The sequence below is a fragment of the Pseudomonas sp. GW821-FHT01E10 genome, from assembly GCF_059422365.1.
This window is the reverse complement of the sequence record NZ_JBWKWT010000006.1, coordinates 115,344-173,014: the sequence shown is the minus strand read 5'-3', so window position 1 is coordinate 173,014 and position 57,671 is coordinate 115,344. Positions and strand designations below refer to the sequence as shown.

Sequence of the window (57,671 nt, the reverse complement as noted above, 5' to 3'; positions counted from 1 at the left end):
TATGCGGACGACTGGCCTGCAAGTCTTTGGGCTCGATGATGAACATGTTGGCGGCCACATCACAGTCGGCGCCGTCCTTGCGTTGGAACGCCAGGGGCCGGATGACCACGGCCTGTTCGTTGACGACCCGTTCGGCGGCGGTGCGATTCATCAACGCATCGACATAGCGATACCCCAGATGGGTGAACCCGTGCTCACCCTTGATCGAATGTTCGAGGGCCAGCAGGGGGAGATGAACCGACAGTTCCAGCGCGAACAATCGTTCCCGCTCCCGTGCGTCGTCGGTCTCGCCGAGCAGCAAGGTTTCGATCAGTTCGGGATAGTGCTGGCCGACATTGACCCGGCTCACCAGGTCCAGCAGATAGGCGTCGGTAGTCCACTGCTGAATCAGTTGATCTCCGGTGTGACGGACAGTCATGCGGCCCTTGGGTTTTGCGGCGAGATTGTTGATCGCCAGCTCGGTCAGGGTCATTTTGACGGTTTCGATGTAGCCGCTGCCGAGGTCACCGACGGGTACATGAAAAGTCAGTTCCAGCTCGTCGGAGTTATAACCGGGCGCCAGCGGATAATCTTCCTGCATCTGCTTGTGCAAGGCTTTTCGGGCAAACGTACGAAGGTCGTCGATGCCATCGTTGAAGGTGCGCCCCTGGGTCTGTTGCTTGACGCTGGCCATGGCCAGGACGTGCTTGCGATAGGCCATGCGGTCAGTGGGTGTCGCCGCTTGCAACCACCTGGGAATCGACGCCTGTATCGGTTGAAAAGCGGCCTCGTCCGGTTGGCTGTCGATGAACAGCGTGGCGACTTCGGTGATCGCGTCAACGTGTTTCACCAACTCGCCCAGGCCCAGGTTGGCAGGCAGTTTGAGCTCAGCCAGATCTTCCAGCTGCCGGTTCAGGAGCAGGGCAGCCTGAATGTCAAAGATGTTGCCGTCCGGCTCAAACCGCTTCCAGGTGATGACATCGGCTTTGTATGCCCGCTGAAACCGTGCGCCCCAAGCCAGGCCGAAAGCTTCCAGGGAAGCGAAGGGCTCGATTTTGCCGGTCACGCTGCACAACAAATGGGTTTCACCACAAGTCACCAGGAGCTCGGAGGCCTGCAGCGTAATGGAGACGTCACCGTTGGTCAGGGTGGTTTGTAGGGTGCAGGCTTGTATGGGGCCTTTTGACCAGGATTGCTGGAGACGCTGCAGGTTGTCCGGGTGGCTGGCCAGCTCCGCGAGAATCCCGGCCTGCACCGGGTTGCTTTTCGACAGGCGGGTCGCGGATGTCTGCAGGACGCCGGCCAGCAAGTTTCCCAGCCATTGCCAGCGGCTGACGCCGGCCTCGTCCTTCTGGTTCCAGTAAAGGGTCAGCGATTCCTGGAGCCCGATGTGCAGCAAGTCGGGCAGCTCAAGGATGACCCCCGCAATCACCTGGAGATCAGGCAGGCGTGATGTGGTTTTGCCGACAGTCAGTTGCGCGGGCGCACGGTTGGTCAGAAAGCAGGCACGACCGAACCGCTCGCTGAAATCGACAGGTGTGCCGCTGGCCAGATAATCCAGTACCAGGTCCAGCAGCAACGTGAGGCGCCAAGCCCCGTTGGGAATCGGCTGCGCGATTTTGGTTCGCTCAGGGTCGAAGTCCAGTTGCGGGTACTTTTCCAGTACACCGTCCTTGAGCAGGCGAGCGGTTTCCGAGCGCAGGGTGGGGCGGGAGCTGAAGCGGGCGCTGACGGCGTGCGCGATGATATCGGTCATGTCCGCCGTGGCAGGGGGGGATGCAGGTATCGGCATGATGCAATCCTTTGCATGGGTTGAGTCACGCAAAGTAAGGCGAGGCCGGAATGGATGTGCGGTAACGGGATACCGCAGATCCGACAATTCGATGATCTAAGTGATGACTACGTGGTGGCAATGAGCCCAGGGGAATTGTGGTGGTTATGCGGGATCGGTGCCGAGCACCACATTCAGCGCGTTACGCGCATCGTCCAGTTGCACCAACGTCGCATGCCGCGCACCCAGCGCATCGCGATTCTCGATAGCCGTGAGAATCGCCTTATGCCGAGGCAACGCCAGTTCATGCAGGTTCGGCCGTTGGTTGGAGTGTTTCAAGGCTTCTGCAATCGCCACCGACAACATGTTGCACAGGTTCGCCAGCAGGTCGTTGTGGGTCGCGTCGGCGATGCGGCTGTGGAAATCCAGGTCCGGCTGCAACAAGGCTTCAGGCGTCGGTGCTGACTCCATGCGTTGGTAGGCTTCACCGATGGAGGCGATGTCTGCGTCGGTGGCGAACTGCGCGGCCAGGGCTGCAGCGGCCGGTTCAATGATGCTGCGCACGCTGGTCAGCAGGCTGAAGAACTCATTCTGCGGGCTGCTTTGCATCAGCCAGTGCAGCACGTCCGGGTCGAGCATGTGCCACTCCCGGCGCGGCTTGACCACGGTGCCGACCCGCGGACGGGAATACACGAGGCCCTTGGCAACCAGCACTCGGGTCGCTTCGCGCAGGACTGGCCGGCTGACCGCGTATTCCTCACACAACAGGGCTTCGGCGGGCAGTTTGTCGTCCGGTTTGAAGCGTCCCGAGACAATCTGCATGCCCAATTCCTGGACGATGCGCGAGTGCATGCTTTTGCGGTCGGAGGGTTTGCGGTAATCCATGGGGAACGGCGCGGTCCTGTGCGATGGGGTGCTGCGCATGATAGCAGGCGTGGCGGGCACAATCATTGTGGCGAGGGAGCTTGTCGGATCGCCGCACCGTCCCGCTCGGCTGCGAAGCAGTCGCAAATCGGCCGGCACGGTCTGCCTGACAAATCGCGACTGCCTGTATTGGGGCCGCTTCGCAGCCCAACGGGACGGTGCGGCGATCCGACAAGCTCCCTCGCCACAGGTTCTGCTGTGGTTACAGAATCCAGAGGGTCAGTGAGAGTGACGCGGCACCTCGGCTCCACGACAACCGACGAGGAAGTCGAAGTCGCAGCCCTGATCCGCCTGCAGCACATGGTCGATGTACAGCTGGCGATAGCCGCCCACCAGCAACTGTTGTGGCGGTTGCAGGTCGGCCATGCGCGCGGCCAGTTCGGCATCCGGAATGTCCAGATGCAAACGTCCACTGGCGCAATCGAGCTCGATCCAGTCGCCTTCCTTCACTGCCGCCAAAGGCCCGCCGGCGGCGGCTTCCGGTGCCACATGCAAGACCACGGTTCCGTACGCCGTGCCGCTCATGCGTGCGTCGGAAATCCGTACCATATCCGTCACACCCTGGGCCAGCAGCTTGGCCGGCAAGCCCATGTTGCCGACTTCGGCCATGCCCGGATAACCCTTCGGCCCGCAGTTTTTCATCACCAGAATCGAGTTGGCGTCCACGTCCAGTTCCGGATCGTTGATCCGCGCCTTGTACATGTCGAAATTCTCGAACACCACCGCGCGCCCGCGATGTTGCATCAGCTCGGCACTCGCCGCAGAGGGCTTGAGCACCGCACCCAGTGGCGCCAGGTTGCCGCGCAACACGCAGATGCCGCCGTCGGCGCGGATCGGGTTGTCGAGGGTGCGGATCACTTCGTCCTGGCCGTAGATCGGCGCGTCCTTGGTGTTTTCACCGAGGGTTTTGCCGTTGACGGTGAGGGCGTTCGGGTTCGGAATCAGGTTGGCTTCGCCCAGGCGACGCAGCACTGCAGGCAAGCCACCGGCGTAGTAGAACTCTTCCATCAGGAAGCGCCCGGACGGTTGCAGGTCGACAATGGTCGGCATGCCGCGACCGATGCGGGTCCAGTCATCCAGGTCCAGTTCGACACCGATGCGTCCGGCGATGGCTTTCAGGTGGATCACCGCGTTGGTCGAACCGCCGATGGCAGCGTTCACCCGGATGGCGTTTTCGAAGGCTTCCTTGGTGAGGATTTTCGACAGCTTCAAATCCTCGCGAACCATCTCCACCGCACGCATACCCGACATGTGCGCCAACACATAACGGCGCGCATCGACTGCCGGAATCGCCGCGTTGTGGGGCAGGGACGTGCCCAGCGCTTCGGCCATGCAAGCCATGGTCGAGGCGGTGCCCATGGTGTTGCAGGTCCCGGCGGAACGGGACATGCCACCCTCGGCCGCGAGGAAATCATCAAGGGTGATCGTGCCAGCCTTGACCTGTTCGCTGAGCTGCCACACCACCGTGCCCGAACCGATGTCCTGGCCCTTGTGCTTGCCGTTGAGCATCGGCCCACCGGTGACGACGATCGCCGGCACGTCGCAACTGGCCGCGCCCATCAGCAGCGCCGGAGTGGTTTTGTCGCAACCGGTGAGCAGTACCACGCCATCGATCGGGTTGCCACGAATGGCTTCCTCGACGTCCATGCTCGCCAGGTTACGGGTGAGCATGGCGGTGGGGCGCAGGTTCGATTCGCCGTTGGAGAACACCGGGAATTCCACAGGAAAGCCACCGGCTTCGATCACCCCGCGTTTGACGTGCTCCGCGATCTGGCGGAAATGCGCGTTGCACGGGGTCAGTTCCGACCAGGTGTTGCAAATGCCGATGATCGGCTTGCCGTGGAACTGATGGTCGGCGATGCCCTGATTCTTCATCCAGCTGCGGTACATGAAGCCGTTCTTGTCGGCAGTGCCAAACCATTGGGCGGAGCGCAGGGTGGGTTTCTTATCAGTCATGATCGGTTCTCTTATTGTATGACTATATTGTTCGAGCTGTGGCGTAACATAAGCGCAATTTCGGCTGTTTGGAAGTGTTGTTGGTTAAATAGTAATACTATATAGTCGTTTTCAACGGAGGGATGGCCCTGATGGTTTTCCGCGAGAGGCGTCCCCCGAGGTTCTATAACAACAACAATCGGAGACCGAACTCATGAGCCAGGAATTGCGGCTTATCCGTCGCATCACGTTGAAACTGATTCCCTTCCTGATCCTGCTGTACCTGATCGCCTATGTGGATCGCTCCGCCGTGGGGTTCGCCAAGCTGCACATGGGCGCTGACGTCGGCATCGGTGATGCGGCTTACGGATTTGGTGCCGGGCTTTTCTTCATTGGCTACTTTCTGCTGGAGATCCCCAGCAACCTGATGCTCGACCGCTTCGGCGCCCGACGCTGGTTTGCGCGGATCATGGTCACCTGGGGCGCTATCACCATCGGCATGGCGTTCGTCCAGGGCCCGAACAGCTTCTATGTGATGCGTTTTCTGCTCGGCGCGGCCGAAGCCGGGTTCTTTCCAGGCGTGCTGTACTACATCACCCAATGGTTCCCGATTCGCCATCGCGGCAAGATCCTCGGGCTGTTCATCCTTTCCCAACCCATCGCCATGATGATCACCGGCCCGGTGTCCGGCGGTTTGCTCGGTATGGACGGCACGCTTGGCCTGCACGGCTGGCAGTGGCTGTTCATCGTTATCGGTACGCCAGCGATCCTGCTGACCTGGCCGGTGCTGCGCTACTTGCCGGACGGCCCGGACCAAGTGAAATGGCTGGATCAATCCGAGAAAGACTGGCTGACCGGGGAACTGAAAAAAGACCTCGCCGAGTATGGCCAGACCTGCCACGGCAATCCGTTGCATGCACTGAAGGACAAACGGGTGTTGCTGCTGGCGCTGTTCTATCTGCCGGTGACCTTGAGCATCTATGGCCTCGGTTTGTGGCTGCCGACGCTGATCAAGCAGTTCGGTGGCACAGACCTGGTGACCGGGTTCGTGTCATCGGTGCCGTACATCTTCGGAATCATCGGTTTGCTGATCATTCCGCGCAGTTCCGACCGCCTGAATGATCGCTACGGTCATCTGGCGGTGCTGTATGTGTTGGGTGCCATCGGCCTGTTCCTTAGCGCCTGGCTGTCGGTACCGGTGCTGCAACTGGCGGCGCTGTGCCTGGTGGCGTTCGCGCTGTTTTCCTGCACGGCGGTGTTCTGGACCTTGCCGGGGCGCTTCTTCGCCGGTGCCAGTGCGGCGGCAGGAATCGCGTTGATCAATTCGGTGGGCAACCTCGGCGGCTACATCGGCCCGTTCGTGATCGGTGCGCTGAAGGAGTACACCGGCAACCTGGCGTCGGGGCTGTATTTCCTGTCCTGCGTGATGGTGTTCGGCCTGGTCCTGACCGGCGTGGTGTATCGCCTGCTGGAACGCAAGCACGTGCTGCCGGCCGACCAGTTCGCTGCAAGTGCCCGCGGTGCTACCCGTACCTGACGCGAGATTGGCCAACAAGTTTTGCATTAACAGGAGAAGGTTCATGCGTTTAGTTCAGTTCGAATTGAGTAATGGCGAACGCCGCGTCGGCGTGGTCGAAGACGGTCTGGTGCGTGAAGTGCAGGATGCGCACACGGTGCGGGATCTGGCGCTGGCGGCGATCGAGGCGGGCACCACTCTTGAGCGACAGGTTCAAACCCTGGGGCTGGGCATCAGCCACAACTATGCCGAGTTGCTGGCCAAGCTGCGCATCCTGCCGCCGCTGGATCACCCGGACCCGGCGCATATGCTGGTCAGTGGCACCGGCCTGACCCATTTGGGCAGCGCCTCGGCTCGGGACAAAATGCATCAGCAGGCCGGCGATGAAGCGGCGATGACCGACACCATGCGCATCTTCAAGTGGGGTGTGGAGGGCGGTAAACCTGCAGCCGGCCAGGCCGGCGTGCAACCGGAATGGTTCTACAAGGGCGATGGCAGCATCGTCGTGCGACCGGGCAAGCCTTTCCCGCTACCACCCTTTGCTGAAGATGCCGGGGAAGAGCCCGAACTCAGCGGCCTCTATGTCATCGGCCACGACGGCAAACCGTATCGCCTCGGTTTTGCGGTGGGTAACGAGTTCTCCGATCACGTGATGGAACGCAAGAATTACCTTTACCTGGCCCATTCGAAACTGCGCAGTTGCAGCTATGGCCCGGAGCTTCGGGTCGGCGAATTGCCGCAACACCTGGCGGGCACCAGTCGCATCCTGCGCGACGGCGAAGTGCTCTGGCAGAACGAGTTCCTCAGTGGCGAAGCCAACATGTGCCACAGCCTGGAAAACCTCGAGTATCACCATTTCAAGTACAGCCAGTTCCTGCGCCCCGGCGACGTGCACATCCACTTCTTTGGCACCGCGACCCTGTCCTTCGCCGATGGCATCCGTACCCGGCCGGGTGATGTGTTCGAGATCAGCCAGGCCGAGTTCGGCGCACCCTTGATCAACGGTATCGCTCCGGTTGAAGCAGCGTTCGAACCCGGCACCGTCGGCACACTTTAAGGAGACACCCATGACCCGGATTCTTGGTCACAACTACATTGGCGGCGAGCGCAGCGCTGCCGGCACCGTCAAACTGCAGAGCGCCGATGCCAGCACCGGCGAGGCCTTGCCCCACGATTTCTACCAAGCCACCGCTGCAGAAGTCGACGCCGCCGCGAAGGCTGCCGCCGCCGCTTACCCGGCCTATCGCAGCCTGAGCGCCGAGCGCCGTGCGCAATTTCTGGACACGATTGCCGATGAACTGGACGCCCTTGGCGATGAGTTCGTGGCCGTGGTCTGCCGCGAAACCGCGTTGCCGGCGGCGCGGATTCAAGGTGAGCGTGGGCGCACCAGCGGCCAGATGCGTCTGTTCGCCAAGGTGCTGCGGCGTGGTGATTTCTATGGCGCGCGGATCGATCTGGCGCTGCCGGAACGCCAGCCACTGCCGCGTCCGGACCTGCGTCAGTACCGCATTGGCCTGGGGCCGGTGGCGGTGTTTGGCGCGAGTAACTTTCCGTTGGCGTTCTCCACGGCTGGCGGCGACACCGCTTCGGCCTTGGCCGCCGGCTGCCCGGTGGTGTTCAAGGCTCACAGCGGCCACATGGCAACCGCTGAATGGGTGGCCGACGCGGTGATTCGCGCCGCTGAAAAAACCGCCATGCCCGCCGGTGTGTTCAACATGATCTACGGCGGTGGAGTAGGGGAAGCGCTGGTCAAGCACCCGGCGATTCAGGCGGTCGGTTTTACCGGTTCACTGAAAGGCGGTCGGGCGCTGTGCGACATGGCCGCGGCACGGCCGCAGCCGATTCCGGTGTTCGCCGAGATGTCGAGCATCAACCCGGTGATCGTGTTACCGCAGGCGCTGGATACTCGTGCTGAAAGCATCGCCCGTGACCTCACGGCTTCAGTGGTGCAGGGCTGCGGGCAGTTCTGTACCAATCCGGGGCTGGTGATCGGCATTCGTTCGCCGCAGTTCAGTGCGTTCGTACAGCAGGTGGCCGGGCTGATCGGCGATCAGCCGGCGCAAACCATGCTCAACGCCGGCACCTTGAGCAGCTATGGTAAAGGCCTGCACAAGCTTCTTTCGCATCCGAAAATCGAGCACTTGGCCGGTAATCCGCAACAAGGCAATCAGGCGCAGCCGCAATTGTTCAAGGCGGATGTGAGTCTGTTGCTCGATGGCGATGAAGTGCTGCAAGAGGAAGTGTTCGGCCCGACCACGGTGTTTGTTGAAGTGGCGGATCAGGCGCAACTCAGTGCTGCGCTGAACGGCCTGCACGGGCAACTGACGGCAACGATTATCGGTGAGCCGGCGGACTTCGAACGCTTCGGCGAGCTGACGCCCTTGTTGGAGCAGAAGGTCGGGCGGATCTTGCTCAACGGTTATCCGACGGGTGTGGAAGTCTGCGATTCGATGGTCCATGGCGGGCCGTATCCGGCGACTTCCGATGCGCGCGGCACCTCGGTGGGCACCCTGGCCATCGACCGTTTCCTGCGCCCGGTGTGCTTCCAGAACTACCCCGACAGCCTGCTGCCGGACGCGTTGAAGAATGGCAATCCGTTGCGCATCCAACGTTTGGTCGATGGCAAACCATCACGAGAAGCGCTCTAACGGCTGTGGCGAGGGGGCTTGTCGGAACGCCCCACCGCCCCGTTGGGCTGCAAAGCAGCCCCAAAATCGCTGATGTACCAAAGATTTTGTGAGTGCTACGCACTCAAACGGGGGCAAGCCCCCTCGCCACAGTCCGTTCCCGCATTGAGCTATCATTGCGTCTTTCCCATTCAAAGATTGACTGCCATGACTGCCGTAAACGACACCTTGCTCAACGCCCTCGAACATTGCGACATGCTGGAGATCGACGGGCTGCACGCTTTCGACTTCTCTCTCGATGAAGACGATAACTTGCACATCGAATGCATGGACGGTCGGGCGCTCAAGCGCTGGGAGTTCAGCATGGCGCAGATCAAGGCAGCGACTTTCGATCCCGATTTGAAGAGCTGGATCATCACCGGTGATTCCGGTGAACACCGGCTGGTGCCTATGGAAGCGTTTGGTGGTCAGGATGACGAGGACGAAACGAATGAGGATGCGTAACTTCTGGCCACTGTTGATCGCCGGCAGCGTCGGCGCGATGGGCGTGCAGGCGGCGCCGGTCGACAACTACGAATTACTGGTGGGGTCGTACACTGCCGGCCAGAGCCAGGGGATTTATCGCCTGAACTTCGACAGCCGCACCGGGCAGATCGATGCCAAGCCGCTGCAAGTGGTGAAGAGCGCCAACCCGTCCTGGCTGACCGTGTCCAAGGATCAACGTCGCTTGTTCGCGGTCAACGAAAACGGCCCGGGGCAGGCCGATCCGGTAGGGCGCGTCAGCAGTTACGCAATCGATCCGAAAACCCATGAGCTGAGCCTGATCAACCAGGTGCAAACCCTGGGCAACGAGCCGACCCATTCGAGCATCAGCGGTGATGCCAGCCATCTGTTTGTCAGCAACTACTCGGTGGCTGAAGACCCGGGCGGCACCCTGGCGGTGTTACCGGTGAGCTCCGATGGCAAGCTGAAACCCGTCGTGCAGATGAGCGGTCATCCGTCCAGCCGGATCGACCCCGTGCGGCAGATGTCGGCGCACGTGCATTCGGCGATCTCTTCGCCGGATGGTCAATACGTGTTTTCCAATGACCTGGGCGCGGACAAGATCTTTATCTATCGCTTCGACCCCAAGGCCAATCCGGAACTGCCGTTGACTGCCGCCAAACCCGCGTCCGTCCCGTTGCCCCCCGGCAGCGGGCCGCGACATTTACTGTTCAGCGCCGATGGCAAGCACGCCTGGCTGACCATGGAAATGAGCGCGCAGGTGGCGGTGTTCGATTACAAGGACGGCCAACTCGAACAAACGCAGTTGGTCGATCTGGCGGCGGGGCTGCCCACATCGGGCAAGGCCGCGGCTGCGCTTCACGCCTCGGCCGATGGCAAGTTCCTTTACGTCAGCAACCGTGGCACCGCCAATCAGTTGCTGGTGTTCGCCATCGACCCGGCAACCGGCCACCTCAAGGAGCTTCAGCGCCGCTCGGTGGACGGCGATCACCCGCGCGAGTTCAGTCTCGACCCGAGCGGCAAATTCGTGCTGATTGCCAACCAGAAGAGCAACCAGATTGTCGTCATCGAGCGTGACGCCAAGACCGGTCTGTTGGGCAAAACCGTGCAAAAACTGCCGATGGATGCCCCGAGCGATCTCAAGTTCCTGCTGCGTCAATAGGCCGCAGGCCCCGGTTGATGGGGCCTGCAACCTTCTATTAATGAGACTGATATCGGCTAATGCTACAAAGCATTTCAAGGCGCCGACCCTCGGGAGTTAAGTTTGCTTCACGGCCCAACCGGGCAAGCAAGCCAACTGAATCGAGGAATACCGCCATGAACTTCAATCTCTTCTCTGTTATCGCCGCTTCCGCTATTTCCGCCACTGTTGCTCTGCCTGCCAGCGCCAACGTTGAAATCAGCGACAAAAAATCCCACACCCAAAGCTACACCCAGAAATACCTGCAACAGAGCGCCAACTTCTACGCCGCACTGGATCACAAAAACCAACACTGAAATGTCAGCCCTGCACCCTTTATGCAGGAGCGAAGTCACTTGCCGATCGGCCCAAACAGGCGTCGAAAAGCCTCGAAGTGATGTCGCTCCTGCATAACGCATTTACGACAGCATCATATTGCCATCAATGTATTGCTTGATATCACATAGCCATGCGTTTAAATTTGACGCTGATTTTTTGACTCCTTCTCTAATAAGGGTCGACAGCATGGCAATGCGTCTGGCAGTGGTTCTCCTGTTTCTCTATTCCACCCCGATTCTGTCGGCTGCCCAGCCCGTTCCCAACGAGCCGGACGCGGCCCGTGAGCGCTTGATGAGTTTTATCGAGGATTGAAACGCGCTGGGTTAAAGATCAATAAAACTGATAGCTACTATGCATAAAGGTCGCTAGTTATCTTCTGTTTTTTGATCGATTCTGTGGGCACTGAAACATGCCCACGGAGATCACCATGGCCAGCACCATCCTCACTTCTGCCAAACACGGCGCCTACCTGGCCATTGGTCTTTACGTGGCCATGGTGTTGGTCGTCAGCCTTTCGGCTCAATCGCAACACAGCCTTCAAGCACCGATTCAGGTCGCTTATCCCGGCATCCAGTTCGAACACCGCGCTCAACATGCGGTGGTTGATGACGTCGACTTGGCGGGGGTGGCAGGGGCATGAAAGGACGCAGACTCTGGGTCATCGCCTTTCTGGCGTTCATGACCAATGGCGCTTCGTTGTTGGGGATCGGGCAGGGCTCGGCGGGCTCGGTGGCACGGGCCATCGAATGCAACCACAACATCGCCCACAACATCCAGACCGCCAAGGCGCTGGAGTTGCTGGTGGGTAATCCGCCGAGCAAATCCAATGGCGAATTTTTCGGGCCATTCCAGGTGGATTGCTCGGCGTTGGGGATGTGCTCGGTGTTGGCCTGATTCCCCGAAACGCCATCTCCCTGTAGGAGCGAGGCTTGCCCGCGAAAGCGGTGTGTCAGTCGACATCAATGTTGAATGTTATGGCCCTTTCGCGGGCAAGCCTCGCTCCTACGAGGTCGCTATTTTTTCATTATTGATGTGAACAACTCTGATTCCAGAAAGCGCTGCAACCAGCCCTGCAATCGCACATAAGGTGTCTGCCCGAACCACTCGCGATCCACATGGGCGAATTGCCGCACGAACGGCATCAAGGCGACATCGGCCAGGCTCGGGTGCTCGCTCAGCAAGTAGGCGCGCCCCTCCAGCAACTGATCCAGCTTGCGCAAGAACACCTCGCCCTCGGCGCGATAAAACGTCATTGGTTGCTCGGGATAACGCTCGGCGTATTTGTAGCGATTGAGGTGCACCTTGAACACCTGATCGTTTTCTTCGATCAGCCCGGCGATGTATTGCTGCCCGACAGGGTCATCGTTGAGAAGCCAGTCCTGCGGATCGTTCTGCGCCAGCGCCCAGCGCATGATTTCCAGGCTTTCATCGATCACCCGGCCGTCCACGCTCAGCACCGGCACCGTGCCTTTACTTGACAGTGCGAGCATTTCGGCCGGTTTGGCCTTGAGGCTGACCTCGACGATATTCACCGCAACCCCCGAATAACGCAGGGCCATGCGAGCGCGCATGGCGTAGGGGCAGCGGCGGAACGAATACAGCGTGATCATTTCACCTCCAGGGTACTCAGGCCGTTGCCCTGACGGTGGACCTGGATCTGCACCGGAATCCGTTCATGCATTTCCTGTACGTGGGAAATCACCGCGACCTTGCGTCCCTGCGCTTGCAGGCCGTCGAGGGCGTCCATGGCCAGTTGCAGGGATTCGGGGTCGAGGCTGCCGAAGCCTTCGTCGATGAACAGCGATTCGATTTTCAGCGTGCTCGATGCCATCGATGCCAAACCGAGCGCCAGCGCCAGCGACACCAGGAACGTCTCGCCACCGGACAGCGAATGCACCGAGCGCAGTTCATCGCCCATCTCGGTGTCCATCACCAATAACCCGAGCATGCTGCCGCCCCGTTTCAGGCGATAGCGCCGCACGAGTTGCCGTAACTGGACGTTGGCGTGATGCACCAGCAGGTCGAGGTTGTAGGCCTGGGCGATTTTGCGGAAGGTGTCGCCGGTGGCCGAACCGATCAGCGCACTCAAGCGCGCCCAGCGCTGGTACTCGGCGTAGGCGTCGGCGATCTGCTGCGCCAGCGCCTGATTGGCGTTTTGTCGACGCTGATCTTCGGTTTGTTCGGCGCGCAATTCAGCGCAGCGATGCTCGCTAGCGGCGAACAGGTTTTGCAGCTCGGCCAGTGCCGTGGCCAGTTGTCCGGCGTCCAGGTTGCCGTTGTGCTGCGCCTGATGATCGCGCAAGCGCTGATCCCGCTCCAGCAACAGCACCTTGGCTTGCGCGATGTCTTGTTCGCTTTGCTGCAATCGTTGACGCAGCTCGCTGAGCTGTTGGTCGTTGACACCGAGCAGCGCTTCCAGCCCACCGTCGTCCAGCTCCGGATGCTGCGCGCGCCAGTCGGCGATCTTGCTGTTGAGCTCGCGGTCTTCGCTTTCCAGGGCTTGTGCACGTTCCTGTTGCGCCTTGAGTTCGGCGGCCAGTTGCACCAGGCCCGTGCGCACGCTTTGCAGTTCCTGATTGGCCGTCGCTTCGGCATTGCGCGCCTGTTCGACGGCCTGATCCAGTTGCTGCTGCCATTGTTCGGCGCTGGCGTGTTCGCCCAGCAGTTGCGTCAGTTTTACCTGGCAAGCCTGTTGTTGCCCGGCCAACGCGCTGAACTGCTGCTGCGCGGCGTCCAGTTGCTGGGTGCGGGTCTGCTGGCGGTCTTGTTCTTTGTCCAGCGTCTGCTGGCGTTGTTGCTGTTCAGCGAGTTCATCGCGCTGCTGTTCGAGTTGTTGCAGGCGCTGGGCGATCTGCTGGTCGAGCTGCATGAAAGTCGCGGCGGGTTCATTGCGCAGGGCTTCCAGCGTCTGGGCTGGCAGCAGGCTGCTGAACGCGCTCAGTTCTTCGTCCAGGCGTTGGCGATCGCTGCTCAACTCCCGTTGCTGGTTGAGCAGGTGTTGTGTCGCCTGTTGGTTCGCCGCTTCGGCGCTGCGCAGTTGTTGCGCCAGTCGCGCGGCATCTTGTTGCAGGGTGAGCAGGGCGGTTTGCCGCTGTTCGTCCTGGGTGATGCTCTGGTTCAACTGGCTGCTTTGTTGGGTCAGCCAGGCATCGCGTTTGTCTGCGTCCTGGGCCAACAGTTGGGCGGACAGAGGGTGCGCTTCCAGGCTCGGTGTCAGGCTCTGTTGTTGAGTGGCGAGTTGTTCTTGCTGCTGCAGCAATTCCTTTTGCTGAGCAATCAGGCCACCGACTTCGGCGCGCAGATCGGTGAGTTTTTCCTTGAGCAGGTCAACGGCTTTCTGGGCGTTGGCCTGTTCGTTTTCATCGTGCCGACCGAGGCTTTGCAGCAAGGCTTCGGGCTGATGATAAGGATGGTCCGGGCTGCCACAAACCGGGCACGGCTGATCGTCCAGCAGTTGTGCACGCAGCTCTTCGACGCTGGCACTGCGTGCCAGGCGCTGACGTTCCAGCAGTTCGCGGGTGACGGTCAGGGTCTGTTCGGCAACGGTCAATTCGGCTTTGGTTTTCACGCCGTCCTGAGTCAGACGATCACGCTCTTGCTGAGCGGCGAGTTGGCGCTGCTGCAACTCGGCGCCGCGTTTGTCCAGTTCCTGCTGGCTGGCCCACAGCCGCGTCAGCTCTTCAATGGCCCGCAGTTGCTTGCGGTTGTCCTGTAGCAGGCTGCCGAGGATCTGAATCTGCTCGGCCACCGCTTCAGGTTCGGCGCCGGCCTCTTTGTACAGCAGCTCAAGGCTCTGGCGCTGGGTGGCCAGATCCTCGGCGGCGCGGGTGGCGTTTTGCTCCAGGCCGGCCAGTTCGGACTGGCCCTTGTTCAGGCGATTGCCGATCAGCATCAGTTGTTGCAGACGATCGCGGTAGGCGTTCCAGGCGTCGCTCAGTGGCGCCAGATGAGTGCTCTGCTCAAGCTCACCGGCGATACGCTGCAACCGTTCTGCGACCTGTTTCTGCTGGTCAAGCAAGCCCTGAATCGTACTTTGGCCCTGAGTGCTGGCCAGTTCTGCCTGCTGCTTGAGGTCGGCACTGAGGCTGGCGTCCTTGACCAGGCGGGCGAGGGTGCTTTGCTCTTCGAAGGCCTGACGCAGCAGCGGCGCGCTGGTGCTGTGTTGGCTTTGTGCGGCGGCCAGTGCCGTTTGCGCCGCGCTCAGGCTGTGTTCGAGCTGAGCCTGACGCGCGTTCAGTTCGGTTTGCTGTTGGGTATGCTGCTGAATCTGTGCCGCCAGCGGTGTGAGCTGGGTGGTCAATTCGGTCTTTCGCGCGAATTGGTGCCGTTGCGGGGCCAGTTGCTCCAGACGGGTCAGCTTCAAGCGCTCGCTGGCCAGGCTGTCCCAGTGTTGTTGGGCGGATTGCAATTGCTCGGTGGCGCTCTGTTGCGCGTCCTGCAACTGGCGCAGGTCCTTGAGCCAGGTGTGTTGCAGCTCCAATTGCTTGAGCTGCGCTTGCTGGGTCTTGAGTTGCTGCTGCGCGTCATTGAAGCGCTCATCAAGCTCGGCCCGGGCTTCAGGCGACAGTGGCGTGACCCCGGTGGCCTGGTCCTGCAACAGCTTGTGGGCTTCGCGCGCTTCTTTGGTCTTGTCGAAGGCGCGGCGACCGAGGCGGGTGTAGAGCGCGGTATCGGTGAGTTTTTCCAGCAGTTCGCTGCGGTCGTTGTCGTCCGCCTTGAGGAACGCGCTGAACTCGCTTTGGGCCAACAACACGGCGCGGGTGAACTGTTCGAAGTTCAGGCCCAGCGCGGTTTCGAGCTGGGTCTTGTACTCGCCTTTCTGGCTGGCCAGCAGTTGATCCTGATCGATGTCGCGCAGGCTCTGGCGACTGGCTTGCAGCTTGCCGCCGGCCTTCTCCCGAGCGCGATTGGCCTCCCAGCGCGCGCGATAGCGACGACCGTCGATGCCGACGAAATCCACTTCGGCATAACCTTCTCCGGTGCCACGACGCAGCAGGGTCCGCGGGTCGCCGGTGCCGATTTCGCCATCGGCGTCCGGAACCTTGGCATCGCGGCCGGTATTGTTCAGCCGCGGCACGGCGCCAAACAGCGCCAGGCACAGCGCATCGAGCAGGGTGCTTTTGCCGGCGCCGGTCGGCCCGGTAATCGCAAACAGACCGGCACTGGCCAAGGGTTCGGCGGTGAAGTCGATTTCAAATGGCCCGGCCAGGGAGGCGAGGTTTTTCAAGCGGATCGCGAGGATTTTCATGGCTGTTCGCTCTCCATCTGCACGTCTTGCAGCAGCTCGGCGAAGTCCCTGAGCGTTTGCTCGTCGACCTCGCTGCCGTAGTTGTCCTGCCAGGCGCGGCTGAACAGTTCCTGCGGCGTCAGTTGGTCCAGTTCGATCAAGGTGGCGCCGTCCTCGACGCCGTCGCGGTTGCCGTTGCCGGCGTATTCGGCGGCAATCCGCACCAGCCGTACCGCTTTGCCTTGCAGGGCTGTTTCCACTTGATGGCGCAGGTCCGGTTGCGGTTCATCGAGGCGCACCCGCACTTCCAGCCACGGCTGGCGCTGGATGTCGGCGAGCAGGTCGATGTTGGGCAGGTCGGCCAGTTGCAGCAGGATCTCCGCCAGCGGCGCGGGGCCGAGGCGTTGCAGGTTCACTGGTCGGGGAATGAGCTTCGGTTCGACGCTGAGCAGGGTTTCGCCATCCAGTTTGATGTCGAGAATCTGATGCTGATAACCGATCTCGGAGAATGACAACGGAATCGGCGAGCCGCTGTAGCGGATGCGTTCTTCGCCGTTGACCTTCTGCGGCTTGTGCAAATGCCCGAGGGCGACATAGCTGATGCTCGGTCCGAACAGGCTGGCGGGCAGGGCTTCGGCGTTGCCGATGATCAGGCTGCGCTCGGAGTCCTCGGACACCGAACCGCCGGCCATGTGCGCATGGCTGATAGCGATCAGCGCCTGACCCGGCTTGCGCTTGGCGTTCGCCGCTTCAATCAGCCATTCGTGAACCTGGCCGATGCCGCGCAAATAGTTGTCACCCAGCTGCGCGCCGGTCACTTCGGCGGGGCGCAGGAACGGAAGCGCCAGGCACCAGGCAGCGATTGCGCCGCTGGCATCCGGCAACGGCAGCAACAGGCGTTCGGCATCCAGTTGGCCGTCATCCAGCCACAGCACGCGCCCCAGGGCGTGAGTGCGCAAGCGGCGCATCAACGGCGCGGGCAGTTCGATGCGCGAGCCGGAGTCGTGGTTGCCGGCGATCATCACGATGGTCAGCAAGGGCTGCTGCTCGTGGGCGCTGACGATGAAATCGTAGAGGCGTTCCTGGGCTTTGACCGGCGGGTTGACCGTGTCGAAGATATCGCCGGCAATCAGCAGCACATCAGGCTGGTCCAGCTTCAGCTGACGCAGCAGCCAGTCGAGAAAACAGGCGTGCTCGAAATCGCGTTCCTGGCCGTGCAGGTTCTGCCCAAGGTGCCAGTCGGAGGTGTGGAACAGACGCAAGGCGTACTCCGCAACAAAATAAGGTGATGGCCGCGGGGGAAATGATGGCGGCTAAAGAGGGGAGAGTTTACTGGCAAACACATGGGATGGCGCGATGGATCTGATCGAGCCGAAGGCCTGTGGCGAGGGAGCTTGCTCCCGCTGGGCTGCGAAGCAGCCCCAAAACCACACCCCTCATTTCTTCCGGTATGGCGCATCAGCCATTTGCGACTGCTGCGCAGCCGAACGGGACGGTGCGGCGATCCGACAAGCTCCCTCGCCACAAGGTCCAGTGATTATTTGGGATAAAGCGGCGGCAACCCACTGTCGCCGACCACGCCTTGAAACCCTTCGGCCGTCGGGATCGCCCGGATGGCGCGCCAGAGTTCTTCGCCTTGCCAGTACTGGCCGGTTTCGCTGTAGAGCGCGCCGTTCAGGCCGTCGAGGGCATCGGACAGCGGCACGAAGCGGGCGGCCATGTCGGCCAGGGTTTCCGGTTGTTGCCGGGCCCAGGCGTCGAGGGCCTGGCGGGTGGCGTGGGTGTCGTTGGCCTGGCAGGCGCGTTTGAGGTCGTCGAGCAGCGTGCGTGGGCTCGGGCCGGTCTGCGCTGCCCGCAGGACTGCCGGTTGCGAGCGGGCGCGCCACCAGAGGCCGAAGCCTAGCAGGGTGGTGCAGGCCAGAATTGCCGTACTGAGTTTCCACCACCAAAGGGCTTCGCTGCTGGCACCGGACATCACCAGCGGGCCGCTCGCCGGGGTGTCGACGATCAGGCTCGGATTGCTCGCCACTTGCAGCGTGCGGGCCGGCAGGCTGGTGTGTTCCAGATGATCCTCGAAGGTGTTCCACCAGATCACTTCAACGCTCGGCAAGTCGATGTCGCCGGTGCGGGTCGGCACCAGGGCTTCACGGTCCTCGCGACTGCCGACCAAGCCACGCTCTCCGCTCTGGTTGCTCAGCACCGGTTGATCCGGGTAGCGCCGCAGGCCGTTGATCTCGGTGGCGGGCAACGGTGGCAGTTGAGAGCTGGCGAGGCCTTCGGCGCTCAAGGTCAGGCTGCGGGTCAGCGAGTCGCCGACCTGCGCATGATCCGGTTCCGGGCTCCAGCTTTCACTCAGGCTCAGGCTGCGGGCCGGTAGCCAGGGAACATCGGCTGGATAACTGCCGGGCTTGGCCTTGACCGTCAGCGGAATCTCGGTGGAACTGACGCGCATCAATTTGCCCGGTTTTGGCCCCTGGGGCGATCCGTCCTGGGACGGTTGGGCATCGACCAGTGTGGCACTGAACACTTGCGCCGGAATGGTCAATACACCGCTGTGCTGTGGGTAGATCGCGTAGCGCATTTCGATCACGCCGTGGCGCAAACCGTTGATGGCTTTCTCGTAGGTGCGCGACTCGCCCAGTTGTTCGATGCGCGCATCGGGAATCTGCAACGGGGTCAGGCTGCTGTCGTCGTACAGCGACACCGAATGATAAATGCGCAAGGTCAGGATCGCCTGAGCCTGCACATAGACGCTGTTCTGGTCGAGGCTGGCTTCGATGAACACCGGCGCTAGCGTGTTGCTGCTGTCCTGGGTTTCGCTTTCGATCACCTGCACGGTAATCGGTTGGCTCTGCGCCTCGCCCAGTTGCAGTGACGGAATTACCACACTGCCGTTCTGCCGGGGCAGCAGGGTGATGATCCAGCGGGTGGTCGCTTGAGTGTTGCCGTTGAGGGTGTTCGGTTGGTTGACCTGACGGGTACCGCGCACCTCGAACTGCGGCTCCAGCGGAGTCAGGTCGGGTTTGCCGAACTGGGTCACGTCGCTGGATTCCAGAGTCAGTTCGACCGTCTCCCCGGAATTCAGGCGACTGCGATCGACACTGGCGACCAGCTCCGCGGCCTGGGCCTGAGCGGTCCAGAGAAGCAGTGCAAGCAAGAAGGCGGTGAAGCGGGTCATCGAGTTTTTCCCTGATCCTGATGTTGTTGCTGTTCGTACCAGAATTTGCGCCGGAGCAGTTCGCCGGGGTCATCCGGGATCTTGCGCAACCATTGCTCCAGCGCCTGTTGCTGTTCGCCTTCGAGCATGTCGCTGGCGGGGCGCCGTGGTGGCGTGGTGCTTTGTTCATCCCCCAATTCGCTGCCCGGAACTTCATTGGCGCCCGATTGCGGTGGTGCCGTGGGCGGCTGCTCGGCGTCCGGCGCGGCCTGTTGGGCATCGGTTTTCGGCTCGCCATCGCTCGGCTGGGTGGCGCTGCCCGGTGGCGGTTCCTGAGGCATGGTTTCGGTTTCGCCCTCGGCGGTTTTGTCCGGCTCGACGGGCGGTGTAGCGGTTTTCTGCTTGAGCAGCGTTTCCACCAGTGCCTTGTTGGTCAGCGCCGGGCGCAGGTCTGGCTGAAGTTCCAGCGCTTGCTCATAAGCATCCAGCGCCGCTTCCAGTTCGCCGCTTTTGGCCAGCGCATTACCCCGATTGTAGTGGGCGTGGGCGTCGTTGCCTTGGGCAAACCGCTGGGCGGCGCCACTGTAGTCGCCAGCTTCATAGAGCGCCACACCTTGCCATTGCGGGTCTTCGAAATGCTGCGCGGCTTCGGCAGGGCGCTTTTGTTTGAGCAAGTGCAAACCCTGCTGATCGGGCCGCAGCCACAAGTCTTCGAAATCGAAGGCATAACTCGGTTGCGGCAGCAGGAACAGCAGCGGCAAGCAGAACAGCCAGCCGCGACGCCCGGCACAGGCGGCCAGCAATAATAACGGCAGCAGCAGCCAGTAACCCTGATCGGCCCAGGTGTCGAGGCGTAACGTCTGGCCGTCGTTGCGCAGGTCCCGTGGGCCGTCGAGCAGGCCGAGGTCGCGCAGGTCGGCATCGTCCAGGCGTGCCTGGGCGTAACCTCCACCCAGGCCATTGGCAAAGGCTTTCAGGCTGGGGCCGTCCAGATGCGGCACCAGAATCGCGCCCTGATCGTCCTTGAGGAAACTGCCGTCGTCCTGCGCGACCGGCGCACCTTCGGCGGTACCGATGCCGAGCATCAGAAATTGTGTGGACTTGGCGTCCAGCGCCTGACGAATCCCTTGGCGTTCGTGTTCCGTCAGCGACGAACCGATCAGTAGGATCCGCCCCTGGCCAAGGGCTCCCTGATCCAGCAGCGTCAGGGCCTTGGCCACCGCCAGATCGGCGCGATGACCGGCCTGGGGCATCAGCGACGGCTTGAGCGCATCCAAAAGATTGCGGCTGGTCGACAGGTCATCCGACAGTGGCACCAGCGTATGGGCGCTGCCGGCGTAGACGACGATGGCGGTCTGCGCGTCGCTGCGGTTTTGCAGCAGATCCAGCAGTTTGCGCCGGGCCTGTTCCAGCCGGTTTGGCGCAACGTCTGCGGCGAGCATTTCCGGGGTCAACTCAAGCAACACCACCAGCGGGTCAGCGGGTTTCTGGCCGGTTTGCTCAACGCGTTGCCAGCTCGGCCCCAGCAGGGCCAGCACGGTCAGCACCCAGGCCAGGCCCAGAGCGACCCACGGCAGTTTGCTCTCGCGACCGCTGCCACCACTGAGCAACGCGGCATGGAAGGCCGGTGGCAGAATCATTTGCCAGCGACCCGCGCGCTTCTGCCGGTGCCAGAGTTGCCAGAGCAACCAGCCCAGCAACGGCAGCAATAGCAGCCACCAAGGGCGGAACCAGTACGGCCAGAGAGCGATCATCGGCGCCTCCGCAGACGCAGGCGTTTGAGGCGCTGACGCCAGTCGGGCAGTTGCGTATGCAGAAACCGCTCTTTGGTAAACAGCTTCTTGGTGAATAGACGTTGCAACGGGTTATCCGGCCAGCGCTCACGGATCACCAGCAGCATACTCAGCAGCAGCGCCATCGCCAGAGGCCAGTGATACAACGCCTGGGCCGGACGGGCCTGCGTAGGTTGCTGGGCTACCGGTTCCAGTTTGTCGAGGGTGGTCTTGATCGCCTGCAATTCCTGGCCGTCGCGGGCGCGGAAATACTGGCCTCCGGTGGCTTGGGCAATGGCTTTCAAGGCCGGCTCGTCGAGGTCCAGGCTCGGGTTGATGCCCAGGAAGCCCAGGGTGCCGCTTTGTTCCGGGTCGGCGCCAATGCCGATCGGGTAGATTTTTACGCCTTCATTCGCCGCCAGGCGTGCGGCGGTCAGCGGATCGATTTCGCCGCCATTGTTGGCACCGTCGGTGACCAGAATCAGCACGCGGCTTTGTGCCGGGCGTTGGCGCAGGCGTTTGAGGGCCAGGCCGATGGCGTCGCCGATGGCGGTGTTCTTGCCGGCAATACCGATTCGCGCTTCGTCGAGCCAGACACGCACGGTATGGCGGTCGAAGGTCAGCGGCGCTTGCAGATAGGCCTGGCTGCCGAACAGGATCAACCCGACCCGGTCGCCATCGCGACTTTCGAGAAAATCACCGAGCAAATGCTGCACCAGTGACAGTCGGCTGACGTCTTCGTCCTGCCACTGCATGTCGGGGAAGTCCATTGAGCCGGAGACGTCCACCGCCACCAGCAAATCGCGGCCACTGGCGGCAATCGGTAGCGGTTCGCCGAGCCATTGCGGGCGCGCTGCGGCGATCAGCAGCAATAGCCACATCAGAATGAACGGGGCTTGCTGGCGCCAGGTCGGCAGGTTGGCCCGGGCGCGGCGGCGAGCGAGGCCTTCGAGGTCGCTGAGGAAGCTGACCTTGAGCGCCGGTTCGCCACTGTCGGCCACCGGCAACAGCACCCGCATCAGCCACGGTAGCGGCAGCAGGGCGAAAATCCACGGCCAGGCGAACTCAAACATGTTTGCGAATCCAGGTGTCGACGGCTTGAGTCAGGCCGGCAATGGCTTTGTCATCGAGTTTGCATTCGGGCTTGTAGGCCCCTTCCACCAGCACCATCCAGCGCGTGAGGCCGGCAGCCGGGCAGCGGTTATCAAGGAACGCCAGCCATTGGCGGCCGTTGAGGGTGTGGCTCTGGCTGTAGGGGTAATGGTTGCGGCACAGGCGTTTGAGCAAACCGTTGAGTTGCTGCAGCCAGGCACCGGCCGGGGCGCCGTCGTAGGGTTTGGGCATCAGCGCGAGTTCGGCCAGGGCGGCGAGGCGCACCGGGTCCAGCGGTTGTTCGGCGCGCACGACAGGGCGCTTGTCCGGAATGAAGCGTCGCAACTGCCATACGCCGAAACCGATCAGCGGCAGCAACAACAGCAGCAGCCACCAGCCCGGTGCCGGCGGCCAGAAGCCGATCGGTGGCGGGGAAATCAGCGGTTGCAGTTGATCGAGGCTGCTCATCGACCTTTCCCCGGACGTTGTGGGTTCAGGTATTCACGCAATTGCTCGACCATTTCGCTTTGGGTGCTCAACGGCATCAGCAACACCCGCAGCTTCTGCGCCAGCAGCTCCCAGCGGGCGATGCGTGCTTCCGCTTGGGCGCGATAGGCCTGGCGCAGGTCGAAATTCAAGGTGTCGAGTTCCAGTTGCGCGCCGTGTTCGGCAAAACGAAGCAGGCCGGCGGCGGGCAGGGCGTGATCCAGCGGGTCGGACACCGGCAGCAGCAACAGGTCGCAATGGCGCGACAACAGGCTCAGTTGCTGCTCGGCACTGTCGGACAAGGCGCGTTCGTCGCAGATCACAATCACCAGGCTGCCAGGGCGCAGCACTTCCCGGGCGCGGCGCAGGGCAATGCCGAAGGCATCGCGGTCCGGTTCGCGCTCGGTGTGCAGCGATTGATTGACCCGCACCAGCCGGTTGAGCAGTTGCAGCAGGCTCTGCTTACTGCGTCGAGGCTTGATTTCGTAATGCTCGTTGTCGCCGAACACCAGCCCGCCGACCCGGTCGTTATGCCCCAGCGCGGCCCAGCCAATCAGGCTCGCGGCCTGGGCGGCCAGCACCGACTTGAACATCAACCCGGAGCCGAAAAACAGCCGGCGGCTCTGTTCGACCATGATGAAGATCGGCCGCTCACGTTCCTCATGGAACAGCTTGGTGTGCGGTTCCTGGGTCCGGGCGGTGACGCGCCAGTCGATGCTGCGCACATCATCGCCGGCCTGATAGACCCGCACCTGATCGAAGTCCACCCCGCGCCCGCGCAGTTTGGAGTGGTGCAGGCCGATCAGCGGGCTGCGCTGGCTCGGCGTGGAAAACAGCTGCACTTCGCGCACACGATGGCGCATCTCGATCAGCTCGGCGAGGCTGATGCGGATGCCCGGCTCGGGCGGCAGAAGGGTGTTCATCGGGGTCAAGCGACGGCTACGACGTCGAGAATCCGCTGGACCACCCGGTCCTGGTCGATGCCAGCGGCTTCGGCTTCAAAGGAAAGAATGATGCGGTGACGCAACACATCGAACAGCACCGCCTGAATGTCTTCGGGGCTGACGAAGTCGCGACCGGCCAGCCAGGCATGCGCCCGGGCGCAACGGTCGAGGGCGATGGAACCGCGTGGACTGGCGCCGTAGGCGATCCATTCGGCCATTTCCGGGTCGAACTTGGCCGGGATCCGGGTGGCCATGACCAGTTGCACCAGGTATTCCTCCACGGCGTCGGCCATGTACAAGCCGAGGATTTCCTTGCGCGCGGCGAAGATCGCCTGCTGGCTGACCCGGCGTTCAGGTTTGGTTTCGCCGTGCAGTGCTTCGCCACGGGCCTGTTGCAGAATCCGTCGTTCGACGGTGGCGTCGGGGAAGCCGATTTTCACGTGCATCAGGAACCGGTCGAGCTGGGCTTCGGGCAACGGGTAGGTGCCTTCCTGCTCGATGGGGTTTTGCGTGGCCATGACCAGAAACAGCGGCGACAGCTCGTAGGTGCTGCGCCCGACGCTGACCTGGCGTTCGCCCATGGCTTCGAGCAGGGCCGACTGGACCTTGGCCGGGGCACGGTTGATTTCGTCCGCCAGCACCAGGTTATGGAAGATCGGGCCTTGCTGGAACACGAAGCTGCCGGTTTCCGGGCGATAGATTTCCGTGCCGGTGATGTCGGCCGGCAGCAGGTCGGGGGTGAACTGGATGCGATGGAACTGTGCTTCGATGCCTTCGGCGAGTTCTTTGATGGCCTTGGTCTTGGCCAACCCCGGGGCGCCCTCGACCAGCATGTGACCGTCGGCGAGCAAGGCGATGAGCAAGCGCTCGATGAGTTTTTCCTGGCCGAGAATCTGCGTTGAAAGAAAGGTTCGCAGCGCGAGCAGCGCTTCACGATGTTCCATCGATGACTGTTCCTGGAAAGGGTGACCGAAGACGTTCGAATAACGCCAGGGCTGGGGGCGTTACTTTAATCCATCGCGGGGGGCGCCGACTAACGGCATTTTGTAGAAATGTGCGGATTAACGCTCGTTCCCACGCTCTGCGTGGGAATGCATCACCGGACGCTCTGCGTCCCGCTTTAAAATCGTGACGCAGAGCGTGGGAACGATCACTAAACCGCCATCAGATTTCGCTGATGTAAGTACCAATCCCATTGAGGATGTTCTGCAAGGTTTCTTCCACCTCCGCCAGATCGCTGGCATCGGTACTGTGCAGGATTTCCAGCGAATCATTGCCACCCAGCGCATCGGCGTCCACGGCGGCGATTTCGATCAGCAGACGGTCAGGGCTGAGGGTGACTTTCACGCCATCCAGGGCCGAAGGCTTGTCGTGGAAGATGATCTCCAGCTCGTCCTCGTCCGGAAAACGGCTCATCAGGAACATTTCGCCCTCGGCACTGGTGCAGCAGAGCATGGCCAGATTGTCTTCCTCGTCATCGCACGGATTGACGATCAAGAGGTCGGTTGTCATTTGCATGGGAAAAATCCTGGCTCGGCGAGCGTTGTGAACACAACAAACGGCAATTCTGCCAGCCCTGGGGAATTTCTGCTTGGCTGAGTGTCAGAGGATGTGTTGTGAACATCCGATGCGTCTCGAGTCATTTCTGGTACGAAGGTGCCGTAAGTCCGGGCATAAAACGCCCGTTTTCCTGCACGGCTGCTAGTGTTGTTCGAGGCGCATGCCACGAGTTACGTGCCGATGACCGAATATGTCGCAGCGCTGCAAGCACGGCCCTTGCCGCACTGGTTAAGCTGCGCAACGGATGAGCACCCGTAAAGGCATTGACGATGGCTGCGATGGTAGCCCCGCCAGTCGTTTTTGCAGATGCCCATTCAATGGAAGGTGAATGTGACCTGAGTGTCTCGTCCAGCTTCACCCAACTGTCGTCCTGTTTCCTCTGCCCGAGAATCAGGAACAGGGTGACGGATTGCCCCGAAAGGGGTTTGCACGCGACGCTTCCATCAATAACAAGCCCAAGCGGAGTACCACAGATGGCGTTCTTCACCGCAGCCAGCAAAGCCGACTTCCAGCACCAACTGCAAGCGGCACTGGCGCAGCACATCAGTGAACAGGCACTGCCACAAGTGGCGCTGTTCGCCGAACAATTTTTCGGCATCATTTCCCTCGACGAGCTGACCCAACGTCGGTTGTCCGACCTCGCCGGTTGCACCCTTTCTGCATGGCGCCTGCTTGAGCGCTTCGATCACGCTCAATCGCAAGTGCGTGTCTACAACCCCGATTACGAACGCCACGGCTGGCAGTCGACCCACACCGCGGTCGAAGTGCTGCACCACGATCTGCCATTCCTGGTGGATTCGGTGCGTACCGAGCTGAACCGTCGCGGCTACAGCATTCATACCCTGCAAACCACTGTGCTGAGCGTGCGTCGCGGCAGCAAGGGTGAGCTGTTGGAAATCCTGCCGAAAGGCACCCAGGGTGAAGGCATTCTGCAAGAATCGCTGATGTACCTGGAAATCGACCGTTGCGCCAACACGGCCGAATTGAATGTCCTGACCAAAGAGCTGGAGCAGGTTCTCGGTGAAGTCCGCGTTGCGGTCGCCGATTTCGAACCGATGAAAGCCAAGGTCCAGGAGCTGATCGAAGGCATCGACAATAGCCAGTTCGCCATCGACGCCGAAGAAAAATCCGAAATCAAGAGCTTCCTGGAATGGCTGGTGGGCAACCACTTCACCTTCCTGGGCTACGAAGAGTTCGTGGTGGGCGAGGATCAGAACGGCGGTCACATCGACTATGACCAGAGCTCGTTCCTCGGCCTGACCAAGCTGCTGCGCGCCGGCCTGACCGTCGATGACCTGCGCATCGAAGACTACGCCGTCAACTATCTGCGTGAACCGACGCCGCTGTCGTTCACCAAGGCGGCACACCCAAGCCGTGTCCACCGTCCGGCCTACCCGGACTACGTGTCGATCCGCCAGATCGATGCCAACGGCAAGGTCATCAAGGAATGCCGCTTCATGGGCCTGTACACCTCGTCGGTGTATGGCGAAAGCGTGCGGGTCATTCCTTACATCCGTCGCAAGGTCGAGATCATCGAGCAGCGCTCGGGCTTCCAGGCCAAGGCTCACTTGGGCAAGGAACTGGCCCAGGTACTTGAAGTGTTGCCTCGCGATGACCTGTTCCAGACGCCGGTGGATGAGTTGTTCGCCACCGTGATGTCGATCGTGCAGATCCAGGAACGCAACAAGATCCGCGTATTCCTGCGCAAAGACCCGTACGGTCGTTTCTGCTACTGCCTGGCCTATGTGCCGCGTGACATCTACTCCACCGAAGTGCGCCAGAAGATCCAGCAAGTGCTGATGGATCGTCTGAAAGCCTCTGACTGCGAGTTCTGGACCTTCTTCTCCGAATCCGTGCTGGCCCGTGTGCAGCTGATTCTGCGGGTCGACCCGAAGAACCGTCTGGACATCGACCCGGTTCTGCTGGAAAAAGAAGTGGTGCAGGCCTGCCGCAGCTGGCAGGACGACTACGCCAGCCTGGTGGTCGAGAGCTTCGGCGAAGCCCAGGGCACCAACGTGCTGGCCGACTTCCCGAAAGGCTTCCCGGCCGGTTACCGCGAGCGCTTCGCCGCCCACTCGGCTGTGGTCGACATGCAGCACCTGCTGAGCCTGAGCGAAAAGAATCCGCTGGTGATGAGCTTCTATCAGCCGCTGGGTCAGGTATCGGGCCAACGTGAGCTGCACTGCAAGCTGTATCACGCCGACACGCCGCTGGCGTTGTCCGATGTGTTGCCGATCCTGGAAAACCTCGGCCTGCGCGTACTGGGTGAATTCCCGTATCGCCTGCGCCACAACAGCGGTCGCGAGTTCTGGATCCACGACTTTGCGTTCACGGCTGCCGAAGGCCTGGAACTCGACATCCAGCAACTCAACGACACCTTGCAGGACGCTTTCGTCCACATCGTGCGTGGCGATGCCGAGAACGATGCGTTCAACCGTCTGGTACTGACCGCCGGCCTGCCATGGCGCGACGTGGCGCTGCTGCGTGCCTATGCCCGTTACATGAAGCAGATCCGTCTGGGCTTCGACCTGGGTTACATCGCCAGCACCCTGAACAACCACACCGACATCGCTCGCGAGTTGACCCGGTTGTTCAAAACCCGTTTCTACCTGGCGCGCAAGCTGGCCAGTGACGACTTGGAAGACAAGCAACAACGCCTGGAACACGCGATTCTGAGCGCACTGGACGATGTTCAGGTGCTCAACGAAGACCGCATCCTGCGTCGTTACCTGGACCTGATCAAGGCGACCCTGCGGACCAACTTCTATCAGACCGATGCTCACGGTCAGAACAAGTCCTACTTCAGCTTCAAGTTCAACCCGCACCAGATTCCAGAGCTGCCGAAGCCGGTTCCGAAGTTTGAAATCTTCGTTTACTCGCCGCGCGTCGAAGGCGTGCACCTGCGCTTCGGCAACGTGGCTCGCGGTGGTCTGCGCTGGTCCGACCGTGAAGAAGACTTCCGCACCGAAGTCCTGGGCCTGGTAAAAGCCCAGCAAGTGAAGAACTCGGTCATCGTGCCGGTGGGTGCGAAGGGTGGCTTCCTGCCGCGTCGCCTGCCACTGGGCGGCAGCCGTGACGAGATCGCGGCCGAGGGCATCGCCTGCTACCGCATCTTCATCTCGGGCCTGTTGGACATCACCGACAACCTGAAAGACGGTGCGCTGGTACCGCCGGCCAACGTCGTGCGTCATGACGACGATGACCCGTACCTGGTGGTGGCGGCGGACAAGGGCACTGCGACCTTCTCCGACATCGCCAACGGTATCGCCATCGACTACGGCTTCTGGCTCGGCGACGCGTTCGCATCTGGCGGTTCCGCCGGTTACGACCACAAGAAAATGGGTATCACCGCCAAGGGCGCGTGGGTCGGCGTACAACGCCACTTCCGCGAACGCGGTATCAACGTCCAGGAAGACAGCATCACCGTGGTGGGCGTCGGCGACATGGCCGGTGACGTGTTCGGTAACGGCTTGCTGATGTCCGACAAGCTGCAACTGGTCGCAGCCTTCAACCACCTGCACATCTTCATCGACCCGAACCCGGAGCCAGCCAGCAGCTTCGCCGAGCGTCAGCGCCTGTTCGACCTGCCGCGTTCGGCCTGGTCGGATTACGACACCAGCATCATGTCCGAAGGCGGCGGTATCTTCTCCCGTAGCGCGAAGAGCATTGCCATCTCCGAGCAGATGAAAGAGCGCTTCGACATTCAGGCCGACAAGCTGACCCCGACCGAACTGCTCAATGCCTTGCTCAAGGCACCGGTAGACCTGTTGTGGAACGGCGGTATCGGCACGTACGTCAAAGCCAGCAGCGAAAGCCACGCCGATGTCGGCGACAAGGCCAACGATGCACTGCGCGTGAACGGTAACGAACTGCGCTGCAAGGTTGTGGGCGAGGGCGGTAACCTCGGTATGACTCAGCTGGGTCGCGTCGAGTTCGGCCTCAATGGCGGCGGTTCTAACACCGATTTCATTGACAACGCCGGTGGCGTGGACTGCTCCGACCACGAAGTGAACATCAAGATCCTGCTGAACGAAGTGGTTCAGGCCGGCGACATGACCGACAAGCAACGTAACCAGTTGCTGGCGAGCATGACCGACGAAGTCGGTGGCCTGGTGTTGGGCAACAACTACAAGCAGACCCAGGCACTGTCCCTGGCGGCCCGTCGTGCCTTGCCACGGATCGCTGAATACAAGCGCCTGATGAACGATCTGGAAGCCCGTGGCAAGCTGGATCGCGCCATCGAGTTCCTGCCGTCGGAAGACGCGATCAACGAGCGCGTCGCGGCAGGCCATGGCCTGACCCGTGCCGAGCTGTCGGTGCTGATCTCCTACAGCAAGATCGACCTCAAGGAGCAGTTGCTGGGCTCCCTGGTGCCGGACGACGACTACCTGACCCGCGACATGGAAACCGCTTTCCCGCCGACGCTGGTCAGCAAGTTCTCTGCCGCCATGCGCCGTCACCGCCTGAAGCGCGAAATCGTCAGCACCCAGATCGCCAACGATCTGGTCAACCACATGGGCATTACCTTCGTTCAACGGCTCAAAGAGTCGACCGGCATGAGCCCGGCGAACGTGGCCGGTGCGTATGTGATCGTGCGTGACATTTTCCACCTCCCGCACTGGTTCCGTCAGATCGAAGCCCTGGATTATCAGGTCTCGGCCGACGTACAACTGGAGCTGATGGACGAGCTGATGCGTCTGGGCCGTCGCGCTACGCGCTGGTTCCTGCGTGCCCGCCGCAACGAGCAGAACGCCGCCCGTGACGTCGCGCATTTCGGTCCGCACCTGAAGGAGTTGGGCCTCAAGCTTGACGAACTGCTCAGTGGCGAGATTCGCGACACCTGGCAGGCTCGCTATCAGGCGTACGTCGAAGCCGGTGTGCCGGAGTTGCTGGCACGCATGGTGGCTGGCACCACGCACCTGTACACCCTGCTGCCGATCATCGAGGCTTCCGACGTGACCGGCCAGGATCCAGCAGATGTGGCCAAGGCCTACTTCGCCGTGGGCAGTGCGCTGGACATCACCTGGTACCTGCAACAGATCAGCGCCCTGCCGGTTGAAAACAACTGGCAAGCCCTGGCCCGTGAAGCGTTCCGCGATGACGTCGACTGGCAACAACGTGCGATCACCATCTCGGTCCTGCAACAGGGCGACGGCACCCAGGACGTGGAAACACGCCTGGAGCTGTGGATGGAGCAGAACGAAGGCATGATCGAACGCTGGCGCGCCATGCTGGTGGAAATCCGTGCCGCCAGTGGCACTGATTACGCCATGTACGCGGTGGCCAACCGTGAATTGCTGGATGTCGCGTTGAGCGGTCAAACGGTAGTACCTGCCGTTATCACCGCTACTGCGGGTGCCGAGCTGGAACCGGCTGCCTGATTGAGCGTTGAATGAAAAAGCCCCGTCTCGAGAGAGACGGGGCTTTTTTTTGCCTGACGGTTTTTTTTGGGGGGGGCTGGTCGGGCGCTCTTCGCCTCAGCGATCAGTTCTGCAAAGGAATCAACACTTTCTCATCCGGGGCCAACACCATGAACACCAATAGCTTGGCAGGTTTTGTGGCGCTGGCGTTTTTCGACACCAGATGTTCCGAACCGGCCGGCTCATACCAGAATTCGCCAGCCTTGTAGGTAATCGCTTTTTCGCCTTTGACTTGAGAAGTGATCTCCCCCGAAAGCACATAGGCCATGGCCGTACCCTGGTGTTTATGGGCAATGGAAGATTGGCCCGGCTGGTAATCGACTTCGATCATCAAGGCTTTTTTGCCAGGTGCGTTTTTTAGCATCTGGTCCTGCAGAATGGTGACGTTTTCCGAAGGGGCGGCGGTTTTGTCGGCGAATGCCGAGGCTGAAACGCTCAGGGCCAGGGCGGTGAGAGAGGCGGCAAAAAAACGAAGTGCATTCATGGTTGATTACCTGTGGTGGTGAGTCGTCAGGGACCACGGTAAGCCGCGCCGTCGGGCAATCAAACGGCCAATTTTCCGGAAGGTGAGGGGACCAATCACGAGTGCGAAGAGCTAAAGGGTGATGAACTGTGGCGAGGGAGCTTGCTCCCGTTGGGCTGCGCAGCGGCCCCAAAACCGGTGGGCGCAAAGGGCCAGACAGACTGCGTTCGCTGGGTTTACGTCTGCTGCGCAGACGAGCGGGACGGTGCGGCGATCTGACAAGCACCCTCGCCACAGGTGTTTGTCAGACGATAGGAAAGCTGTTGAAGTCGACGGCATTGGCCAGTCGGCTGTCGATCAGGCCGATAAAGCCTTGCACTTCGGGGCGATTGAAATGCGCTTGCATGGCCGCTTCCGATTGCCAGCGGGCGCTGACCGTCCAGCGGGTGTCGTCTTCGGGGCAGCGGTCGACCATATAGCCGTCACAGCCCGGAAGTTCGCGCAGGGTGTCGACAATCTTTTGCAGTTGTTTGCCCAGTTCGTCCGAGCGACCGGCGGCAGCTCGTATCTTTACAGTGTTGAACACTTGGTTGGACATTACTCACACTCCTGAATCAGGCCGGACGAATCCTGCTCATTGAGGGATAACGCCCATGCAGGATAGGCCTGCCCCCTTGGGCCGCCAATAGCCAATCACCGGATAAAACCGCAGACCAATCCCTCAACCAACCTGCTGCAAAATGTCCCGCAAACGGTCCAGGGCGATGTCGATGTCCAAGGTTTCGATCGCCCCGAATCCCAGGAAAAGCCCGGCCCGTGGCGTTTGCTGGTAAAAAAAGTCGTCCAGGGTATAGAGCCCCACTTCGACTTTTTTCGCGAGCTCGATCACCAATGGAATATCGACCGGCACCTTGCACAGTACCGCCATGTGAAACCCGGCCGTGGTCGGCACCGCTTCGAACCATGGCGAAAGGTCGCCCGCCATCCTCGCCAGGATCCGTTCGCGGCGCCCGGCGTAAATCGTGTGGCAACGCCGGATGTGCTTGAGCAGACAGCCTTCGGCGATGAACTTGGCCAGCGCCCATTGGGGCAGGGTGGAGGTGTGCCGGTCGGTGAGTTGCTTGGCGCTGATCACCGCTTCGAGAATCGCCGGCGGCAAAATCGCATACCCCAGCCGCAACTCCGGCAACAGGGTCTTCGAGAAGGTGCCAACGTAGGCGACGATGCCGCGTTCATCCAGGCTTTGCAGCGAGTCGGTGGGCCGTCCTTCATAGCGGAACTCGCTGTCGTAATCGTCCTCGATGATGATCGCCCCCAGTTCGTGGGCCCGCTCCAGCAGCGCCAGCCGACGCTCGTGGCTCATGGGCATGCCCAAGGGGAACTGGTGCGAGGGGGTGACATAAATCAGCCGCGTGCCGTCGGGAATGTGCTCGACCTGGATGCCTTGCGCATCGACCGGCACGCCGACCACCGTTGCGCCATGAGTCCCGAACAACAGGCGCGCCGGAGGGTAACCGGGGTCCTCCATGGCCACGAGGCTGCCCGGTTGGGTCAACACCCGGGAAATCAGGTCCAGCGCTTGCTGCGCGCCATTGCACACCACAACGTCTTCGTCCCGACAATTGACCCCGCGGGAAAATGCGATGTGCTGTGCGATTGCATTGCGCAGCGCCGGCAGGCCTTCGGGCTGGCTGTAGAAACCCTTGGAGCCGGCGATCTGGCGCAAGGCATGGGAGGTACAACGGCGCCAGTCGTCCTGCGGAAATTGGCCCTTGCTGGTTGCACCACCGATAAAGTCGTAGCGCAGCGAGCCTTCCAGCGTCGGGTGGCGCAAGAACGTCGGCAACTTGCGCCAGCTCTCGATGACATCGAAGCTGGCCAATTCCGAATGGCTCTGTTTACGGACGACTTTTGCCGCCCGGGCATTGACGTAGGTGCCTTTGCCGATCACCCCGGTGAGGAAGTTTTCGTAGGTCAGTTGCGCATACGTGTCGGAAATGGTCTTGCGCGAAATCCCCAGTTGTTCGGCCAGCAAACGGCTGGGCGGCAGCTGCGTGCCGGCTGCCAGGCGCCCGGATTCAATGGCGCTGCGCAGTTGCCGGTACAGCTGGCCTGCCAGATCCTTGCGGCCGTTGATGACAACGTGAAGTTCCATACCGGCGGGGCTCCTGGGCGATTGTGAGGCGACTGTGCGTCGCGCCAGATTACCTGCATGAGTGACTGCACAGAAGTTGTGTGGGTGAAAAACCGGCGATTGGTCTTCTGTCGGGCGGTCCATGGCTTTTTCGCTGAATTGGCTCTGTAACGCTCGTGCATCAGCGCCTAACGTGGAGATACCGATTCGCGCCACGAGGCCGCCGCCATGACCGTTCGCCTGGATTACTACAGCGCATCGCCCAAGGCGATGAAAGCCATGATCGCCATGGAGGCCTTGACCCGTGATCTGAGCATCGAACCGGCGTTGCTGAACCTGATCAAGATCCGCGCCTCGCAGCTCAATGGCTGCGCCTTCTGCACTGACATGCACTCGGTGGACGCACGTCGTATCGGCGAGACCGATCGGCGGCTGTATGCAATCGTGGTCTGGCGCGACAGCGGCTTTTTCAGCCCTCGGGAGCGGGCGGCCCTGGCCTGGACCGAAGCGGTGACCCTGCTCGCGCAAAGCCATGTGCCGGACGATGTTTATGCACTGGCCCGGGAGCAGTTCGGTGAAGGGGAATTGGTCGACCTGACGATGGCCATCAGCGCCATCAACAGCTGGAATCGCCTGGCGGTGAGTTTTCGGCAAACCCCCGGCGGTTGATTATTGGTTTGGTTTTTGCCCGCTTGTCACATCAGGTTCATGAACGATCAGCAGGATGAAACGCTCAAGGACAGATCGACAGGGAGTCATCAATGTCATTCATGGAATCCGCCGGGCGTCAGGGCGTGGCCGAGTACCATTCGCCCGTAGAACACAGTAACGCCTTACACTCACGGATAGCCGGAATCGATCCGGTGTTGCTGCAGTCTTTCAGGGTCAGCGCCCGCTGTGGCTGTTTCATGCAGGCGGCCCGCAGTCTCAATATCAAGTCGACCCAGTTGCGTAAACAATTGGCGCAACTTGAAACACAACTGCAGCGCTCGTTGTTCTGCCATTCGGGCAATGGCTTTGCCCTCAGTCGTGACGGGTTGCAGCTTCAGGCGCAGTTGATGGCCTTGGCCCGTGAACGCGACTTGCCGGTGATTGAACAGCCCTTGATTCGCCTGGCCGTGGCCGAGTCGATCCTGCACGACATCCTCGGTCGCGACCTGGTCTCGCTGCTGCGGCGCAACGCCAGTGTGCGCCTGGACATCATTTCCCTCGACAGCGAACTGTCCCTGCGGGCGATCAGCGCCGATGTGGTGGTGTGGCTGACGGGCACTGATTCGCCGCTACCAGGCCCCAGTTTCGCCATCAGCGAGCCCCAGCGTCTGGCACGGCTGGACTATCTGCCGCACATTGCCAAACGTTACTCGCGGGTCGCGGCCCGCCCGGACAGCCTGGGTGACCTGGCCGACTTCATGCTGGTGCAATGGCAGCACGACCGCCAGGTCGAGACCTTTGGGCCGTGGAACCGTCTGGTGGAGCAGCGCCTGGCGGGGGTGGTGCAGTTGCATTCCTATGAGTTGATGCTGGAGATGATCCGTTGCAGCGCCTGCATCGGTTTGCTGCCGCACTACATGAGCCGATTCGATCGAGGGCTGCTGGCGTTGTCCGGGCTGTTCAACCAACCGATGCAGCGCCAGGTGTGGATGGCGGTCAATGCCGACTCCCGAAATGAGGCCGAGGTGCAGGGAGTTGTCGAGCTGATCCGCAATACCTTCAACGAGCGGCGGGAGTGGTTCGAGCAGCTTGACTGAGCTTCTGGCAAGAACACCTTTGTTGCGAGGGGGCAAGCCCCCTCGCCACATGGGTTTGCGCCGTTATAGAGTAAGCGGCCATGTACGCATCAAGGACGAAACATTCATGCCCGCCGACTCCGTCATTACCCTCGAACGCTTCAACGAATCCCACATCGAGGGCGTCACCGCCCTCTACAACGACCCGGCTGTGGCCCGTCAGGTGCTGCAGATGCCGTTTCAGTCCACCGAGGTCTGGCGCCAACGCCTGATGGCCGACAACGAACGGGCGGTGAAACTGGTGGCGCTGCACCAGGGAACGGTCATCGGCAACATCGGTCTGGAACAGTTTTCGCGAGTTCGCCGCAGCCACGCCGGCAGCTTCGGCATGGGTGTCGCCGTGGCTTGGCAAGGCAAGGGTGTCGGTTCGAAGCTGCTGGCGGCGGCGCTCGATGTCGCCGACAACTGGATGAACCTGCAACGGGTCGAACTCTCGGTGTACGCCGACAACGAAGCGGCCATCGGCCTGTACCGAAAATTCGGCTTCGAGACCGAAGGCCTGTTCCGCGACTATGCCGTGCGTGACGGTCGCTTGGTCGATACCCTGAGCATGGCGCGCTTGCGTCGCACGCCCAAGGAAGGTTGAGTCAGTCGCCCAACGCAAACGCCACCGCCGCCTGCGCATGCAGTTCGGTGGTGTCGAACAAGGGCAGGGCGCTGTGCTCGGGTTTGATTAGCAGGCCGATCTCGGTGCAGCCGAGGATGATCGCCTGGGCGCCGCGTTCGGTCAGCGCTTCGATCACCCGTTGATAGACCTGGCGCGACGCCTCGCTGATGACCCCGACGCACAACTCGTCATAGATGATCCGGTGCACCGCCTGACGTTCTTCGGCCTCCGGCACCTGCACCGTCAGGCCCTTGGCCGTCAGACGCGCCTTGAGAAAGTCCTGCTCCATGGTGAATGCAGTACCGAGCAGGCCCACCCGCAGCGCGCCGGAATCCAGCGCCGCCTGAGCGGCCGGGTCGGCAATGTGCAGGAACGGAACATCAATCGCAGACTGAATCTGCCCGGCCACCTTGTGCATGGTGTTGGTACACAGCACCACGCAGTCGGCGCCGCCAGCCTCCAGGCGTTGCGCGGCATCCACCAGAATCGCCGCCGCATCGTCCCAGCGCCCGGCATGTTGGGCCTGTTCGACAGGGCCGAAGTCGACGCTGTACATTAGCAATTTCGCCGAGCGCAACGGCCCGAGGCGGTCGCGTACCTGCTGGTTGATAAGACGGTAATACTCGGCGCTGGACTCCCAGCTCATGCCGCCGATAAGGCCGATGGTGCGCATGTCATGCTCCTGTGAATGGCAAACCCTTGCGAGAGAGTGTCCAGTGGATCCTTGTTCCGATCTATCAGGAAATTTCACATGCCCGGTGTGCTGAGCGAGAACCTGTTGGGCGGCAGACTCTGCCTGCAACTTTTGCCCCGCGCGCCGTACAGCGCGCGGGATCCGGCGCAGTCACAAACCCTCGGGGTGACGCTTGAACGTCAGCAGGGCGTGCATGCGATCGATTCTGACCGGCGGACGGATTTCGATACCTGGCCGGGCGTATTGGCGTACACGCCGGTCGGCGTGGAGGTGTTTTCCGAATCGGCCAGCGGTGGCGAGTATCTGCTGATGCGGCTGGACGAACAGTTCGCCAGCGAACAATTACCCAGTGTCGCCCACCGTGTGCAGTCTTGCGGCAATCGACGTGCGCTGACCATCGCACGTGAGATTCGTCGTCAGTTGCTCGCCACGCAGCCCGACCTGCTGGCGCTTGAGCAATGTGCCGCGGCGCTGGTTGGCGTCGCGGGTTCGATAACCGATACAACGCAGCGTGCCACGCCCAAGGCCTTTGCCCGAGTCATGGAACAGATCGCCGAGCAGTTCCAGCACCCCCTGACGCTGGAACAATTGGCTGTCACCTATGGGCACAACGAACTGCGCTTTCTGCGCGATTTCACCCAGGCTATTGGCCTGACGCCTCACGCCTACCTCATTGAAGTGCGGCTTCAGGCCGCACGCAGGCTGATCGAGCGCACGGCTCTGCCCTTGGCCAGCATCGCTCTGGATGTCGGCTTCGCCCATCAGTCCCACATGGGCAGTGCCTTTCGCAAATACCTGGCCATGACCCCCAGCCAGTACCGCTCGCGCTTTTAGTCGTACGCCGGCAGCGCGCATCTGCCATGCTCAAAGTCCGCAGCACCGCTTCAACCAAAGGAACACCGCAATGGACGACGTACAGCAACTGGGCGAGATGCTTCGCCACTACGCAGAAAGCGAAGCGCACAAGAAGCAACTGTTTGAAGCGCAATCGGCCGTGTGGGCGACGCGCATCGGGGAGTTGTTCGATCAGATCCAGCAGTGGCTGGCACCGGTCCTGGCGCCGAACCTGCTGGAAGTGAGCCGCGAGGCGTATGTCGCATCCGGGCCGAGTGTGCCGGTGGAGACGTCGACGTTCAAGACCGAGAAACTGAGCGTCGTTATCGCCGGCAAACCGGTGGAGTTTGTGCCGGACGTGATGGGCGTTGGTGGGCAGATTTCCCTTGCCGTGATGGGGTTGACCGCGGCGCGCTATGGCAGTATTTCGCTGGTGTGCCTGCCACCGTCCAGCGCCTGGCAATGGCGCAAGACCAACGGCCTGAAAGACCCGGACACGTTTGCCTTCGATGCAAACTTTTTGGCGCAGCAACTGCAGAGCCTGATTCCCCGGGAACGCAACTGAAGCGTTTTTTGTGATGATCGTTCCCACGCTCCGCGTGGGAATGCCTCAAGGGACGCTCCGCGTTCCAATGGGAGGCGGAGCGTCCCGGGCTGCATTCCCACGCAGAGCGTGGGAACGATCATCAAACCTCGAGGTTGCCCCATCCCGGCTTTGCTTCCTCCGGCGCTACCGCTTTCACGGTCTTGCCGGTCGCCAGTTCAACCCGCCGCGCCACCTCGGGGTCATCGGCAAACGGAATCAGGCTGGCATCGTCCAGGCTCTCGGGCGTCTGCTGTTTCAAGCAGTATTCGATCGCCAGCCAAAGCCCCAGCACGCCCAATAGATTCAATGCCATTTCGATCATGTCAGGCTCCTTGCCTCAGGCATACTGCGCTTCAAGTTCGGCCATCTTCACATCCGCAACCCGCACCGTACGCCACACGTTATACGCCATCAGCAGCATGCCGCTGAGGAAGAACACCCCGCCGACAAACCGCACGATGAAGCCCGGATGACTGGCCTGCAACGCCTCGACGAACGAGTAGGTCAGCGTGCCGTCGTCGTTGATTGCGCGCCACATCAAGCCCTGGGTGATGCCGTTGACCCACATCGAGGCGATGTACAGCACGGTGCCGATGGTCGCCAGCCAGAAGTGCAGGTTAATCAGCGGCACGCTGTGCATTTGCGTGCGGCCGAAGACTTTCGGAACCATGTGATAGATGGCGCCGAAGGTGATCATCGCCACCCAACCGAGGGCGCCGGCGTGCACGTGGCCGATGGTCCAGTCGGTGTAGTGGGAGAGGGCATTGACCGTCTTGATCGCCATCATCGGCCCTTCGAAAGTCGACATGCCGTAGAAGGCCAGGGACAGCACGAGGAAGCGCAGGATCGGGTCGGTACGCAACTTATGCCAGGCCCCCGACAGCGTCATCATGCCGTTGATCATCCCGCCCCAGCTCGGCGCCAGCAGAATCAGCGACATCGCCATGCCCAGGGACTGCGCCCAGTCCGGCAGTGCGGTGTAGTGCAGGTGGTGGGGACCGGCCCAGATATACAGGGTGATTAGCGCCCAGAAGTGCACGATCGACAAGCGATAGGAATACACCGGCCGACCCACCTGTTTCGGCACGAAGTAATACATCATCCCGAGGAACCCGGTGGTGAGGAAAAAGCCCACCGCGTTGTGCCCGTACCACCACTGCACCATGGCGTCGGTGGCCCCGGAGTACACCGGATACGACTTGAACCAGTCCACCGGAATCGACAGGTGATTGACCACGTGCAGCATGGCGATCACCACGATGAACGCGCCGAAGAACCAGTTGCCGACGTAGATATGCTTGGTCTTGCGGCGCACCACGGTGGTGAAGAACACGATGGCATAGGCGAGCCAGACCACCGTCATCCACACCGCGCCGGAGAACTCGATCTCGGCGTATTCCTTGGTGGTCGTGTAGCCCAGCGGCAGGCTGATCAGCATCACCACGATCACCGATTGCCAGCCCCAGAAGGTGAATGCAGCGAGTTTGTCCGAGAACAGCCGAACCTGGCAGGTGCGCTGCACGGCGTAGTAACTGGCGGCGAATTGCGCACTGCCGGCAAAGCCGAAAATCACCAGGCTGGTGTGCAGCGGGCGCAAGCGGCCGAAGGTGGTCCACGGCAGGTCGAGGTTCATCTCGGGCCATACCAGTTGCGAGGCGATCCATACCCCCATCGCCATCCCGACGACGCCCCATACCACGGTTGCCACGACGAATTGGCGGACGACCTTGTAGTTATAGGCCAGTCCGATTGTTGCTGTGCTCATGGTCAGTTCTTCCACGGTTGCAAAGTCTTGCCAGGCCACCCGGTCTGGCATGCGATGAACTGTAGAAACCCTGCCGGAAACAAAACAGTCTCAGGAAACTTTCATTTATACGGATCAGATGTGGGGCATGCCTGCGGCGATCAGTCGCGTCCTGATACGGTTTTTTAGTGTTTAGCTGAATCTGTAACACGCTGCGCTGCTGCCGCATAGTTGCACCCCAAGAACGAGCCGCAGAGTTCGATCCACCGCAACTCCTGTGGGAGCGGCCTGTGGCGAGGGGGCTTGCCCCCGTTGGGTTGCGAAGCAGCCCCAAAATCTCTGATACACCGAAGATCTTGTGAGTGCTACGCACTCAAACGGGGGCAAGCCCCCTCGCCACAGGAGCTTCCACAGGTTCTGCGCAAAATTCCTGATGAGGTGGCAGCCACATGTATCAATACGATGACTATGACCGGGCCCTGGTGTTCGAGCGTGTTGCGCAGTTTCGCGATCAGGTCGAACGTTTCATGGCCGGCGAATTGAGCGAAGAAGAGTTCCTGCCCCTGCGTTTGCAGAATGGCCTGTATATGCAAAAACACGCCTACATGCTGCGCGTGGCGATTCCTTACGGCACCCTGAGCGCCAGGCAAATGCGCACTCTGGCGAGCATTGCCCGGGACTACGATCGTGGTTACGGCCACTTCACCACCCGGCAAAACATGCAGTTCAACTGGATCGAACTGGCCCAGGTCCCGGACATCCTCGAACGCCTGGCCCAAGTGGAAATGCACGCGATCCAGACCTCCGGCAACTGCGTGCGCAACATCACCACCGAAGCCTTCGCCGGCGTCGCGGCGGACGAGCTGATGGACCCGCGTCCGCTGGCGGAGATCCTGCGGCAATGGTCGACCATCAACCCGGAATTCCTGTTCCTGCCGCGCAAGTTCAAGATCGCCATCTGTTCGGCGAAACAGGACCGCGCGGCGATCATGATGCATGACATCGGTCTTTATCTTTATTGCGACGACAGCGGGCAAATGCTCTTGCGGGTGATCGTTGGCGGCGGGTTGGGGCGTACGCCGATTCTCGGTCTGCAGATTTGCGAAGGCTTGCCGTGGCAGCATTTGCTGTCTTATGTCGAGGCGGTGCTGCGGGTCTACAACCGCCACGGACGGCGCGATAACAAGTACAAGGCGCGGATCAAGATTCTGGTCAAGGCCCTGGGGATCGAAGCGTTCGCCAAGGAAGTGGAGGAGGAGTGGCAACACCTCAAGGACGGCCCGGCGCAGTTGACCGACGTCGAGTATGAGCGTGTCGCCAGCGCCTTTGTGCCACCCGATTACCGTTCACTGGCCGGCACCGACCTGGACTTCGGCACGTGCCTGGCCGAGCACCCGGCGTTCGCCCGTTGGGTGGCGCGCAACGTTCAGCCGCACAAGATGCCGGGTTACGCCTGCGTGGTGCTGTCGACCAAGCCGGGTATCGCCGCGCCGCCGGGGGATGTCACGGCCGAACAAATGGAAGCGGTGGCGCTATGGTCCGAGCAGTTCGGTTTCGGCGAAATCCGCATCGCCCATGAACAGAACATCGTCCTGCCGGACGTGCCCAAGGCAGACCTTTATGCGCTGTGGTGCCAGGCCTGCGAGCAAGGCCTGGGGAGTGCCAACATCGGCTTGCTGACTGACATCATCGCTTGCCCCGGCGGCGACTTCTGCGCCCTGGCCAACGCCAAGTCGATCCCCATCGCGCAAGCGATTCAGGCACGTTTCGACGATCTGGACTACCTGCATGACCTGGGCGACATCAGCCTGAACATCTCCGGCTGCATGAACGCCTGCGGCCATCACCACATCGGCAACATCGGCATCCTTGGCGTCGACAAGAACGGCAGCGAGTGGTACCAGATCACCCTCGGCGGCGCCCAGGGCAAGGACAGCGCGTTGGGCAAGGTCATCGGCCCGTCCTTCAGTGCCGCCGAAGTGCCCGATGTGATTGAACGGATCATCGGCACATTCGTGCGCTACCGCGAGAGCGAAGAACTGTTCGTCGATACCCTGGCGCGCATCGGTCTGGAGCCATTCAAGGAACGGGTTTATCCAAAGGTGCTGGAGGTGTCGGCATGAACAATCTGCTGCGTTTGCGAGAGGGCGGTGCCGAGTGGGTGCGCGATGACCCGTGGCAGTTGATTCGTGAAACGACCGGTGAACCGCCGGCCGGGCCGCTGATCCTGCCGTTACCCCAGTGGCTGGCCCTTAACGCCGACACCACAACCGCGCTCGAAGGTGTCTGGCTCGGTCCTGACGACGAAGTGACAAATCTGATTCCGTGGTTCCCCGACCTGCCGCTGATTGCCCTGGACTTCCCGAGTTTTCGCGACGGACGTGCCTACAGCCAGGCCTATCTGTTGCGCACGCGATTCGGATGGCAAGGCGAATTGCGCGCGATTGGCGATGTGCTGCGCGATCAACTCAGCCACATGCGCCAATGCGGTTTCGACAGCTTTGCCGTGCGTGAAGACAAGTCTGCCGAAGATGCGCTGAAGGGACTGGCGGGGATGAGCGTGTTGTATGGGCGTTCGGTGATCGAGCCGCGGCCGTTGTTTCGGCGGCGGTAGGGCATCGAGATCTTTTGCTTGGGCCGATGATGGCATTTTGATAGAGTCCGCGTCTCATAAGGAGTTGGTGAAGAAAGGAGTCTGGTTTGGGCGCGGGCAAGAAGATTTTAGGGTTGATAGCGCTGTTGCTGATGGCGGCCCTGTGGGGCAGTTATTTTTATGTGTTCAAAGAGAACCGTAACGGCCAGCTCGGGGATGCGTTCGACAGCTACGCCTGGTGCGGCACGCCGCCGGCCAGCGATAGCGGCGGGCAGGGCAAGGATCAACTGTCGCTGCGCATCACCAACAACGTTCGCGGCGAGTTCATGCTCTCGGGGGCGGTTGTCGTTTCCGAGCGAACCTTTGATCGCTACGACCTGGGCCGCAACGAACTGCGGCTGCGCATGGAGCCGCTGCAGTGGTCCTACGGCGTTGCGCCGATTTTCATGGAACAGGTCAAGATCAAACCCCTGAGCCGTAACCTGTCTTCGGTCAACAAAAGTGCCTACGCCGAACTTGAGTCCCGGCCCATCGACGTCCAGGGGCGGGCGACCGACTTTCCGTTCGACACCTACCGCTACGGTTACAAACCGGTGTTGTACTACCTCAAGGGTAATGAGCGCGTCGACCTGCGCTTCAAAAACGTCACCACCAGCATGCAGATGTCCAACACCTTTACGCCGATCCAGAAGTACAACCGTGTCGAGTACATCAACGAGAAAAATTCGCTGATCAGTGAGCAGGACTACAAGCCCTACGGCGCCAACGAATGCGCGTTCAGCGTCGAGCGCAAGGGCTCGTTCAAGGTGATTGTGTTGCTGTTGTTGCTGGTGATGTGCCTGCCGCTGCTGCATGTGTTCTATCGCGACGAGCCGGGCATCGACTTTCTCGCGACGCTGGTGAGTATTGGCGCGATCCGGGTGTTCCTGGTGGGGCCGTTGAACGATTTCCAGTTGTACACCATCGACTTCCTGTTTGGCGCGGTGATCATCCTGGTGGGCACGGTATCGTTGATCAAGGCGATGCGGGCCAATAGCCGGCGGGAGTTGGCAGCGAAAAGCGGGTCTTCGTGGTGATTGCCGCGACCGTGGCGAGAGCTGAAAATTGTGATTTTCGATACAAAAACGCCGGGCATTAGCTATACCTGTAACTCTCGTAGGCAATACCGTTGCCGTCCTTCTGACAGGAGTTAAAGCATGAAGCTTGCGTTAATGATGAGCACACTGTGCATCGCCTCTCTCGGGGTGGCGGGTTGCGCCAGCAAAGTCGTCGAGCCAGACCAGTACTCCGGCTTTCTCAAGGACTACAGCCAGCTCAAGGAAGCCAAGTCGCCATCGGGCGCCGTGGTGATGCGCTGGGTCGATCCCAAGCTCAACGTCAACAAATACACCAGTGCCTACATCGAGCCGACTCAGCTCTATCCCAAACCGCAGCCGACAGCGAAAATCCCTCAGACCACGTTGAACGGCATCACCAGCTACTACGATCAAGCGCTCAAGCGCGAACTGGGTAAATCCCTGCCACTGGCCAGCGGCCCCGGCCCAGGCGTGATCGTGGTACGTGCGGCGATCACCGCCGTCAGCAGCAAGACCGAAAGCCTCAAGCCATATGAAGTGATCCCGATCGCCCTGGTGGCAGCGGCCGTCACCACCGCCAGCGGTGCTCGCGATCAGCAAACCGATCTGGCCACCGAAGCGGTGTTTCTCGACGGCGGCACCAACAAAGTCATCGCCCAGGTGGTGCGCAAGGGCACCGGCAAACCGCTGGAAAACGAAGCTCAGGTGATGAAAGCCGATGACGTGAAAAACGTGATCGATGGCTGGGCTTCGGACATGAATCAGTCGTTTGTAAAATTCAAGTCCAAGTAACGCGGGTTTATTGTTCGCGCAAGATCGTTCCCAGGCATGGGAACGATCAATCCCCTTGGCTATTCCCCCGGGATGTCGGCCGGTATGACAGTGAGCGCAACCGGCGCCGCATGACTTTGCATTGTCTGGGCACCGACACCACAACTGGCGAAAAGCGCCATCAGGCTGAATCCCGCAACGCGAAGCAAACCTTTCATAGACGTTTCCTCATTTTCCGAAGATGACATTCGGTCTGGCCTGCATGAAGGCTTTTTTTACTCTAGCAGGTGGTTGTCGCGTCAACGGGTTTGCTTGTTGAATTGAAGATCCATTCGCGGGCAAACCACGCTCCCACAGGTATTGAGTGAGCCTTGGCTGATTTGCCAACCACAATCTCCTGTGGGCATGGGCTTGCTCGCGAAGAAGGATTGTCAGTCAACATCACTGTTGAATGCTGAGTCGCGCGTAGGTGTGCTTCATTGCTTCTTCGCCTGTGCCCGCACGCGCTCTTCCTGTTCACGCAGTTCCGGGGTGAACTCGGCACCGAAATCTTCGGCCTCGAACACCTGGCGAATCTCGATCTCGGCCTCTGTACCCGGCATCGGGTTGGGGCAGCGCTTGACCCACTCGATCGCTTCCTCTTTCGACTTCACCTGCCACAGCCAGTAGCCGGCGATCAGCTCTTTGGTTTCGGCGAACGGGCCATCGATCACTGTGCGTTTATCTCCCGAGAAGCGCACACGGGCACCTTTACTGCTGGGCTGCAGGCCATCGCAGTCGATGAGGATGCCGGCCTTGGCCAGTTCCTCGTTGTAATTGCCCATTGCGGTCATCAGTTCTTCGCTGGGCATCACGCCGGCCTCGGAATCGGGGCTGGCTTTTACAATGATCATGAATCGCATGGTCTTGTCTCCGTTGAAGTTGAGTGATTCATTGCATAGTCGAATGGGCGTGACTTGAATCGACAACGCACCTAAACAAAAATTGTCCTTTTCGTTTTAGTCGATGTTGTAGAGAACAGATGTATTTTCGACATCCTCCTCGCGATCAAATATTCCTGTGAGACCCATCCAACGACCAACGGAAGGTGCCCCCCAGTTCCGCTTCAGGCACTGGATGTTCAACCTGATCCCGTCGAACTGGACGGTGGTGATCCGGGAGGTCGGCGATACGCATTTCATCGATGAAATGCTCAAGGGGCCGCTGCGCGCCTTTCGTCATGAACATCGGGTGGCGGCGGGAGAGGGCGGTACGCTGTACACCGACCGCGTGACCTATGCGGCGATTGGCGGTGCTTTGACTGAAGGGCTGCTGGTGAATGCCTACATGCGGCGGATTTTCGCGGCGCGGCACCGCAATATGCTGCGGTTGCTCGGGTAGTGCACGTGCATCCAGCCCTGTGGAATTGCAGGTTTGCCTCTCCCGCCACTCATGACAATTTGTGTTTTTGCATAGGTCCCCGGCTCATTTCGTGGTTAACTTCGGCCTCGTCAAAATTCTCTACATCAACGTTCAGAAGGACTCCGTTCATGGCTCAAGTCACTCTCAAAGGCAACCCGGTTCAAGTCAACGGCCAACTGCCACAAGCCGGTTCCCAGGCGCCAGCCTTTTCCCTGGTTGCCGGCAATCTGTCCGACGTGACCCTGGCGAGCTTCGCCGGCAAGCGTAAAGTGTTGAACATCTTCCCAAGCGTCGACACCCCGACCTGCGCCACCTCCGTGCGCAAGTTCAACGCCCAGGCCAATGACGTGGCCAACACCGTCGTGCTGTGCATCTCCGCCGACCTGCCGTTCGCCCAAGCCCGCTTCTGCGGCGCCGAAGGCCTGGAAAACGTACAGAACCTGTCGACCCTGCGCGGTGCCGAGTTCAAGGAAAACTACGGCGTGGCCATCGCCGATGGTCCACTCAAAGGCCTGACCGCCCGCGCCGTCGTGGTTCTGGACGAAAACGACAAGGTCCTGCACAGCGAACTGGTCAAGGAAATCGCTGAAGAACCGAACTACGACGCAGCGCTCGCCGTTCTGAAGTAAGCAAAGTTTTACAATTGTTAACGGCCTGGCCCTGTCCAGGCCGTTTTCATTTGTGCTTCAGTGTCTTAGCCAAAACTCCTGTTAGGTAAGCCAAAGGTAAATTGCCGGTAAAGGCGCTTTGCTTAATACCCGCCAGTGCTTATCGTTCAGCCTCCCGTAGAAAAAAAGCGCACGCGCCCAATGGTTGATCATTCCATGCAATCCTCCGCTTCCCGCAATCCTCGTCGCTGGCTGTTCGGCCTGCTTGTCCTGTTGGTCATCGTCGGCCTGTGCTGGAAGTTCTGGCCCGCTGGCAGCAGCCCGAAGGAGGGCGCAGGGCAGAAAGCCGTTGCCGGGCATACCGGTCGGTCGGGGGGGATGCGTCCGGGATTCGGCGGGGCGACGGGACCGGTTCCGGTGCGCGTGGCGCCGGTGGTCAAAGGCGATTTTCCGCTGTATTACAAGGCGCTGGGCACGGTCACGGCGCTGAACACCATCAATGTGCGCAGCCGCGTCGGTGGCGAACTGGTCAAGGTCTATTTCGAAGAAGGGCAGATGGTCAAGGCGGGTGACCTGCTGGCCGAGATCGATCCACGTCCTTATCAGAATGCCTTGCTCCAGGCCGAAGGCACCTTGCTGCAGAATCAGGCGCAATTGAAAAACGCCCAGGTCGACGTCGAGCGTTATCGTGGCCTGTACCGCGAAGACAGTATCGCCAAGCAAACCCTGGACACCGCCGAAGCGCTGGTCGCCCAGTATCAGGGTACGGTCAAGACCAATCAGGCGGCGGTCAACGACGCCAAGCTCAATCTGGAATTCACCAAGATCCGCGCTCCGATCACCGGGCGTGTGGGTCTGCGGCAGCTGGACGTCGGCAACCTTGTGGCGGCCAACGACACCACGGCGCTGGTGATCATCACCCAGACCCAACCGATCAGCGTGGCCTTTACCTTGCCGGAAAACAGCCTGGACACCGTGCTGACCCGCTATCGCACCGGCGCCAAGCTGCCCGCCGAAGCCTGGGACCGCGGCGACACCCAATTGCAGGCCACCGGCGTGTTGCAGAGCCTCGATAACCAGATCGACGTCACCACCGGCACCCTGAAATTCAAGGCCCGCTACGAGAACCGCGATCAAGCGCTGTTCCCCAATCAGTTCGTCAACGTGCACCTGCTGGCCGATACCCTTAAAGATGTGGTGCTTGCACCCTCGGCGGCGATCCAGTTCGGCACCAACGGCACATTCGTCTATGCGCTGGACGGCGACAAGAAGGTCACCATCCGCCAGTTGAAAGTCGGCGCCAGTGATGGGGAAAACACCGTGATCACTGAAGGCCTGGCCATCGGTGATCGGGTGGTGCTGGAAGGCACCGACCGCCTGAAGGACGGCAGTGAAGTGGAGGTGGTCAACGACAGCGAGGATGTACCGACCACTCCGACCGAACATCTGCAAGGCAAATCGGCGGCGACCCCAGGCGAGCCGGCGGCCACCGACAAGGCGAAAAAGGGCGGCGCATGAACATCTCGCGGCTGTTCATCCTTCGCCCGGTCGCCACGACCCTGAGCATGCTGGCCATTATTCTGGCCGGGGTGATCGCTTATCGGCTGCTGCCGGTGTCGGCATTGCCTCAGGTCGATTACCCGACCATCCGCGTCATGACGCTCTATCCCGGCGCCAGCCCTGATGTCATGACCAGCGCCGTGACTGCGCCGCTGGAACGTCAGTTCGGCCAGATGCCCGGCCTGACCCAGATGGCCTCGACCAGTTCCGGTGGTGCCTCGGTGCTGACCCTGCGGTTCAGCCTCGACATCAACATGGATGTCGCCGAGCAGCAGGTGCAGGCGGCGATCAACGCCGCGACCAATTTGCTGCCCAAGGATCTGCCCGCGCCGCCGGTGTACAACAAGGTCAACCCGGCGGATACCCCGGTGCTGACCCTGGCCATCACTTCCAAAACCATGCTGCTGCCCAAGCTCAATGACTTGGTCGACACCCGTATGGCGCAGAAAATTGCGCAGATCAGCGGCGTCGGCATGGTCACTATTGCCGGCGGTCAGCGTCAGGCGGTGCGGATCAAGGTCAACCCCGAGGCCCTGGCGGCCAACGGCCTGAACCTGTCGGACGTGCGCACCTTGATCGGTGCCTCCAACGTCAACCAGCCCAAAGGCAACTTCGACGGCCCGACCCGGGTGTCGATGCTCGACGCCAACGACCAGCTGACGTCGCCCAAGGACTACGCCAACCTGATTCTGGCCTATAAAAACGGCGCGCCGTTGCGGCTCAAGGACGTGGCACAAATTGTCGATGGCGCCGAGAACGAACGCCTAGCGGCATGGGCCAATGAAAACCAGGCCGTGCTGCTGAACATCCAGCGTCAGCCCGGCGCCAACGTCATCGAGGTGGTCGACCGGATCAAGGCCTTGCTGCCGAGCATCACCGACAACCTGCCGGCCGGCCTCGACGTCACGGTGCTCACCGATCGCACCCAGACCATCCGCGCCTCGGTCACCGACGTGCAACACGAACTGCTGATCGCCATCGCCCTGGTGGTGATGGTCACGTTCCTGTTCCTGCGGCGAGCCAGTGCCACGATCATTCCGTCGGTGGCGGTGCCGCTGTCGTTGATCGGCACCTTCGGCGTGATGTACCTCGCCGGGTTTTCGGTCAATAACCTGACCCTGATGGCGCTGACTATCGCCACCGGTTTCGTGGTGGACGATGCAATCGTCATGCTGGAGAACATTTCCCGCTTCATCGAAGAGGGCGACAGCCCACTGCAAGCGGCGCTCAAGGGTGCCAAGCAGATCGGCTTCACCCTGATTTCCCTGACCCTGTCGTTGATCGCGGTGCTGATTCCGCTGCTGTTCATGGCCGACGTGGTGGGGCGTTTGTTCCGCGAGTTCGCGATCACGTTGGCGGTGGCGATCCTGATTTCGCTGGTAGTGTCCCTGACCCTGACGCCGATGATGTGTGCGCGGTTGCTCAAGCGTGAGCCCAAGGAAAAAGATCAGGGCTGGTTCTACCGCTCCAGTGGCGCGACCATCGACTGGATGATCGCCGCCTACGGGCGCAAGTTGCAGTGGGTGCTCAAGCATCAGCCGCTGACCTTGCTGGTGGCCATCGGCACGTTGGCATTGACCGTGTTCCTGTACATGGTGGTACCCAAGGGTTTCTTCCCGGTGCAGGACACCGGGGTGATCCAGGGGATTTCCGAGGCGCCACAGTCGATTTCCTTCGCGGCGATGAGCGAGCGCCAGCAGGAATTGGCCAAGGTGATCCTGGCTGACCCTGCGGTCGAAAGCCTGTCGTCCTATATTGGCGTCGACGGTGATAACTCGACGCTCAACAGCGGCCGGTTACTGATCAACCTCAAGTCCCACGGCCACCGCAACCTGAGCGCCACCCAAGTCATTGCCCGCTTGCAACCGGAGCTGGACAAGCTGGTCGGCATTCGCCTGTTCATGCAGCCGGTGCAGGACCTGACCATCGAAGATCGGGTCAGCCGTACGCAGTACCAGTTCAGCATGTCGTCGCCGGATGCCGAGTTGCTTAGCCTGTGGAGCGGGCGTCTGGTCGAAGCCCTGGCGCAACGGCCGGAACTGACCGATGTCGCCAGCGATTTGCAGGACAAGGGTTTGCAGGTTTATCTGGTGATCGACCGCGATGCGGCGTCGCGGGTTGGCGTATCGGTGTCGAACATCACTGACGCGCTCTACGACGCCTTCGGCCAGCGGCAGATTTCCACCATTTACACCCAGGCCAGCCAGTACCGCGTGGTGCTGCAATCGCAGTCCGGCGAGAAGATCGGCCCCGATGCGCTGAACCAGATTCACGTCAAGACCACCGATGGCGGGCAAGTGCGCCTGTCCAGCCTGGCGCATGTCGAGGAGCGTCAGGCGCAGCTGGCGATCACCCACATCGGCCAGTTCCCGGCGGTGATGATGTCGTTCAACCTGGCGCCCGGCGTGGCGCTGGGGCATGCGGTGCAGATCATCGATCAGGTGCAGAAAGACATCGGCATGCCGATTGGCGTGCAGACCCAGTTCCAGGGCGCGGCCGAAGCGTTCCAGGCGTCGCTGTCGAGCACTTTGCTGCTGATTCTGGCGGCGGTGGTGACCATGTACATCGTGCTCGGCGTGCTCTACGAGAGCTACATTCACCCGATCACCATCCTCTCGACCTTGCCCTCGGCGGCGGTCGGCGCCTTGCTGGCGCTGCTGTTGAGCGGTAATGACCTGGGGATGATCGCGATCATCGGCATCATCTTGCTGATCGGTATCGTGAAAAAGAACGCGATCATGATGATCGACTTCGCCCTCGAGGCTGAACGTAATCAGGGCATGGACCCGCAGGCTGCGATCTATCAGGCGGCTCTGTTGCGCTTCCGGCCGATTCTGATGACCACCCTGGCGGCGTTGTTCGGCGCGGTGCCGCTGATGCTCGCCACCGGCTCCGGCGCGGAATTGCGCCAGCCGCTGGGTCTGGTAATGGTCGGTGGCTTGCTGGTGAGTCAGGTGCTGACGCTGTTTACCACACCCGTTATTTACCTGTACTTCGACCGCCTCGGGCGGCGCTGGGGCCATAAGCCCGAGTCCGTGGAACCGGTAGAGCAGCCATGAACCTGTCCGGACCTTTCATCAAGCGCCCGGTCGCGACGATGTTGCTGAGCCTGGCGATCATGCTGCTGGGCGGCGTGAGCTTCGGCCTGTTACCGGTATCGCCACTGCCGCAGATGGATTTCCCGGTGATCGTGGTCCAGGCGAGCCTGCCTGGTGCGAGCCCGGAGGTCATGGCCTCAACCGTGGCCACGCCGCTGGAGCGTTCCTTCGGCACCATCGCCGGGGTCAACACCATGAGCAGCCGCTCCAGCCAGGGCTCGACCCGGGTGATTCTGCAGTTCGACCTGGACCGCGACATCAACGGCGCGGCGCGGGAAGTGCAGGCGGCGATCAACGCCTCGCGCAACCTGCTGCCCAGCGGAATGCGCAGCATGCCGACCTACAAGAAGGTCAACCCATCGCAAGCACCGATCATGGTGCTGTCGCTGACCTCGGATGTGTTGGAAAAAGGCCAGCTCTACGACTTGGCCTCGACCATTCTGTCCCAGAGCCTGTCCCAGGTGCAGGGCGTAGGTGAAGTGCAGATCGGCGGCAGTTCGTTGCCGGCGGTGCGCATCGAGCTCGAACCCCAGGCGCTCAACCAGTACGGCGTGGCACTGGACGATGTGCGCACCACCATCGCCAACGCCAACGTGCGCCGGCCCAAGGGCTCGGTCGAAGACGGCCAGCGGCTGTGGCAGGTCCAGGCCAACGATCAGCTGGAAAAGGCCAAGGATTACGAGTCGCTGATCATTCACTACGCGGACGGCGCAGCCTTGCGCCTGAAGGATGTGGCCAAGGTCAGCGACAGCGTCGAGGACCGCTACAACAGCGGGTTCTTCAACGATGACGCGGCAGTCTTGCTGGTGATCAACCGCCAGGCCGGCGCCAACATCATCGAGACGGTCAACGAGATCAAGGCGCAGTTGCCGGCATTGCAGGCGGTGCTGCCGGCCAGCGTCAAGCTGAACCTGGCGATGGACCGTTCGCCGGTGATCAAGGCCACCCTGCACGAAGCGGAAATGACCCTGTTGATTGCCGTGGCGCTGGTGATTCTGGTGGTGTTCCTGTTCCTCGGTAACTTTCGCGCCTCTTTGATTCCGACCCTGGCGGTGCCGGTGTCACTGGTGGGCACGTTTGCCGTGATGTACCTCTACGGCTTCTCCCTGAACAACCTGTCGCTGATGGCGCTGATTCTGGCCACCGGGCTGGTGGTGGACGATGCCATCGTGGTGCTGGAGAACATTTCCCGGCACATCGACAAGGGCGTACCGCCGATGAAGGCCGCGTACCTCGGGGCGCAGGAAGTCGGCTTCACGCTGCTGTCGATGAACGTCTCGCTGGTGGCGGTGTTCCTGTCGATCCTGTTCATGGGCGGGATCATCGAAAGCCTGTTCCGCGAGTTTTCCATCACCCTGGCGGCGGCCATCGTGGTGTCGCTGCTGGTGTCGCTGACGCTGACGCCAATGCTTTGTGCGCGCTGGCTGAAGCCGCATACGCCGGGGCAGGAAAACCGTTTGCAACGCTGGAGCCAGCGGGCCAATGAGTGGATGGTCGGCAAATACGCCACCAGCCTCGACTGGGTGCTGCGTCATCGCCGACTGACCTTGCTCAGTCTGTTCGTGACGATTGGCGTAAACATTGCGCTGTATGTTGTTGTTCCTAAAGCCTTTTTTCCCCAGCAAGACACCGGCCAGCTGATCGGTTTCGTGCGTGGCGATAATGGCCTGTCGTTCAGCGTGATGCAGCCGAAGATGGAAACCTTCCGCCGCGCCGTGCTCAAGGACGACGCGGTGCAAAGCGTTGCAGGGTTCATCGGTGGCAACAATGGCACCAATAACGCGTTCATGCTGGTGCGGCTCAAGCCGATCAAGGAACGCAACCTGTCCGCGCAGAAAGTCATCGAGCGTTTGCGCAAGGAAATGCCCAAGGTGCCCGGTGCGCAATTGATGCTGATGGCTGACCAGGACCTGCAATTCGGCGGCGGTCGCGAGCAAACCACCTCGCAGTACTCCTACATCCTGCAAAGTGGCGATCTCGGTGCGTTACGCGAGTGGTATCCGAAAGTTGTTGCCGCCTTCAAGGCCCTGCCTGAGCTGACAGCGATTGACGCCCGTGAAGGCCGTGGCGCCCAGCAAGTGACGCTGATCGTCGATCGCGACCAGGCCAAGCGGCTGGGCGTGGACATGAACATGGTCACGGCGGTGCTGAACAACGCCTATAGCCAGCGGCAGATTTCGACGATCTACGACAGCCTCAACCAGTATCAGGTGGTGATGGAGGTCAATCCGAAATACGCCCAGGACCCAGTCACCCTGAACCAGGTCAAAGTGATCACTGCCGACGGCGCGCGAATTCCGTTGTCGACCATCGCCCACTATGAGAGCAGCCTGGAAAACGATCGGGTCAGCCACGAAGGCCAGTTCGCTTCGGAAAGCATCGCCTTCGACATGGCCGAAGGGGTGACGGTGGAGCAGGGCTCGGCGGCCATCGAGCGGGCGATTGCCAAACTCGGCCTGCCGGAAGACGTGATCGCGAAAATGGCCGGCACCGCCGACGCCTTCGCCGCCGCACAGAAGAGCCAGCCGTGGATGATTCTCGGCGCGCTGGTCGCGGTGTATCTGGTGCTGGGTGTGCTGTATGAAAGCTACATTCATCCGCTGACCATTCTTTCGACCTTGCCATCGGCCGGGGTCGGCGCGCTGCTGTCGATCTATGTGCTGGGCGGTGAGTTCAGCCTGATCTCCTTGTTGGGGCTGTTCCTGTTGATTGGTGTAGTGAAGAAAAACGCCATTCTGATGATCGACCTGGCGCTGCAACTGGAACGGCACCAAGGCCTGGAGCCGCTGGAATCGATCCGCAGTGCCTGCCTGCAACGGCTGCGACCGATTCTGATGACCACCCTGGCGGCGATCCTCGGTGCCTTGCCGCTGCTGCTGAGCCGCGCCGAAGGGGCGGAAATGCGTCAGCCGCTGGGCCTGACCATCATCGGCGGGCTGGTCTTCAGCCAGGTGCTGACCCTTTACACCACCCCGGTGGTTTACCTCTATCTCGACAAACTGCGCCATCGTTTCAACCGCTGGCGTGGGGTGCGTACCGATGCTGCTCTGGAAACTCCGCTATGACTGACCGTTCGCTTCTCAACCTGGCTGCACCGCTGATCACGGCCCGAGGCTCGCGTTTGCTGAGCCTGTCGCTGTGCGTGGCGATGCTCAGCGCCTGCGCCATCGGCCCGGATTACCAGCGCCCGCAAGCCGCCGCACCTGCGCAGTACAAAGAGGCGGCCGGCTGGCGTCAGGCCAACCCCAGCGATTCGTTGGCGCGTGGTGCCTGGTGGGAGCTGTATGGCGATCAGCAGCTCAACGGCCTGATCGAAAAGCTCAACAGCGCCAATCAGACCGTTGCCCAGTCCGAGGCCCAGTACCGTCAAGCCCAGGCCTTGGTGCGCAGTGCCCGTGGGGCGTTTTTTCCGACGGTGGACCTGACCGTCAGCAAGAACCGCTCCAGCCAGGGCACCGGCAGCAGCAGTTCGAGCCTGAGCAGTTCGTCCAGCGGTATCCGTGACACTTACTCGGCACAGGCCGGGGTCAGTTGGGAAGCCGATATCTGGGGCAAATTGCGTCGAGGCCTGGAAGCCGACACGGCCAACGCCCAGGCGAGTTTTGCCGACCTGGCGGCGATGCGCCTGAGCCAGCAATCGGAGCTGGTGCAGAACTACCTGCAATTGCGGGTGATCGATGAGCAGAAACGCCTGCTGGAAGCGACAGTCGAGGCCTATCAGCGCTCGCTGAAAATGACCGAAAACCAGTACCGCGCCGGAGTTTCCGGCAAGGATGCGGTGGCCCAGGCCACCACTCAGCTCAAAACCACCCAGGCGGAGATGGTCGACCTGATCTGGCAGCGCGCGCAGTTCGAGAACGCCATCGCCGTGCTGATCGGCCTGCCACCGGCCGAATTCAGCCTGGCCGAAACCCCAGACATTCCGGCGCTTCCCCAGGTGCCGCTGAGCTTGCCTTCGCAGCTGCTGGAACGGCGCCCGGACATCGCCTCCGCCGAACGCTCGGTGATGGCCGCCAACGCCAACATCGGCGTGGCGAAGGCGGCCTACTACCCGGACCTGACCCTGAGCATGAACGGCGGCTACAGCAGTAGCACTTACGCCAACTGGATCAGCCTGCCGAACCGTTTCTGGTCGGTCGGCCCACAGCTGGCCATGACCCTGTTCGACGGTGGCCAGCGCTCGGCGGAAGTCGATCGCAGTGAAGCGGCCTACGACGAGACTGTCGCCAAATACCGCCAGACCGTGCTCGATGGTTTCCGCGAAGTGGAAAACTATCTGGTGCAGCTCAAGGTGCTGGAAGACGAAGCCGTCGTGCGCCAGGAAGCTCTGGATGCGGCGCGCGAGTCTCTTCGCTTGACCCGGAATCAGTACAAGGCCGGGTTGATTGCCTATCTGGATGTGGTGGTGGTTCAGGCTACGGCGTTGAACAACGAACGCAACGCGCTGAGCCTGTTGCAGAGCCGGCTGATTGCCAGCGTGCAGTTGATTGCCGCGCTGGGCGGTGGGTGGGACGGGCAGCTTCAGGTGAGTGACAAGCAATAACCCCATCCCTGTGGCGAGGGAGCTTGCTCCCGCTCGGCTGCGAAGCAGTCGCAAACCGATTGATGCGTTTTGACTGAATGTACGCGTGAGCATCTTTGGGACGGCTTCGCCGTCCGGCGGGAGCAAGCTCCCTCGCCACAATCATCTTGATGGCCTTTTGATTACTTTGTGAGTGCGTTCGTCCGCGGAATCAGTACAATCGCCGGCTTTGCTCCCCGAGAACAAACACAGTATGGCGGGGGCTGTTGCGAGAAATCCCATGCTCATTGGTAGTTATTCCCTTACGCTGGTTTTCATATCGCTGTGCGTGGCGATACTGGCCTCTTATACCGCGCTTGACCTCACCGGACGCATCGCCACGGCCAAGGGCCGAGCGGTGCATTTATGGACGGCGGGCGGCGCTTTTGCGATGGGCATCGGCGTGTGGTCGATGCATTTCATCGGCATGCTTGCGTTCACATTGCCGATCGACCTGGGCTACGACACCACCCTCACGGCACTGTCGCTGTTGATCGCGGTGCTGTCTTGCGGCTTTGCCCTTTGGCTGGTCAGTCAGCCACGGCTGCCGGCCTGGCAACTGGCGTTCGGCGCGCTGATCATGGGCGCGGGTATCAGCGCCATGCATTACACCGGCATGGCCGCCATGCGCATGCAGCCGGGCATCGATTACGACCCGACTCTGTTTGGCGCGTCGTTGCTGATTGCCGTCGGCGCGTCGGGCGCGGCGTTATGGATCGCTTTCCGCCTGCGCCAGCACACACCGCATGTTCGCCTGTTCCGTGCGGGTGCTGCAGTCATCATGGGCATTGCCATCGTCGGCATGCACTACACCGGCATGGCCGCGGCGCGCTTTGCCGCCGGCAGTTTCTGTGGTGCGGCGGTCAGTGGTTTGAACGGCAAGGGGCTGGACAGCCTGGTGCTGATCACCACCTTGGCGATATTGAGCATCGCCTTGCTGACGTCGATCCTCGATGCCCGCCTGGAGGCTCGCACCGCGGACCTCGCCCACTCGCTGACCGTGGCCAACCGTGAACTCACTCAACTGGCCTTGCACGACACCCTGACCGGTTTGCCCAACCGCATGTTGCTGGCCGACCGTATCGATCAGGCCATATCGAAAGTGCAGGAGCAGGGCAGCTGTTTTGCGTTGATGTTCATTGATCTGGACGGCTTCAAACCGGTCAACGATGCGTTCGGCCATCACATGGGCGACCAGCTGTTGCGTGAAGTTGCACTGCGCCTGCGCGAAGACCTGCGTAGCCAGGACACCCTGGCGCGGATCGGCGGCGACGAGTTCGTGTTGCTGGTGCGCCTGAACGAGCCAAACGATGCGCTGAGCCTGGCGGAGCGTCAGGTTGGGTTGATTGCGCGCTCGTTCCGGGTCGCCGAACATGACTTGCAGATTTCCGCCAGTGTCGGCATCGCGCTCTATCCGGGCAACGGTCAGACGGCCGATGAGTTGCTGATGAACGCCGATGCCGCGATGTACCACGCCAAAGGCGCCGGGAAAAACGGTCATCGCTTCTTCGACGCCTCGATGAACAGCAACGCGCGCAAACAGCTGCAATTGCTCCAGGACTTGCGCAGTGCCGTCGATCAGCAACAGTTCAAGCTTTATTACCAGCCCAAATTCGACGCCGGTCATGGCCGACCAGTGGGCGCCGAGGCGTTGCTGCGCTGGGAGCATCCGACCCTGGGCCTGCTGCAGCCGGACACGTTCATTGACCTTGCGGAGAAGACCGGGCTGATCATTCCGATTGGCGAGTGGGTGCTCAACGAGGCCTGCCGGCAGATGCGCGAGTGGTACGTGCTCGGTTACACCGATTGGCGTATCGCGGTGAACCTCTCGGCCTTGCAATTCTGCCACGCGGGGCTGGTGCAGAGCGTTGCCAAAGCCCTGGCCACCCATCATCTGCCGGCCAACAGCCTGACCCTGGAAATCACCGAAACCACCGCCATGAGCGACGCCGATGCGAGCATGACGGTGTTGCAGGAGCTGTCGGAAATGGGCGTCGACCTGTCCATCGATGACTTCGGTACCGGCTATTCGAGCTTGATGTACCTCAAGCGCCTGCCGGCCAATGAACTGAAGATCGACCGGGGTTTCGTCCGCGATCTGGAGCACGACAGCGACGACGCGGCCATTGTCTCGGCCATCGTCGCCCTCGGCCAGGCGCTGGGCCTGCGGATCGTCGCCGAAGGGGTGGAAACCGGCGTCCAGCAAGACTTCCTGACCCAGCTGGGCTGCGACTCGTTGCAGGGCTACCTGCTCGGGCATCCGCTGCCGGCCGATCGCTTCATGGTCGACATACACCGCGGGGAGCAATCGGCTACCGGCTGACGGACCCCTGAACTGATGGGGAATACCTGTGGCGAGGGAGCTTGCTCCCGCTGGGCAGCGAAGCGGCCCCCCTCATTTCTTCAGACCTACCAGGTTGCCTGAATTTACGACTGCTTCGCAGCCGAACGGGAGCAAGCTCCCTCGCCACAGGTTTGTCATCACAGGGTTGATGCAGGCCCATGCAAAACCGCGCAATGGCGGTTATTCTTGGCCCCGACTGCTTACGCTAGGAACGGGGGAAAGCCAGCATGGACAAAGTTATCGTCATCACCGGCGGCAGCCGTGGAATCGGCGCCGCCACGGCCCTGTTGGCCGCCGAACAAGGTTATCGGATCTGCATCAATTATCAGTCCGACGAACAGGCGGCGCTCAGTGTGCTGGAGCAAGTCCGCGCACGC

The 57,671-nt window shown here is 61.2% G+C and carries 48 protein-coding genes and 1 pseudogene (2 of these 49 cut by a window edge); 27 read left to right on the top strand and 22 right to left on the bottom strand.

Features of this window, described 5'->3' with window-relative positions; genetic code table 11:
* From AC07V0_RS14060 to AC07V0_RS14050, 3 genes are all read right to left on the bottom strand, one after another.
* Positions 1-1,771, bottom strand: the 5' portion of a protein-coding gene (locus AC07V0_RS14060) for a dermonecrotic toxin domain-containing protein (protein ID WP_495019656.1). The gene continues 2,945 nt to the left of window position 1, outside the view; only the first 1,771 of its 4,716 coding nucleotides appear in the window; its start codon is at positions 1,769-1,771; the stop codon falls past the left edge of the window.
* 144 nt (positions 1,772-1,915) lie between these two features.
* Positions 1,916-2,635 carry a FadR/GntR family transcriptional regulator gene (locus tag AC07V0_RS14055; RefSeq protein ID WP_018926179.1) on the bottom strand — a complete coding sequence of 240 codons (720 nt, stop codon included), beginning with the start codon at positions 2,633-2,635 and terminating at the stop codon, positions 1,916-1,918.
* 258 nt (positions 2,636-2,893) lie between these two features.
* Positions 2,894-4,630 carry an IlvD/Edd family dehydratase gene (locus AC07V0_RS14050; protein WP_018926177.1) on the bottom strand — a complete coding sequence of 579 codons (1,737 nt, stop codon included), beginning with the start codon at positions 4,628-4,630 and terminating at the stop codon, positions 2,894-2,896.
* Between the two features lie 193 nt (positions 4,631-4,823).
* Here AC07V0_RS14050 and AC07V0_RS14045 point away from each other — a divergent pair, with 193 nt between their 5' ends.
* The 9 genes from AC07V0_RS14045 to AC07V0_RS14005 all read left to right on the top strand — a co-directional run bounded on the left by AC07V0_RS14045 (position 4,824) and on the right by AC07V0_RS14005 (position 11,669).
* Positions 4,824-6,146: an MFS transporter gene (locus tag AC07V0_RS14045; RefSeq protein WP_018926176.1), complete on the top strand. Its 1,323-nt coding sequence runs from the start codon at positions 4,824-4,826 to the stop codon at positions 6,144-6,146.
* A 43-nt stretch (positions 6,147-6,189) separates the two neighbouring features.
* Positions 6,190-7,182, top strand: coding sequence for an AraD1 family protein (gene araD1, locus AC07V0_RS14040; protein ID WP_018926175.1), 993 nt, complete (start codon positions 6,190-6,192; stop codon positions 7,180-7,182).
* Between the two features lie 10 nt (positions 7,183-7,192).
* Positions 7,193-8,773: an aldehyde dehydrogenase (NADP(+)) gene (locus AC07V0_RS14035; protein ID WP_028940459.1), complete on the top strand. Its 1,581-nt coding sequence runs from the start codon at positions 7,193-7,195 to the stop codon at positions 8,771-8,773.
* Between the two features lie 186 nt (positions 8,774-8,959).
* Positions 8,960-9,256, top strand: a complete 297-nt coding sequence (locus tag AC07V0_RS14030; protein ID WP_018926173.1) for a DUF5629 family protein — start codon at positions 8,960-8,962, stop codon at positions 9,254-9,256.
* Positions 9,249-10,418 (top strand): lactonase family protein, encoded by a 1,170-nt coding sequence (locus tag AC07V0_RS14025; protein WP_495019686.1) that lies wholly within the window; start codon positions 9,249-9,251, stop codon positions 10,416-10,418. Before AC07V0_RS14030 ends, AC07V0_RS14025 begins: the two co-directional genes overlap by 8 nt.
* A gap of 155 nt (positions 10,419-10,573) precedes the next feature.
* Entirely contained in the window at positions 10,574-10,753 is a 180-nt protein-coding gene (locus tag AC07V0_RS14020; RefSeq protein ID WP_018926171.1) for a hypothetical protein, read from the top strand.
* Positions 10,754-10,961: 208 nt separating this feature from the next.
* On the top strand, positions 10,962-11,087 hold the full coding sequence (locus AC07V0_RS14015; RefSeq protein ID WP_007901166.1) for a hypothetical protein: 126 nt from the start codon (positions 10,962-10,964) through the stop codon (positions 11,085-11,087).
* Positions 11,088-11,202: 115 nt separating this feature from the next.
* Positions 11,203-11,415 (top strand): hypothetical protein, encoded by a 213-nt coding sequence (locus AC07V0_RS14010; RefSeq protein WP_018926170.1) that lies wholly within the window; start codon positions 11,203-11,205, stop codon positions 11,413-11,415.
* Entirely contained in the window at positions 11,412-11,669 is a 258-nt protein-coding gene (locus AC07V0_RS14005; protein ID WP_007941322.1) for a hypothetical protein, read from the top strand. The genes AC07V0_RS14010 and AC07V0_RS14005 overlap by 4 nt, the downstream gene beginning before the upstream one ends.
* A gap of 119 nt (positions 11,670-11,788) precedes the next feature.
* Here AC07V0_RS14005 and AC07V0_RS14000 read toward each other — a convergent pair whose 3' ends face one another.
* From AC07V0_RS14000 to AC07V0_RS13950, 11 genes are all read right to left on the bottom strand, one after another.
* On the bottom strand, positions 11,789-12,385 hold the full coding sequence (locus AC07V0_RS14000; RefSeq protein WP_495019655.1) for a glutathione S-transferase: 597 nt from the start codon (positions 12,383-12,385) through the stop codon (positions 11,789-11,791).
* Positions 12,382-16,023: an AAA family ATPase gene (locus tag AC07V0_RS13995; protein WP_495019654.1), complete on the bottom strand. Its 3,642-nt coding sequence runs from the start codon at positions 16,021-16,023 to the stop codon at positions 12,382-12,384. Before AC07V0_RS13995 ends, AC07V0_RS14000 begins: the two co-directional genes overlap by 4 nt.
* Positions 16,020-17,264: an exonuclease SbcCD subunit D C-terminal domain-containing protein gene (locus tag AC07V0_RS13990; RefSeq protein ID WP_477742995.1), complete on the bottom strand. Its 1,245-nt coding sequence runs from the start codon at positions 17,262-17,264 to the stop codon at positions 16,020-16,022. Before AC07V0_RS13990 ends, AC07V0_RS13995 begins: the two co-directional genes overlap by 4 nt.
* A gap of 275 nt (positions 17,265-17,539) precedes the next feature.
* Positions 17,540-19,180, bottom strand: coding sequence for a BatD family protein (locus AC07V0_RS13985; RefSeq protein WP_495019653.1), 1,641 nt, complete (start codon positions 19,178-19,180; stop codon positions 17,540-17,542).
* Positions 19,177-20,913 carry a vWA domain-containing protein gene (locus tag AC07V0_RS13980; RefSeq protein WP_495019652.1) on the bottom strand — a complete coding sequence of 579 codons (1,737 nt, stop codon included), beginning with the start codon at positions 20,911-20,913 and terminating at the stop codon, positions 19,177-19,179. The genes AC07V0_RS13985 and AC07V0_RS13980 overlap by 4 nt, the downstream gene beginning before the upstream one ends.
* Positions 20,910-22,004, bottom strand: coding sequence for a vWA domain-containing protein (locus AC07V0_RS13975; protein ID WP_064618194.1), 1,095 nt, complete (start codon positions 22,002-22,004; stop codon positions 20,910-20,912). The genes AC07V0_RS13980 and AC07V0_RS13975 overlap by 4 nt, the downstream gene beginning before the upstream one ends.
* Positions 21,997-22,491, bottom strand: coding sequence for a DUF4381 domain-containing protein (locus AC07V0_RS13970; protein ID WP_019579298.1), 495 nt, complete (start codon positions 22,489-22,491; stop codon positions 21,997-21,999). Before AC07V0_RS13970 ends, AC07V0_RS13975 begins: the two co-directional genes overlap by 8 nt.
* On the bottom strand, positions 22,488-23,432 hold the full coding sequence (locus tag AC07V0_RS13965; protein ID WP_019579297.1) for a DUF58 domain-containing protein: 945 nt from the start codon (positions 23,430-23,432) through the stop codon (positions 22,488-22,490). The genes AC07V0_RS13970 and AC07V0_RS13965 overlap by 4 nt, the downstream gene beginning before the upstream one ends.
* A 5-nt stretch (positions 23,433-23,437) precedes the next feature.
* Positions 23,438-24,397, bottom strand: a complete 960-nt coding sequence (locus tag AC07V0_RS13960; protein ID WP_007941298.1) for an AAA family ATPase — start codon at positions 24,395-24,397, stop codon at positions 23,438-23,440.
* A gap of 220 nt (positions 24,398-24,617) precedes the next feature.
* A complete protein-coding gene (locus AC07V0_RS13955) occupies positions 24,618-24,971 on the bottom strand; it encodes a hypothetical protein (protein ID WP_018926161.1) in 354 nt (117 codons plus the stop codon).
* Positions 24,972-25,092: 121 nt separating this feature from the next.
* Entirely contained in the window at positions 25,093-25,512 is a 420-nt protein-coding gene (locus AC07V0_RS13950; protein ID WP_495019651.1) for a hypothetical protein, read from the bottom strand.
* On the opposite strand from AC07V0_RS13950, the gene AC07V0_RS13945 reads away from it, so the two are divergent.
* The gene (locus tag AC07V0_RS13945; RefSeq protein ID WP_495019650.1) at positions 25,487-30,394 is read left to right on the top strand and encodes an NAD-glutamate dehydrogenase; all 4,908 of its coding nucleotides are present in this window, start codon (positions 25,487-25,489) and stop codon (positions 30,392-30,394) included. The two genes, AC07V0_RS13950 and AC07V0_RS13945, sit on opposite strands and share 26 nt — an antisense overlap.
* Before the next feature lie 103 nt (positions 30,395-30,497).
* Here the strand turns inward: AC07V0_RS13945 and AC07V0_RS13940 are convergent, their stop codons facing one another.
* From AC07V0_RS13940 to pdxR, 3 genes are all read right to left on the bottom strand, one after another.
* Positions 30,498-30,917, bottom strand: coding sequence for a cupin domain-containing protein (locus AC07V0_RS13940; protein ID WP_495019649.1), 420 nt, complete (start codon positions 30,915-30,917; stop codon positions 30,498-30,500).
* A gap of 283 nt (positions 30,918-31,200) precedes the next feature.
* Positions 31,201-31,494, bottom strand: coding sequence for a putative quinol monooxygenase (locus tag AC07V0_RS13935; RefSeq protein WP_018926158.1), 294 nt, complete (start codon positions 31,492-31,494; stop codon positions 31,201-31,203).
* Positions 31,495-31,617: 123 nt separating this feature from the next.
* Complete coding sequence (pdxR, locus tag AC07V0_RS13930) at positions 31,618-33,051, bottom strand: MocR-like pyridoxine biosynthesis transcription factor PdxR (RefSeq protein WP_018926157.1); 1,434 nt, start codon at positions 33,049-33,051, stop codon at positions 31,618-31,620.
* A 207-nt stretch (positions 33,052-33,258) separates the two neighbouring features.
* On the opposite strand from pdxR, the gene AC07V0_RS13925 reads away from it, so the two are divergent.
* From AC07V0_RS13925 to AC07V0_RS13915, 3 genes are all read left to right on the top strand, one after another.
* Positions 33,259-33,699, top strand: a complete 441-nt coding sequence (locus AC07V0_RS13925) for a carboxymuconolactone decarboxylase family protein (protein WP_018926156.1) — start codon at positions 33,259-33,261, stop codon at positions 33,697-33,699.
* Positions 33,700-33,791: 92 nt separating this feature from the next.
* Positions 33,792-34,778, top strand: coding sequence for a LysR substrate-binding domain-containing protein (locus tag AC07V0_RS13920; protein WP_436275417.1), 987 nt, complete (start codon positions 33,792-33,794; stop codon positions 34,776-34,778).
* Between the two features lie 106 nt (positions 34,779-34,884).
* Positions 34,885-35,403: a GNAT family N-acetyltransferase gene (locus tag AC07V0_RS13915; RefSeq protein ID WP_018926154.1), complete on the top strand. Its 519-nt coding sequence runs from the start codon at positions 34,885-34,887 to the stop codon at positions 35,401-35,403.
* Position 35,404: 1 nt separating this feature from the next.
* On the opposite strand, the gene AC07V0_RS13910 is transcribed toward AC07V0_RS13915, so the two are convergent.
* Positions 35,405-36,097 (bottom strand): aspartate/glutamate racemase family protein, encoded by a 693-nt coding sequence (locus AC07V0_RS13910; RefSeq protein WP_495019648.1) that lies wholly within the window; start codon positions 36,095-36,097, stop codon positions 35,405-35,407.
* A gap of 78 nt (positions 36,098-36,175) precedes the next feature.
* Between AC07V0_RS13910 and AC07V0_RS13905 the strand changes: the two genes are divergently transcribed.
* Complete coding sequence (locus AC07V0_RS13905) at positions 36,176-36,952, top strand: helix-turn-helix domain-containing protein (RefSeq protein ID WP_111453557.1); 777 nt, start codon at positions 36,176-36,178, stop codon at positions 36,950-36,952.
* 70 nt (positions 36,953-37,022) lie between these two features.
* A complete protein-coding gene (locus AC07V0_RS13900) occupies positions 37,023-37,517 on the top strand; it encodes a hypothetical protein (protein WP_064618184.1) in 495 nt (164 codons plus the stop codon).
* A 121-nt stretch (positions 37,518-37,638) separates the two neighbouring features.
* On the opposite strand, the gene AC07V0_RS13895 is transcribed toward AC07V0_RS13900, so the two are convergent.
* Positions 37,639-37,860, bottom strand: coding sequence for a cbb3-type cytochrome c oxidase subunit 3 (locus AC07V0_RS13895; RefSeq protein WP_495019647.1), 222 nt, complete (start codon positions 37,858-37,860; stop codon positions 37,639-37,641).
* A gap of 15 nt (positions 37,861-37,875) precedes the next feature.
* On the bottom strand, positions 37,876-39,303 hold the full coding sequence (ccoN, locus tag AC07V0_RS13890) for a cytochrome-c oxidase, cbb3-type subunit I (RefSeq protein ID WP_026286424.1): 1,428 nt from the start codon (positions 39,301-39,303) through the stop codon (positions 37,876-37,878).
* Between the two features lie 428 nt (positions 39,304-39,731).
* Between ccoN and AC07V0_RS13885 the strand changes: the two genes are divergently transcribed.
* The 4 genes from AC07V0_RS13885 (at position 39,732) to AC07V0_RS13870 (ending at position 43,743) form a co-directional block, all read left to right on the top strand.
* The gene (locus tag AC07V0_RS13885; RefSeq protein WP_495019646.1) at positions 39,732-41,405 is read left to right on the top strand and encodes a nitrite/sulfite reductase; all 1,674 of its coding nucleotides are present in this window, start codon (positions 39,732-39,734) and stop codon (positions 41,403-41,405) included.
* Complete coding sequence (locus AC07V0_RS13880; RefSeq protein WP_018926147.1) at positions 41,402-41,896, top strand: DUF934 domain-containing protein; 495 nt, start codon at positions 41,402-41,404, stop codon at positions 41,894-41,896. The genes AC07V0_RS13885 and AC07V0_RS13880 overlap by 4 nt, the downstream gene beginning before the upstream one ends.
* A gap of 86 nt (positions 41,897-41,982) precedes the next feature.
* Entirely contained in the window at positions 41,983-42,951 is a 969-nt protein-coding gene (locus AC07V0_RS13875) for a hypothetical protein (protein ID WP_258612123.1), read from the top strand.
* 120 nt (positions 42,952-43,071) lie between these two features.
* The gene (locus tag AC07V0_RS13870) at positions 43,072-43,743 is read left to right on the top strand and encodes a DUF3313 domain-containing protein (RefSeq protein WP_019650018.1); all 672 of its coding nucleotides are present in this window, start codon (positions 43,072-43,074) and stop codon (positions 43,741-43,743) included.
* Between the two features lie 59 nt (positions 43,744-43,802).
* Here the strand turns inward: AC07V0_RS13870 and AC07V0_RS13865 are convergent, their stop codons facing one another.
* A complete protein-coding gene (locus AC07V0_RS13865) occupies positions 43,803-43,940 on the bottom strand; it encodes a hypothetical protein (RefSeq protein WP_018926144.1) in 138 nt (45 codons plus the stop codon).
* 258 nt (positions 43,941-44,198) lie between these two features.
* Positions 44,199-44,624: a YciI family protein gene (locus AC07V0_RS13860; RefSeq protein ID WP_192350688.1), complete on the bottom strand. Its 426-nt coding sequence runs from the start codon at positions 44,622-44,624 to the stop codon at positions 44,199-44,201.
* 181 nt (positions 44,625-44,805) lie between these two features.
* Here AC07V0_RS13860 and AC07V0_RS13855 point away from each other — a divergent pair.
* From AC07V0_RS13855 to AC07V0_RS13820, 8 genes and pseudogenes are all read left to right on the top strand, one after another.
* Positions 44,806-45,102: pseudogene (locus tag AC07V0_RS13855) on the top strand (SRPBCC family protein); the annotation flags it as partial.
* A gap of 149 nt (positions 45,103-45,251) precedes the next feature.
* Positions 45,252-45,752 (top strand): thiol peroxidase, encoded by a 501-nt coding sequence (gene tpx, locus AC07V0_RS13850; protein WP_018926141.1) that lies wholly within the window; start codon positions 45,252-45,254, stop codon positions 45,750-45,752.
* 180 nt (positions 45,753-45,932) lie between these two features.
* Positions 45,933-47,249 carry an MdtA/MuxA family multidrug efflux RND transporter periplasmic adaptor subunit gene (locus AC07V0_RS13845; RefSeq protein ID WP_086946128.1) on the top strand — a complete coding sequence of 439 codons (1,317 nt, stop codon included), beginning with the start codon at positions 45,933-45,935 and terminating at the stop codon, positions 47,247-47,249.
* Positions 47,246-50,350 carry an MdtB/MuxB family multidrug efflux RND transporter permease subunit gene (locus AC07V0_RS13840; protein ID WP_495019645.1) on the top strand — a complete coding sequence of 1,035 codons (3,105 nt, stop codon included), beginning with the start codon at positions 47,246-47,248 and terminating at the stop codon, positions 50,348-50,350. Before AC07V0_RS13845 ends, AC07V0_RS13840 begins: the two co-directional genes overlap by 4 nt.
* Positions 50,347-53,454: an efflux RND transporter permease subunit gene (locus AC07V0_RS13835; protein ID WP_495019644.1), complete on the top strand. Its 3,108-nt coding sequence runs from the start codon at positions 50,347-50,349 to the stop codon at positions 53,452-53,454. Before AC07V0_RS13840 ends, AC07V0_RS13835 begins: the two co-directional genes overlap by 4 nt.
* Positions 53,451-54,932, top strand: a complete 1,482-nt coding sequence (locus AC07V0_RS13830; protein ID WP_018926137.1) for an efflux transporter outer membrane subunit — start codon at positions 53,451-53,453, stop codon at positions 54,930-54,932. Before AC07V0_RS13835 ends, AC07V0_RS13830 begins: the two co-directional genes overlap by 4 nt.
* Before the next feature lie 259 nt (positions 54,933-55,191).
* A complete protein-coding gene (locus AC07V0_RS13825) occupies positions 55,192-57,273 on the top strand; it encodes a putative bifunctional diguanylate cyclase/phosphodiesterase (protein ID WP_192350680.1) in 2,082 nt (693 codons plus the stop codon).
* Between the two features lie 248 nt (positions 57,274-57,521).
* On the top strand, positions 57,522-57,671 hold the 5' portion of the coding sequence (locus AC07V0_RS13820) for an SDR family oxidoreductase (RefSeq protein ID WP_018926135.1). The gene runs 597 nt beyond the window's last position; only the first 150 of its 747 coding nucleotides appear in the window; the start codon lies at positions 57,522-57,524; the stop codon falls past the right edge of the window.

Coding starts and splice junctions, on each gene's coding strand:
- AC07V0_RS14055 (WP_018926179.1), bottom strand. CDS start 2,635: ATGGATTACCGCAAACCCTCCGACCGCAAAAGCATGCACTCGCGCATC.
- AC07V0_RS14050 (WP_018926177.1), bottom strand. CDS start 4,630: ATGACTGATAAGAAACCCACCCTGCGCTCCGCCCAATGGTTTGGCACT.
- AC07V0_RS14045 (WP_018926176.1), top strand. CDS start 4,824: ATGAGCCAGGAATTGCGGCTTATCCGTCGCATCACGTTGAAACTGATT.
- araD1 (WP_018926175.1), top strand. CDS start 6,190: ATGCGTTTAGTTCAGTTCGAATTGAGTAATGGCGAACGCCGCGTCGGC.
- AC07V0_RS14035 (WP_028940459.1), top strand. CDS start 7,193: ATGACCCGGATTCTTGGTCACAACTACATTGGCGGCGAGCGCAGCGCT.
- AC07V0_RS14030 (WP_018926173.1), top strand. CDS start 8,960: ATGACTGCCGTAAACGACACCTTGCTCAACGCCCTCGAACATTGCGAC.
- AC07V0_RS14025 (WP_495019686.1), top strand. CDS start 9,249: ATGCGTAACTTCTGGCCACTGTTGATCGCCGGCAGCGTCGGCGCGATG.
- AC07V0_RS14020 (WP_018926171.1), top strand. CDS start 10,574: ATGAACTTCAATCTCTTCTCTGTTATCGCCGCTTCCGCTATTTCCGCC.
- AC07V0_RS14015 (WP_007901166.1), top strand. CDS start 10,962: ATGGCAATGCGTCTGGCAGTGGTTCTCCTGTTTCTCTATTCCACCCCG.
- AC07V0_RS14010 (WP_018926170.1), top strand. CDS start 11,203: ATGGCCAGCACCATCCTCACTTCTGCCAAACACGGCGCCTACCTGGCC.
- AC07V0_RS14005 (WP_007941322.1), top strand. CDS start 11,412: ATGAAAGGACGCAGACTCTGGGTCATCGCCTTTCTGGCGTTCATGACC.
- AC07V0_RS14000 (WP_495019655.1), bottom strand. CDS start 12,385: ATGATCACGCTGTATTCGTTCCGCCGCTGCCCCTACGCCATGCGCGCT.
- AC07V0_RS13995 (WP_495019654.1), bottom strand. CDS start 16,023: ATGAAAATCCTCGCGATCCGCTTGAAAAACCTCGCCTCCCTGGCCGGG.
- AC07V0_RS13985 (WP_495019653.1), bottom strand. CDS start 19,180: ATGACCCGCTTCACCGCCTTCTTGCTTGCACTGCTTCTCTGGACCGCT.
- AC07V0_RS13980 (WP_495019652.1), bottom strand. CDS start 20,913: ATGATCGCTCTCTGGCCGTACTGGTTCCGCCCTTGGTGGCTGCTATTG.
- AC07V0_RS13975 (WP_064618194.1), bottom strand. CDS start 22,004: ATGTTTGAGTTCGCCTGGCCGTGGATTTTCGCCCTGCTGCCGCTACCG.
- AC07V0_RS13970 (WP_019579298.1), bottom strand. CDS start 22,491: ATGAGCAGCCTCGATCAACTGCAACCGCTGATTTCCCCGCCACCGATC.
- AC07V0_RS13965 (WP_019579297.1), bottom strand. CDS start 23,432: ATGAACACCCTTCTGCCGCCCGAGCCGGGCATCCGCATCAGCCTCGCC.
- AC07V0_RS13960 (WP_007941298.1), bottom strand. CDS start 24,397: ATGGAACATCGTGAAGCGCTGCTCGCGCTGCGAACCTTTCTTTCAACG.
- AC07V0_RS13955 (WP_018926161.1), bottom strand. CDS start 24,971: ATGCAAATGACAACCGACCTCTTGATCGTCAATCCGTGCGATGACGAG.
- AC07V0_RS13945 (WP_495019650.1), top strand. CDS start 25,487: ATGGCGTTCTTCACCGCAGCCAGCAAAGCCGACTTCCAGCACCAACTG.
- AC07V0_RS13940 (WP_495019649.1), bottom strand. CDS start 30,917: ATGAATGCACTTCGTTTTTTTGCCGCCTCTCTCACCGCCCTGGCCCTG.
- AC07V0_RS13935 (WP_018926158.1), bottom strand. CDS start 31,494: ATGTCCAACCAAGTGTTCAACACTGTAAAGATACGAGCTGCCGCCGGT.
- pdxR (WP_018926157.1), bottom strand. CDS start 33,051: ATGGAACTTCACGTTGTCATCAACGGCCGCAAGGATCTGGCAGGCCAG.
- AC07V0_RS13925 (WP_018926156.1), top strand. CDS start 33,259: ATGACCGTTCGCCTGGATTACTACAGCGCATCGCCCAAGGCGATGAAA.
- AC07V0_RS13920 (WP_436275417.1), top strand. CDS start 33,792: ATGTCATTCATGGAATCCGCCGGGCGTCAGGGCGTGGCCGAGTACCAT.
- AC07V0_RS13915 (WP_018926154.1), top strand. CDS start 34,885: ATGCCCGCCGACTCCGTCATTACCCTCGAACGCTTCAACGAATCCCAC.
- AC07V0_RS13910 (WP_495019648.1), bottom strand. CDS start 36,097: ATGCGCACCATCGGCCTTATCGGCGGCATGAGCTGGGAGTCCAGCGCC.
- AC07V0_RS13905 (WP_111453557.1), top strand. CDS start 36,176: ATGCCCGGTGTGCTGAGCGAGAACCTGTTGGGCGGCAGACTCTGCCTG.
- AC07V0_RS13900 (WP_064618184.1), top strand. CDS start 37,023: ATGGACGACGTACAGCAACTGGGCGAGATGCTTCGCCACTACGCAGAA.
- AC07V0_RS13895 (WP_495019647.1), bottom strand. CDS start 37,860: ATGATCGAAATGGCATTGAATCTATTGGGCGTGCTGGGGCTTTGGCTG.
- ccoN (WP_026286424.1), bottom strand. CDS start 39,303: ATGAGCACAGCAACAATCGGACTGGCCTATAACTACAAGGTCGTCCGC.
- AC07V0_RS13885 (WP_495019646.1), top strand. CDS start 39,732: ATGTATCAATACGATGACTATGACCGGGCCCTGGTGTTCGAGCGTGTT.
- AC07V0_RS13880 (WP_018926147.1), top strand. CDS start 41,402: ATGAACAATCTGCTGCGTTTGCGAGAGGGCGGTGCCGAGTGGGTGCGC.
- AC07V0_RS13870 (WP_019650018.1), top strand. CDS start 43,072: ATGAAGCTTGCGTTAATGATGAGCACACTGTGCATCGCCTCTCTCGGG.
- AC07V0_RS13865 (WP_018926144.1), bottom strand. CDS start 43,940: ATGAAAGGTTTGCTTCGCGTTGCGGGATTCAGCCTGATGGCGCTTTTC.
- AC07V0_RS13860 (WP_192350688.1), bottom strand. CDS start 44,624: ATGCGATTCATGATCATTGTAAAAGCCAGCCCCGATTCCGAGGCCGGC.
- tpx (WP_018926141.1), top strand. CDS start 45,252: ATGGCTCAAGTCACTCTCAAAGGCAACCCGGTTCAAGTCAACGGCCAA.
- AC07V0_RS13845 (WP_086946128.1), top strand. CDS start 45,933: ATGGTTGATCATTCCATGCAATCCTCCGCTTCCCGCAATCCTCGTCGC.
- AC07V0_RS13840 (WP_495019645.1), top strand. CDS start 47,246: ATGAACATCTCGCGGCTGTTCATCCTTCGCCCGGTCGCCACGACCCTG.
- AC07V0_RS13835 (WP_495019644.1), top strand. CDS start 50,347: ATGAACCTGTCCGGACCTTTCATCAAGCGCCCGGTCGCGACGATGTTG.
- AC07V0_RS13830 (WP_018926137.1), top strand. CDS start 53,451: ATGACTGACCGTTCGCTTCTCAACCTGGCTGCACCGCTGATCACGGCC.
- AC07V0_RS13825 (WP_192350680.1), top strand. CDS start 55,192: ATGCTCATTGGTAGTTATTCCCTTACGCTGGTTTTCATATCGCTGTGC.